The organism is Xanthomonas sp. DAR 34887 (genome assembly GCF_041245805.1).
Taxonomy (GTDB): domain Bacteria; phylum Pseudomonadota; class Gammaproteobacteria; order Xanthomonadales; family Xanthomonadaceae; genus Xanthomonas_A; species Xanthomonas_A tesorieronis.
In genome coordinates, this window is sequence record NZ_CP162490.1 from 168797 (window position 1) to 217500 (window position 48704).

The 48704-nt window shown below is 69.3% G+C and carries 40 protein-coding genes and 1 pseudogene (2 of these 41 running past the window's edge); 26 read left to right on the plus strand and 15 right to left on the minus strand.

Features of this window, described 5'->3' with window-relative positions; genetic code table 11:
- The 3 genes in view from recC to recD are tightly spaced (each overlapping or abutting the next) and all read left to right on the plus strand, a layout consistent with a single transcriptional unit that may run on beyond the window.
- Window positions 1–279, plus strand: the 3' portion of a protein-coding gene (gene recC / locus AB3X08_RS00785; RefSeq protein WP_369935532.1) for an exodeoxyribonuclease V subunit gamma. The gene continues 3135 nt to the left of window position 1, outside the view; the window shows 279 of its 3414 coding nt (coding positions 3136–3414); its start codon lies off the left edge, out of view; the stop codon is at window positions 277–279.
- Complete coding sequence (recB, locus tag AB3X08_RS00790; protein WP_369935533.1) at window positions 276–4088, plus strand: exodeoxyribonuclease V subunit beta; 3813 nt, start codon at window positions 276–278, stop codon at window positions 4086–4088. Before recC ends, recB begins: the two co-directional genes overlap by 4 nt.
- Window positions 4085–6112, plus strand: coding sequence for an exodeoxyribonuclease V subunit alpha (gene recD, locus AB3X08_RS00795; RefSeq protein ID WP_369935534.1), 2028 nt, complete (start codon window positions 4085–4087; stop codon window positions 6110–6112). Before recB ends, recD begins: the two co-directional genes overlap by 4 nt.
- 344 nt (window positions 6113–6456) lie before the next feature.
- Here recD and AB3X08_RS00800 read toward each other — a convergent pair whose 3' ends face one another.
- The gene (locus AB3X08_RS00800) at window positions 6457–7203 is read right to left on the minus strand and encodes an SDR family NAD(P)-dependent oxidoreductase (protein ID WP_369935535.1); all 747 of its coding nucleotides are present in this window, start codon (window positions 7201–7203) and stop codon (window positions 6457–6459) included.
- A gap of 89 nt (window positions 7204–7292) precedes the next feature.
- Between AB3X08_RS00800 and AB3X08_RS00805 the strand changes: the two genes are divergently transcribed.
- Complete coding sequence (locus AB3X08_RS00805) at window positions 7293–7850, plus strand: TetR/AcrR family transcriptional regulator (protein ID WP_369935537.1); 558 nt, start codon at window positions 7293–7295, stop codon at window positions 7848–7850.
- Between the two features lie 86 nt (window positions 7851–7936).
- Here the strand turns inward: AB3X08_RS00805 and AB3X08_RS00810 are convergent, their stop codons facing one another.
- Window positions 7937–8626 carry an AraC family transcriptional regulator gene (locus tag AB3X08_RS00810; RefSeq protein ID WP_369935539.1) on the minus strand — a complete coding sequence of 230 codons (690 nt, stop codon included), beginning with the start codon at window positions 8624–8626 and terminating at the stop codon, window positions 7937–7939.
- A 208-nt stretch (window positions 8627–8834) separates the two neighbouring features.
- On the opposite strand from AB3X08_RS00810, the gene AB3X08_RS00815 reads away from it, so the two are divergent.
- From AB3X08_RS00815 to AB3X08_RS00830, 4 genes are read left to right on the plus strand one after another with little or no spacing between them, the layout of a single operon-like run.
- Complete coding sequence (locus AB3X08_RS00815; RefSeq protein ID WP_369935541.1) at window positions 8835–10817, plus strand: FUSC family protein; 1983 nt, start codon at window positions 8835–8837, stop codon at window positions 10815–10817.
- A gap of 4 nt (window positions 10818–10821) precedes the next feature.
- The gene (locus tag AB3X08_RS00820) at window positions 10822–11031 is read left to right on the plus strand and encodes a DUF1656 domain-containing protein (protein ID WP_369935543.1); all 210 of its coding nucleotides are present in this window, start codon (window positions 10822–10824) and stop codon (window positions 11029–11031) included.
- Window position 11032: 1 nt separating this feature from the next.
- Complete coding sequence (locus tag AB3X08_RS00825) at window positions 11033–11917, plus strand: biotin/lipoyl-binding protein (RefSeq protein ID WP_369935545.1); 885 nt, start codon at window positions 11033–11035, stop codon at window positions 11915–11917.
- A complete protein-coding gene (locus tag AB3X08_RS00830; RefSeq protein WP_369935547.1) occupies window positions 11914–13359 on the plus strand; it encodes an efflux transporter outer membrane subunit in 1446 nt (481 codons plus the stop codon). Before AB3X08_RS00825 ends, AB3X08_RS00830 begins: the two co-directional genes overlap by 4 nt.
- A 232-nt stretch (window positions 13360–13591) precedes the next feature.
- Here AB3X08_RS00830 and AB3X08_RS00835 read toward each other — a convergent pair whose 3' ends face one another.
- Together AB3X08_RS00835 and AB3X08_RS00840 are read right to left on the minus strand one after the other, a co-directional pair.
- On the minus strand, window positions 13592–13924 hold the full coding sequence (locus tag AB3X08_RS00835) for a hypothetical protein (protein ID WP_369935549.1): 333 nt from the start codon (window positions 13922–13924) through the stop codon (window positions 13592–13594).
- Window positions 13925–14076: 152 nt separating this feature from the next.
- Entirely contained in the window at window positions 14077–15030 is a 954-nt protein-coding gene (locus tag AB3X08_RS00840; RefSeq protein ID WP_369935551.1) for an alpha/beta fold hydrolase, read from the minus strand.
- A gap of 106 nt (window positions 15031–15136) precedes the next feature.
- Between AB3X08_RS00840 and AB3X08_RS00845 the strand changes: the two genes are divergently transcribed.
- The gene (locus AB3X08_RS00845; protein WP_369935554.1) at window positions 15137–15562 is read left to right on the plus strand and encodes a winged helix-turn-helix transcriptional regulator; all 426 of its coding nucleotides are present in this window, start codon (window positions 15137–15139) and stop codon (window positions 15560–15562) included.
- Window positions 15563–15771: 209 nt separating this feature from the next.
- Here AB3X08_RS00845 and AB3X08_RS00850 read toward each other — a convergent pair whose 3' ends face one another.
- The 4 genes from AB3X08_RS00850 to AB3X08_RS00865 form a co-directional block, all read right to left on the minus strand.
- Window positions 15772–17397: a hypothetical protein gene (locus AB3X08_RS00850; protein WP_369935556.1), complete on the minus strand. Its 1626-nt coding sequence runs from the start codon at window positions 17395–17397 to the stop codon at window positions 15772–15774.
- A gap of 172 nt (window positions 17398–17569) precedes the next feature.
- A complete protein-coding gene (locus tag AB3X08_RS00855; protein WP_369935558.1) occupies window positions 17570–18016 on the minus strand; it encodes an HIT family protein in 447 nt (148 codons plus the stop codon).
- 180 nt (window positions 18017–18196) lie between these two features.
- Window positions 18197–18505 (minus strand): type II toxin-antitoxin system RelE/ParE family toxin, encoded by a 309-nt coding sequence (locus tag AB3X08_RS00860; protein WP_369935560.1) that lies wholly within the window; start codon window positions 18503–18505, stop codon window positions 18197–18199.
- Complete coding sequence (locus AB3X08_RS00865) at window positions 18502–18756, minus strand: antitoxin (protein ID WP_369935562.1); 255 nt, start codon at window positions 18754–18756, stop codon at window positions 18502–18504. Before AB3X08_RS00865 ends, AB3X08_RS00860 begins: the two co-directional genes overlap by 4 nt.
- A gap of 246 nt (window positions 18757–19002) precedes the next feature.
- Here AB3X08_RS00865 and AB3X08_RS00870 point away from each other — a divergent pair, with 246 nt between their 5' ends.
- Entirely contained in the window at window positions 19003–20475 is a 1473-nt protein-coding gene (locus AB3X08_RS00870; protein WP_369935564.1) for a J domain-containing protein, read from the plus strand.
- Between the two features lie 291 nt (window positions 20476–20766).
- The gene (locus AB3X08_RS00875; protein ID WP_369935566.1) at window positions 20767–21168 is read left to right on the plus strand and encodes a hypothetical protein; all 402 of its coding nucleotides are present in this window, start codon (window positions 20767–20769) and stop codon (window positions 21166–21168) included.
- 614 nt (window positions 21169–21782) lie between these two features.
- Here AB3X08_RS00875 and AB3X08_RS00880 read toward each other — a convergent pair.
- From AB3X08_RS00880 to AB3X08_RS00890, 3 genes and pseudogenes are all read right to left on the minus strand, one after another.
- Window positions 21783–22577 carry a hypothetical protein gene (locus AB3X08_RS00880; protein WP_369935568.1) on the minus strand — a complete coding sequence of 265 codons (795 nt, stop codon included), beginning with the start codon at window positions 22575–22577 and terminating at the stop codon, window positions 21783–21785.
- A gap of 146 nt (window positions 22578–22723) precedes the next feature.
- On the minus strand, window positions 22724–24016 hold the full coding sequence (locus AB3X08_RS00885) for a hypothetical protein (RefSeq protein ID WP_369935570.1): 1293 nt from the start codon (window positions 24014–24016) through the stop codon (window positions 22724–22726).
- 61 nt (window positions 24017–24077) lie between these two features.
- Window positions 24078–24696 (minus strand): annotated as a pseudogene (locus tag AB3X08_RS00890) (restriction endonuclease).
- A gap of 251 nt (window positions 24697–24947) precedes the next feature.
- Here AB3X08_RS00890 and AB3X08_RS00895 point away from each other — a divergent pair.
- The 3 genes from AB3X08_RS00895 (at window position 24948) to AB3X08_RS00905 (ending at window position 26514) form a co-directional block, all read left to right on the plus strand.
- On the plus strand, window positions 24948–25277 hold the full coding sequence (locus AB3X08_RS00895; protein WP_369935573.1) for a hypothetical protein: 330 nt from the start codon (window positions 24948–24950) through the stop codon (window positions 25275–25277).
- Window positions 25270–25626 (plus strand): SymE family type I addiction module toxin, encoded by a 357-nt coding sequence (locus AB3X08_RS00900; protein ID WP_369938633.1) that lies wholly within the window; start codon window positions 25270–25272, stop codon window positions 25624–25626. The genes AB3X08_RS00895 and AB3X08_RS00900 overlap by 8 nt, the downstream gene beginning before the upstream one ends.
- 180 nt (window positions 25627–25806) lie before the next feature.
- A complete protein-coding gene (locus AB3X08_RS00905; protein ID WP_369935574.1) occupies window positions 25807–26514 on the plus strand; it encodes a DUF2306 domain-containing protein in 708 nt (235 codons plus the stop codon).
- A 60-nt stretch (window positions 26515–26574) separates the two neighbouring features.
- Here the strand turns inward: AB3X08_RS00905 and AB3X08_RS00910 are convergent, their stop codons facing one another.
- Together AB3X08_RS00910 and AB3X08_RS00915 are read right to left on the minus strand one after the other, a co-directional pair.
- The gene (locus tag AB3X08_RS00910) at window positions 26575–27006 is read right to left on the minus strand and encodes a hypothetical protein (protein WP_369938636.1); all 432 of its coding nucleotides are present in this window, start codon (window positions 27004–27006) and stop codon (window positions 26575–26577) included.
- Between the two features lie 534 nt (window positions 27007–27540).
- Window positions 27541–28431, minus strand: a complete 891-nt coding sequence (locus tag AB3X08_RS00915) for a type II toxin-antitoxin system RelE/ParE family toxin (protein WP_369935576.1) — start codon at window positions 28429–28431, stop codon at window positions 27541–27543.
- A 303-nt stretch (window positions 28432–28734) separates the two neighbouring features.
- Here AB3X08_RS00915 and AB3X08_RS00920 point away from each other — a divergent pair, with 303 nt between their 5' ends.
- From AB3X08_RS00920 to AB3X08_RS00945, 6 genes are all read left to right on the plus strand, one after another.
- A complete protein-coding gene (locus AB3X08_RS00920; RefSeq protein WP_369935578.1) occupies window positions 28735–29283 on the plus strand; it encodes a YdeI/OmpD-associated family protein in 549 nt (182 codons plus the stop codon).
- A 112-nt stretch (window positions 29284–29395) separates the two neighbouring features.
- Window positions 29396–30775, plus strand: a complete 1380-nt coding sequence (locus AB3X08_RS00925; RefSeq protein WP_369935579.1) for an MFS transporter — start codon at window positions 29396–29398, stop codon at window positions 30773–30775.
- A gap of 139 nt (window positions 30776–30914) precedes the next feature.
- Window positions 30915–31517, plus strand: a complete 603-nt coding sequence (folE, locus tag AB3X08_RS00930; protein WP_184414304.1) for a GTP cyclohydrolase I FolE — start codon at window positions 30915–30917, stop codon at window positions 31515–31517.
- A 31-nt stretch (window positions 31518–31548) separates the two neighbouring features.
- Window positions 31549–33018 carry a DUF3375 domain-containing protein gene (locus tag AB3X08_RS00935; RefSeq protein ID WP_369935582.1) on the plus strand — a complete coding sequence of 490 codons (1470 nt, stop codon included), beginning with the start codon at window positions 31549–31551 and terminating at the stop codon, window positions 33016–33018.
- Complete coding sequence (locus AB3X08_RS00940; RefSeq protein ID WP_369935584.1) at window positions 33005–33691, plus strand: DUF4194 domain-containing protein; 687 nt, start codon at window positions 33005–33007, stop codon at window positions 33689–33691. The genes AB3X08_RS00935 and AB3X08_RS00940 overlap by 14 nt, the downstream gene beginning before the upstream one ends.
- Window positions 33692–33802: 111 nt before the next feature.
- Window positions 33803–37657, plus strand: coding sequence for an ATP-binding protein (locus tag AB3X08_RS00945; RefSeq protein WP_369935586.1), 3855 nt, complete (start codon window positions 33803–33805; stop codon window positions 37655–37657).
- 156 nt (window positions 37658–37813) lie between these two features.
- Here AB3X08_RS00945 and AB3X08_RS00950 read toward each other — a convergent pair whose 3' ends face one another.
- A complete protein-coding gene (locus AB3X08_RS00950) occupies window positions 37814–38587 on the minus strand; it encodes a sulfite exporter TauE/SafE family protein (RefSeq protein WP_369935588.1) in 774 nt (257 codons plus the stop codon).
- A gap of 99 nt (window positions 38588–38686) precedes the next feature.
- On the opposite strand from AB3X08_RS00950, the gene AB3X08_RS00955 reads away from it, so the two are divergent.
- The 6 genes from AB3X08_RS00955 (at window position 38687) to bphP (ending at window position 48114) form a co-directional block, all read left to right on the plus strand.
- Entirely contained in the window at window positions 38687–39079 is a 393-nt protein-coding gene (locus tag AB3X08_RS00955) for a YchJ family metal-binding protein (protein ID WP_369935591.1), read from the plus strand.
- Window positions 39080–39133: 54 nt separating this feature from the next.
- Entirely contained in the window at window positions 39134–40873 is a 1740-nt protein-coding gene (locus AB3X08_RS00960) for a sensor domain-containing diguanylate cyclase (protein ID WP_369935593.1), read from the plus strand.
- Window positions 40874–41064: 191 nt separating this feature from the next.
- Complete coding sequence (locus AB3X08_RS00965; protein WP_369938637.1) at window positions 41065–43314, plus strand: lytic murein transglycosylase; 2250 nt, start codon at window positions 41065–41067, stop codon at window positions 43312–43314.
- Between the two features lie 858 nt (window positions 43315–44172).
- A complete protein-coding gene (locus tag AB3X08_RS00970; protein WP_369935595.1) occupies window positions 44173–45417 on the plus strand; it encodes a TCR/Tet family MFS transporter in 1245 nt (414 codons plus the stop codon).
- A gap of 223 nt (window positions 45418–45640) precedes the next feature.
- Window positions 45641–46213, plus strand: a complete 573-nt coding sequence (locus AB3X08_RS00975; RefSeq protein ID WP_369935597.1) for a biliverdin-producing heme oxygenase — start codon at window positions 45641–45643, stop codon at window positions 46211–46213.
- Complete coding sequence (gene bphP, locus AB3X08_RS00980; RefSeq protein ID WP_369935599.1) at window positions 46210–48114, plus strand: bacteriophytochrome BphP; 1905 nt, start codon at window positions 46210–46212, stop codon at window positions 48112–48114. Before AB3X08_RS00975 ends, bphP begins: the two co-directional genes overlap by 4 nt.
- A 22-nt stretch (window positions 48115–48136) precedes the next feature.
- On the opposite strand, the gene AB3X08_RS00985 is transcribed toward bphP, so the two are convergent.
- Window positions 48137–48704 carry the end of a benzoate/H(+) symporter BenE family transporter gene (locus AB3X08_RS00985; protein WP_369935601.1) on the minus strand. The gene runs 614 nt beyond the window's last position, so the window shows 568 of its 1182 coding nt (coding positions 615–1182); its start codon lies off the right edge, out of view — the gene reads right to left on this strand; its stop codon occupies window positions 48137–48139.

A 48704-nucleotide genomic window follows, 5' to 3' on the forward strand; every position in this document is an offset into this window, starting at 1 on the left:
CAGGCCGCGCGCCACGACGATTTCGACAAGGCGATCAAGGACGCTGCCGCGCAGTGGCAGGCCAGCTTCGGCTGGAGCGAAGCGGACACGCCGGAACTGCGTCTGGTGCATCGCGGCCGCGATCCGTTCGCCGACGCGCAGCGCTTCGCCGACTTCGCCGCCACCAGCCACACGCTGTACTCGCTGCTCGAACGCGGCGCGGCCGACAGTACGCTGGATCCGGCGCGGCTGGCCGAAAGCTGGCGGCAGTGGCGTGGTGCGCAGGAGGACGCCGAATGAGCGCCCCCACCCACGACCCGTATCTGACCTTGCCGCTGCGCGGCGTGCGCCTGATCGAGGCCAGCGCCGGCACCGGCAAGACCTTCACCCTGGCCACCCTGTTCACCCGGCTGGTGGTCGAGCGCGGCCTGCGCATCGGCCAGATCCTCGCCGTCACCTTCACCGAAGCCGCCACCCAGGAACTGCGCCGGCGCATCCGCGAGCGCCTGGCGCTGGCGGCGACGCTGGTGCCCGACACCGCCCCGCCTCCTGTAGGAGCGGCTTCAGCCGCGACAGAGATCCGAGGCGCCCAGGCAACCGAGATCGCCGACGACCTGTCGCGGCTGAAGCCGCTCCTACAGGACGCGCCAGACGCCTTGCTCACCCGCGCGATCCTCGAGGCGCATCTGCACGCCAGCGACGAAACCCCCGCCGCGCTGCGCCGCCGCCTGCAGCAGGCGGTGGAGGAGATCGACCTCGCCGCCATCTTTACCATCCATGGCTTCTGCGCACGCGTCCTGCGCGAGCACGCGCTGGAGAGCGGCCAGACCTTCGCCGCGCCCGAGCTGCTGGCCAACGACCGCGAGCTGCTCGGCGAAGTCGCTGCCGACCTGTGGCGCCTGCGCGCCGCCGACGCGACGATGGCCGAAGACCTGGTCGCGCTGTGGCCGGGTGGACCCGACGCACTGGCCAGCGACCTGCGCCAGTTGGTGCGGCATCCGCAACTGCTGCCCGCAGCACCGGTCTTGGCCGACGATGTCGCCGCGACGGCGCAGCAGGTGCAGGTCGCGGCCGCCGCGCTCGCCGCCGCGTTCCACGCGCACGGCACCGCATTCTTCGAAGCGATCGCCGCCGCCATCGAAGACGGCGTGCTGAGCAAGGTCAGCTACAGGCCGGAATGGCTGGCGTCGCTGTGGCACTGGTGCGAAAGCTTCGCCGCCGCACCTGCGGCCGGCTTCCCGCCGCATGCCAAACTGATCAAGCTCACCGCGACGGAACTGGCGTCCGGCACCAACAAGAAATTCGTCGGGCGCACGCCGACCTCGCCGCTGAGCCATGCCGTGGACGGGTATCTGGCCGCGCTGGCGCGATTGGAAGAAGCGCGCGCCAGGCGCCGCATCCGCCTGCTGCATGCGCTGCGCGACGATGCGGTCGAACGGCTGAGCTTGCTCAAGCGCCAGCGCCGCGTGCAGACCTATGACGATCTGGTCGATGGCGTCGCCCACGCCTTGCGCCCCGACAGTCCGCAGGCCGAAGCGCTGGCGCGGCAGCTGCGCGCGCAATACGCCATCGCGCTGGTGGACGAATTCCAGGACACCGACGATCGCCAGTGGGCGATCTTCTCCAACGTGTTCGGCGAAGGCGAGCTGGCGCGCAAGGCGCGGCTGGAACCTGCGTTGTTCGTGATCGGCGATCCCAAGCAGGCGATCTACGGCTTCCGCGGTGGCGACGTGCAGACCTACCTGGCCGCGGCCGCCGACGCCGAACCGGCGCCGCCGCTCGGCCACAACTTCCGCTCGCGCCCCGCGCTGCTGGCGGCGATCGATGCGCTGTACGCGCAGGCCGGCTATGCGCAGGCGTTCCTGACCGACGGCATCGCCTTCCATCCGGTGCAGCCCGGCAGCAAGCGCCACGACACCGAGCTGCAGCGCGATGGCGTCACCGCGCCGGCGCTCACCCTGTGGCAGGCGCCGCAACCGCCGCTACCGGACAAGGGCAAGCCCAAACCGTGGAGCGCCGGGCGCGCACGCGCGCTGTGCACCGCCGCCTGCGTCGCCGCCATCCGCGACTGGCTCGCGGGCGGCCGCGCCGGTACCGCAACGCTTGGCGGCCGCGCGGTGCAGGCCGGCGACATCGCGGTGCTGGTGCGCAGCCATGGCGAGGCCACGCGCATCCAGCAAGCGCTGGGCGCGGTCGGCATTCCCGCCGTGGCCGCCGGCAGGCAGAGCCTGTTCGCCACCGACGAAGCGCTGGAACTGCTGACCCTGTTGCAGGCGCTGCTCGACCCGGGCGACGACAGCCGCCTGCGTGCGGCGCTGGCGACGGTGCTGATCGGCGAAGACGCCGCCGCGATCGCCGCGCTCGAACACAACGGCGATCGTCACCGCCGTTGGCAACAGCAGGCGCTGGACTGGCGCGAGCGCTGGCAGCGCGGCGGCCCGCTGGCGCTGATCGGCGATCTCGGCGCCGCGCACGCGCAGCGCCTGCTGGCGCTGGTCGATGGCGAGCGCCGCCTGACCAACTACCTGCAACTGGCCGAAGCGCTGCAGGAAGCCGACACCCGCGCGCTCGGCACGCACGGCCTGGTCGATTGGCTGGCGCGGCGCATCGCCAATGCCGACGACAGCGACGAGACCCAGCAACTGCGCCTGGAATCGGACGCGCGCCGGGTGCAGATCGTGACCCTGCACAAGAGCAAGGGCCTGGAATATCCACTGGTGTTCCTGCCCTACGTCGGCATCGGCCGCAGCGACCGCGGCGCCGGCCGCCACTGCGTCGTGCACGCGCCGCCGCTCGGCCGTCAGTTGCACTGGAACACGTCGAAGTGGAGCGGAGGCAAAGACGATCCGGCCTGGAGCGCCGCCGAGGCGGCGTGGAAGCAGGAACAGCGCGCCGAGGACGCGCGCCTGCTCTACGTCGGCCTGACCCGCGCCGAGCACGCGCTGTGGATCGCCACCGGTCCGTTCCACCAGCACGAGCGCACCGCACTGGCGGCGATGGTCGGCGACCCGGACACCTTGCGGGCCGCGGCGGCGGAGGGCGCCATCGCCATCGACACGACGGTGCCGCCGGCGACCCTGCCGCGCTTGCCGGCGGCCGAGGAAATCCAGGTGCCGCCGGCGCGCGTGGCGCAGCGGCATGTCGTGCCGGAGTGGTGGGTCTACAGCTTCACCCAGTTGGCCAACGCCGATGCCGGCGCCGCCGCCGACCCGATGGCCAGCGCCACCGTGGTCGGCAGCGGCGGCAGCGACGAGCCCGCCGCCAGCGACGCCGTGCCGACGACGCTGGACGTGGAAGCGTTCGACCGCCGTTTCACCGGCAACCGCTTCGGCGTGGCCATGCACGACGTGTTCGAGCGTTGCGACTTCGCCGCCTGGCGCGATTGGCGTCCTGGGCAGCCGGCACCGGACGGGCAGGCCGCGGCCATCGTCGAAGCCCTGCAGCGCGGCGGCTACGCGCAGGACGAACTGGAGGACGGCGCCGCCATGCTCACCGCCCTGGTCGGCCACACCCTCACCGTCGCCTTGCCCGAAGGCACGCGCCTGGCCGCGGTGCCCGAACCGCAGCGCCGCAACGAAATGGAATTCCACTTCGCCATGCGGCCCACCCGCGTCGAGGCGCTGCTGGCGCTGCTGCACCGCTTCGGCGTGGTCGGCGAGCGCCAGGCCTTCGGCGCGCGGCAGCGCCTGGAAGGGCTGATGACCGGCCTGATCGATCTCACCTACCAGCACGACGGGCGCTGGTACGTGCTCGACTACAAATCCAACCGCCTGCCCAGCTACGACGCCGACGCCCTGGCGCGGGCGATGGCGCACAGCGAATACGAACTGCAGGCGCTGATCTACACCGTCGCGCTGCACCGCTGGCTGCGTTTCCGCCTGGGCGACACCTACGACTACGCCCGCGACTTCGGCGGCGTGCGCTACCTGTTCTGCCGCGGCCTGGACGCCACCCGCGACCCCTCCCCAGGCGTCCACGCCTGGCGCTTCGACCCCGACCTGGTCGCGTCCGTCGACGCCATGTTCGCCGGCGCCGCTTTAGAGCCCCTCTCCCCTCGGGAGAGGGGTTGGGGTGAGGGTACGTCCGCCCACGGAGCCCCAACCCCGTGAACCAGCCCAACCTCCTGACCGCACTGCACCGCAGCGGCACCCTGCGCACGCTCGACCACGCCTTCGCGCAAACCCTCAGCCGCCTGGACCCTGAAACCCCCGACCTGGTCCTGTCCGCCGCCGCCCTGGCCTCGCTCGCCGTCGCCAGCGGCCATGCCGGCCTGGATCCGGCCCGCGGCCAGGTCCTGCTCGACCCGCGCGATGGCCCGCCGCCCACGCTGCCCGACCCGAGCGACTGGCAACGCGCCCTGTCCGCCTCGCGCTGGATCGCCCAACCCGCGCCGGAGGAACCAGCGGCCGCCGACTGCCCGCTGGTGCTGGAACACGGCCTGCTCTACCTGCGCCGCTACCGCGAATACGAGCGCCGCCTGGCGCAGGGCCTGCGCCGCCTCGCCGCGCAACCGCTGCCGGCCTTCGACGTCGCCGCGCTCGCTCCTCTGTTCGCGCAGCTGTTTCCAAACGCAGCCGCTTTCCCTCTCCCCCCGGCGACCGAAGGAAGTCCCCGTGGGAGAGAGGGTGCCCGAAGGGCGGGTGAGGGTACGTCCGCCGCCGACCAACCCACCGACCACCAAGCCCGAGCCGCCGCACTCGCCCTGCGCCGCGCCTTGCTGCTGGTCACCGGCGGCCCCGGTACCGGCAAGACCACCACCATCGCGCGCCTGCTGCTGCTGCGCATCGCGCAAGCGCAGGCCAGCGGCGCGGCTGCTCTGCGCATCGCCCTGGCCGCTCCCACCGGCCGCGCCGCCGAGCGCATGGCCGAAAGCCTGCGCGCCGCCGTGGCGCGCGCGCTCGACAACGGCATCGACCCGGCCCTGGCCGCGGCACTACCTGCCGGCGCCAGCACCCTGCACCGCCTGCTCGGCGTGATCCCCGACCTGCCGCGCTTCCGCCACGACGCCGACAACCCGCTGCCGTTCGACCTGATCGTGGTCGACGAGGCCTCGATGGTCGACCTGCCGCTGATGTGCAAACTGGTCGAAGCCGTCGCCGACGGCACCCAGCTGATCCTGCTCGGCGACGCCGACCAACTGCCTTCGGTCGAAGCCGGCGACGTGCTCGCCGCGATCCTGCAGGCCGCCGGCCCCGGCGAGGCGCTGCAGCCGGACGACGCGCAAGCGCTGCAGCCGTTGCTCGGCCACACCCGCAGCGACACCCACAGCGGCGGACTCGCCGGCCACCGCGTGCACCTGCTGCGCGGCTACCGCCAGGCGCAGGGCTTCGCACTGGCCCCGCTGGCCGACGCCGTGCGCGCCGGCGACGCCGACACCGCGCTCGCCCTGCTGCGCAACGGCGAGCTGGCCGGCGTGCACTTCCACGAAGACAGCGAGGATCCGCTCGCCGCCCGCCGCGATGCCTTGCTCGCGCACTGGCGCGCGCTGGCCGCCACCGAAGATCCCGCGGCCGCCCTGCGCGACGCCGCGCGGCTGCGCCTGCTCACCGCCGTGCGCGCGGGCGCGCAAGGCGCGCGCGGCCTCAACGCGCGCATCGAACAACTGCTGGCCGACAGCGGCAGCGGCGCCCGCCGCCTCGGCGCCGCCGCGCCCTGGTTCCACGGCCGTCTGCTGCTGATCACCGAAAACAGCTATCGCCATGGCCTGTTCAACGGCGATGTCGGCATTTGTTTGAGAGATGCGCAAGGCGCCTTGGTCGCCTGGTTCGAAGGCGAGGGCGATGGCCAGGTCCGCGGCTTCCACCCCGCTGCGCTGCCCGCGCACGAAAGCGCCTTCGCCATGACCGTGCACAAGGCGCAGGGCAGCGAGTTCGACGAGGTCTGGCTGCAACTGCCCACCCGCGACGCGCGCGTGCTCAGCCGCGAACTGGTCTACACCGGCATCACCCGCGCCCGGCAGACCCTGCACCTGGCCGCCAGCGAAGCCGTGCTGCGCGCGGCGCTGGCGCGGCATGCGGCGCGGATCTCGGGGCTGGCGTGGCGGTTGGGTGGGGTGGAACGGGTGTCCGCACCGCCAGCGTCAGCGTTTCAGACGGAAGGCCAGTCGCCCCCTGTCCAAGGCGCGTTGTTCTAGCCCAGTCGCGCGACCACAACGCTGTTTCGATCCGCGGCTGTTCCTTTTTCATGCGGCTTTTCCTTCTCCCGTTGGGGGAAGGTGCCCCGCAGGGGCGGATGAGGGTACGGGCGAAGCCTCGCGCTCCCAAGCACTGCGAATCGCTTTCGCGCCGGACCCTCACCCCAACCCCTCTCCCGAGGGGAGAGGGGCTCGGCTATTCCTTTCTCCCGTCGGGACCATGGCCCCCGTTTCGGGGGAAGGTGCCCGCAGGGGCGGATGAGGTCTGTCGTTCGAATAAGCCGCGGAAAGCATCCTGCATCGCCATGTAGGCAGGCAGGCCGCCGCCTTCCTGCAGCCAGCTCCTAGACCGCCATGACCCCGCCATCGACGAACAGCTCGTGCCCGGCGACGAACCTGGCCGCGTCCGAGGCCAGGAACAGCACCGCCTCGGCAATCTCCTCCGAGCTACCGAGGCGGCCGAACGGGATCATCTGCTTGAAGGCATCCTCGGCGCCTGCGTTCCGCTCCAGATAGGTCTGCATCGCCGGCGTGTGGACCATGCCGGGTGAAATCACGTTCACGCGGATGCCGCGGTCCTTCAGGTCGGTGGTCCAGGTACGCGCCAGGGAGCGGATGGCCGCCTTCGTCGCGCTGTAAATGGACAGCCCGCCGATGCCCGTGCTGCCCGCCACGGAGCCGGCCAGGATCACGGCGCCACCGGTCGTCATCAGCGGCAGCGCCTTCTGCACGGTGAAGACGGTGCCCTTGACGTTGGTCGTCAGCAAGCGCTCCAGGTGCGCCTCGTCGATCTCGCCGAGCGCGGCGGACTCGGACACGCCGGCGTTGGCGAAGACGACATCCAGCCGGCCGTGATCCCGCTGGATGCGTGCGTACAGCCGGTCCATGTCCTGTGGCACGCCGACATCGCCCTGCACGCCCACGGCGCCGCGGCCGATCTCCGCCACGGCCGCGTCCAGCCGCTCCTGCCGCCGTCCGGTGATGTAGACCTGCGCGCCCTCGGCCGCGAACGCCTGCGCCGTCACCAGCCCGATGCCGTCGGTGCCACCGGTGATCGCGACGACCTTGCCCTCGAATCGATTGCTGCTCATCTCGTGCCCTTCTGTATAAGTGGAGGATTGCTCCACTTAGTATATGGAGGTAGCCTCCGTTTCCACAAGCCATGCCGAAAGAGCCCGCGTTGACGACCGATACCCCCTTGCGTGCCGATGCCCAGCGCAACCGCGAGCGCTTGCTCGCCGCGGCCGAGGAGGTGTTCCTGGAGCGCGGCGCCGAGGCGTCGATGGAAGACGTCGCCAAGCGCGCCGGTGTCGGCATCGGGACGCTCTACCGCCGCTTCCCCACGCGCGAGTCGCTGTTCGCCGCGGCCTACAGCGCGCGCTTCCTGTCGCTCGCCGCGGCCAGCCACGCACGCGCCGGCACGCTCGATCCATTGGCCGCGCTGCGCCTGTATCTGGAGGACCTGGTGCTGCACACCAGCGTCTACCGCGGGCTTGCCGCTTCGCTCGGCGCGATGCTGCAGAGCGGTACGCCGGGATGCGATGCCATCGGCAAGGAGGGACGGCGGCTGCTGCGGCTCGGGCAGAAATCCGGCGTCGTCCGCCGCGATGTCAGCTTCGACGATCTCGTCGCCGTGGCCATGGCGACCTCGCTGGTCACCGAGCAGCTGGAAAGGCCGAAGGCGCGCATCGCGCACCTGATCGGGCTGTTCCTCGGTGGGATCGAAGCGCGCGACTAGCTGCTGGGGGCGAGAGTCGCCCTTAGGCTATCCGCTGATAACCAATGCAGCGCAACACCGTGCGCGCGCGATGCCGGCCGAAACGCTCACGTCCCGTCCCGGGTAGCGGAAGACCCACGCCGCGAGCGCGCCGCGAAATAGCGCGTCGGCGAAAGCCCGAGCGTCTTCTTGAACATGGTGATGAACGCGGTGACCGACTCGTAGCCAAGGCTTTCGGAGACCCGCTGCACCGAGGCGCCAGCGGCGAGTTCGCGGATGGCCACGAGCAGATGCAGCCGTTGCCGCCAGCGCCCGAAGGACAGGCCAGTTTCGCTCGCGATCAGGCGCGTCAACGTGCGCTCTCCCAGCGCCAGGCGCTGCGCCCACTGGGCGATGGTGCTGCGGTCCGCCGGGTTCGCGGCCAGCGCATCGGCCAGCGCCCGCACCTTCGGATGCTGGCTGACCGGCAGCGATACGCGTTCGGCCGGCATCTGCACCAGTTCGTCCAGCAGCACGCGCGCCAGCCGATCGGTGTGCCCATCGCGCGGGGCGTCGAGCGGCGTGTCGGCCAGGTGCAGGATCATCTCCCGCACCATCGGCGAAATGGACAGCGTCACGCAGTGGTGCGGCAGGGCCACCAGGCCGGGCTCGACGAACAGGTAGCACAGCCGCGCATTGGCGGTGGCGCGGTTGCTGTGCGGCATGCCGCCGGGAATCCACACCCCGCACTGCGGCGGCACGATCCACAGCGCTCGTTCCACCTGGCAGGTCACGGCCCCGTGCAGGGCCAGGATCAACTGCCCCTTGCGATGCTCGTGCACCGGGATCTCGGCGGCGTGGTCGGCCACCTGCAGCCGGCTGGCGACGGCCGGCCGATCCGTTTCGTCCGGATCCAGATCGAAGCCCGGGAGCGCGACACGCGACATGCTCGGTTGACCGGTTTTAGCGAACTATTGTCATTCTAGCGAAATTCGGCGAGTGGGGCCGCTGCCTACGATGCGCCCCATGCAAACGCCGCACACCGTCTCCCTGCGCTCCTTCCTCTCGCGGCCGCTCGCGTTGCTGCAGGCGCCGGCGCTTCAGGCCGATCGAGAGGCCGCGCTGTTCTCGCTCAAATGCCTGGCCGCCGCGGTCCTGGGGTTGTACCTGTCGTTGCGGATCGGCCTGACCCGTCCGTTCTGGGTGATCGGCACCGTCTACCTGGTGTCGCAGCCGCTGGCCGGGGCGACGCTGAGCCGCGGCCTGTTCCGCCTGCTGGGAACGCTGGGCGGTGCGGTCGCCACGGTCGCGCTGGTGCCGCGCTTCGCCAATGCGCCGCTGCTGTTAAGCGCTGCGCTGGCCGCCTGGATGGGGTTGTGCCTGTACCTGGCGATGCTCGACCGCACACCCCGCGCTTACGCCTTCCTGCTGGCCGGCTACACCACCAGCCTGATCGGATTCCCCAGCGTGACGGTGCCCGGCGAGGTCTTCACCATCGCCATCACCCGGGTGCAGGAAATCGCCATCGGCATCCTGGCCGCCACGCTGGTGCATGGGCTGGTGCTTCCGCGCAAGGTCGCGCACCGCGTCCAGGCGCGGGTCGCGGCGATCCTGTCCGACGCCGAGCGCTGGACGCAGGACCTGCGTGCCGGCGCGCAAGACGCAGTGCTGGCGCAGGACCGCGCCAAGGCGGCGGTGGACCTGCTCGAGCTGCACACGCTCTCCATCCACCTGCGCTTCGAGAGCGCTTACGGCCCTGCGCAGGTCGAAATGCTGCGCGCGCTGCACGACCGGATGCTCGACGTGCTGATGCTGTCCAGCGCCGTGGACGATGCGATGGCCGAGCTGCGCGCATCGCAGCGCGGTGCGCAGGCCGCTGGCAGCGCCGAGCCGAACGGCTGGCACGAAGCGCTGCAGGCCACTCTGCGCGCAAGCCTGACCGAACTGGACACCGCACATCGCGATTGCCGCCTGCTGGAAGCCCGGTTGCACGCGGCCGACCCTGCCTGGCGCCAGCGGGTCCCAGCGCGGCTTGCGAAAAAGGCGCACGGCCACGTCCTGCACCGCGATCACCGCCTCGCGCTGCGCGCCGCGTTCGGCGCCTTCGTCGGCATCGTGCTGAGTTGCGGCGCATGGATCGCCACGGCCTGGTCCGACGGGGCGACGGCGGTCTCCATCGTCGGCACGGCGTGCCTGCTGTTCGGCACCACCGAGGCGCCTGCCGGCCATGTCATGCGCTATCTGCTCGGGTCGTCCATCGGCGTCGCCGTCGGGCTGCTCTACGGCCTGGCGATCTTCCCGCGCCTGTCCGATTTTCTCGGCCTGGCCATTGCCCTGGCGCCGGTGCTGCTGGTGTGCGGTTCGTTCCTGGCGCGCCCGCCGTTCATGATGGGCGCGCTGGGCGTGGTGCTGACCTTTCCGCTCATCGCAGGGCTGGGCGCGACCAACGCGACGAACATCGCGGGCGCGCTCAACAGCAGCGTGGCGCTGTTCGTGGGCACGGCCGCGGCGCTGTGCAGCATGCGCCTGTTCCAGACCATGGACACCAGCCGCAGCCGCGAGAGGTTGCTGGGATCGATCACGCGCGCCATCGCGCGCCGCGCGCACGGGCGTGGACGCAACTCCACCGAGTGGACCAGCCGCATGCTGGACCGGCTCGGGCTGCTGGTCCCCCGGTTACGCGGCGACCCGGATGCCGCCCACACCCTGCGCACCCTGTTTGCGGACATGCGCGCGGCCGGCGCCGTGGCCGAACTGCGTGCGCTGGGCAGAGTGCTGCGCGGGCAGGACGTGCGCGCCTGCCATGCCGAGGTGATCGACAGGGCGGCCGCGCATTTCCGCACCGGTGCCGCGCGCCGCCACGCAGTGGACGGACACCTGCTGGCCGCGCTCGAGCGCATGCGCGGTACGGTCGTCGCGGGCAACGAGCCCGAACGCGCACGCGTGTTCGCGCTGCTTTCGGATCTGCGGCGCGACCTGCTGTCGCCGCTGCTCGCCGAAAGGAACTGATGCGATGTTTTCCGACCTCTCCATCGATGGCGTCTTCGTCCCCGGCCTGCTGGCGGTGGCGCTGCTCGCGCTGGCGCTGTCGCTGCTGGCATCGAGACTGCTGGCAGGCCTCGGCCTGTACCGGCTGTTCGCCTATCGGCCGCTCGTGGGCCTGTCGCTGTTCGTGATCCTGGTGGAGCTGCTGATCCGGCTCGCACCCCTGCTCGAGAAATGAAATGAAGCACATGCTTGTCGTCATCGGACGCTGGAGCGCAACGCTCGCCGTCTTCGCCATCGCCGTCTGCGCCGCCCTGTCCATCTGGCACCGCTACGAACAGCGGCCGTGGACGCGCGATGGCCGGGTGCGCGCGGATGTGGTGCGCGTGGCCTCGGACATGGGCGGGCTGGTCACCCAGGTGCCGGTCCACGACAACCAACGTGTGCACGCGGGCCAACTGCTGCTGGTGCTGGACCAGCCCCGCCTCGCTGCCGCGCTGGAGAAAGCGGAGGCAGCGGTCAATAGCGCGCAGGCCGCGCTCGATCTCGCCCGCCGCGAATCGCTACGGGACAGCGCCCTGGGCGATCTGGTCGCGTCCGAAACGCGCGAGCGCAATGCGGCCAAGGTCGCCACGGAACGGGCGAACCTGGCGCAGGCCCATGCGGAGCGACGGGTCGCACTGCTGGACCTGCAGCGCACCGAGGTGCGTGCCACCACCGACGGCATCGTGACCAACCTCGACCTGCATCCGGGCGACTACCTGCAGCCCGGGACGCAGGCCATGGCCCTGATCGCCGCCGACAGCCTGCGCATCGAAGGCTATTTCGAGGAAACCAAACTCGCGTGCATCCGTGAGGGCGACACCGCCATCGCCCGGCTGATGGGCGACGGCCGCGAGGTGCGCGGGCACGTGGAGAGCATCGCCGCCGGCATTGCCGACGACCAACGATCGAGCACCCACAACCTGCTGCCCGCCGTCGCGCCGACGTATTCGTGGGTGCGGCTGGCGCAACGCATCCCGGTGCGCATCCGCATCGACGCCGCGGCGCCGCAAACCCGGCTCATCCTCGGCAGGACCGCGAGCGTGACCATTGCGCCGAGCGCGGCAGGGGCCTGCAAATGAAGCGCGCGCTGTTTCGCGCCGGCGCGATCGCGTTGGCGCTGTCATTGGCCGGTTGCGTGTCCGGCCCGGACTACCGCCTTCCGCCCGACGCGGTAGCGGCCGCCCCGGCGGCCAGGCGCGCATTCGTCTCCGGCCAGGATGCGGCGTTCGCAGCGGCCGAGCCGCCGGACCGCTGGTGGCAGCTGTACGACGATCCCAGGCTCGACGCTTACGTCGCCGAAGCGCTGCAGGCCAACACCGACCTGCGCAGCGCAGACGCCAACCTGCGGCGTGCCTCGGCGGCGGTGCTGCAGGCTCGCGCGCAAGGCGCGCTCGGCACCGACGTGGGCGCCTCGGCTACGCTGGCCCATGCCGGCGGATACACCGCCTCCGCGTCGTCGCCACAGGTATATGCGCTGGGCATCGACCTGTCCTATCCGATGGATCTGGCGGGCGGCATCCGCCGCGGCATCGAAGCGGCCAGCGCGGATGCGCAGGCCGTTGCGGCGGCGCGCGACCATGTCCGGGTGACCGTCGCCGCGGCGGTCACCCGCGCCTATGTCGGCACCTGCTCGGCCAATCTGACCCTGGCGGCCACGCAGCGGGTGTTGGAGACGCAGCGCGTCACCCTGGACGCCACCCGCAGGCTGGCGGCGGGCGGGCGCGGCACGGCGTTCGACGTGAGCCGGGCCCAGGCCGCGGTCGACCGCAGCGCGGCGGCGATCCCGCAGTTGGTGGCCGAGCGGCAGGCGGCCCTGTTCGAACTGGCCGCGCTGATGGGCCGGCTGCCGGCGGACGTTCCGCAGGACGTGACCGGCTGCCAGCAGCCGCCGCGTCTGCGCCAGGCCATCCCGGTCGGCGATGGCTGGCAACTGGTCCAGCGCCGCCCGGACGTTCGCGCCGCCGAGCGCCGCCTCGCGGCCGCCACCGCCACGATCGGCGTGGAAACGGCGAACCTCTATCCGCAGGTGAGCATCGGCGCCTCCGCGGGCATGGCGAACTCGCTGGGGAACCTGCTTAGCGGGGACAGCTTCGGTGCCACCTTCGGCCCAGTGCTGTCGTGGCGCTGGCCCAATCGCCGCCTGGCCAAGGCGCGCATCGATGCGGCGGGCGCCGACGCCGATGCCGCGTTGGCGGCGTTCGATGGCGCAGTGCTGCAGGCCTTGCGGCAGACCGAAACCGCGCTGTCCGCCTATGTGCAGCAGACCGGCCGCGAACGCAGCCTCGCCCAGGCACGCGACGCCGCTGCCCGCGCCAGCGGCCAGGCCGGGCGGCTGTATCGGTTCGGCAGGATCGGCTTCCTCGATGTGCTGTCCGCCGAGGCCGCCCTGGCCGACGCCGAATCGGCGCTGGCGGCATCGCGCGCGCAGCTGGTCGACCGCCAGGTGGATCTGTTCCTGGCGCTGGGCGGTGGCTGGTCGGATCCTGGGGCGCAGGACGGTCGGGCGCAAACGCGTCGATAGGCGTGATCCGCTGCTGGCGCAAGCGCCGGCCAGGATGTTTAAAGAGCACGACGATGCCGCGCTCATGCCGCGCGTCAGGCGCTGTCCAGAGGGTTCGTTCGACGTCGCAAGACCGTGCGCGGGGGAAGATGGCGACCGGCTGACGCGTGCACGCCAACGCCAGTTCCGGCACATCGTTAAATCAGCGCGGGAGCGCAAGCGCATGAAGCGCCTGCGTTCGCTGGCCGCGCGCTCACTTGGCCGGAACGCGCCGGTACTCGTCGCTGCCGGTGTTGAGGTGCCCATCGGCCTCGTCGATGGCGAAGTTCACTGTTTCGCCGTCGTTGGAGACCTGCAGCACGCCGTCCTTGTAGATGGCCGGGTAACTCTCGGTCTTGGGCTTGCGGGTGAAGAACCGCGGCGTGGTGTTGCGCACCATGAACGACTCGCCGTTGCGCTCGATGTCCATCGTCTCGTCCTGCGACTCCACGTTGACCCAGTGGCCGACGAACTTCTCGCCTTCCACCTTGGCGCAGCCGGTCATCAGCATCGCCGCGGCCAGCGCGGCACCCAACCACTTCGTCATGTCCCGTTCTCCGGCGTCGAAATTCGGGCGAGGATGCGGCGTCGCAGATGTACGGGAGGTCAAGATGCCGACAGGGCATTCGCCATGCCATCGGACTCCGCGGCACTGGACGAGAGGCGAAGCGGCCATCCTCCGTTCTCCGTGGCGAGCGCTCAGTCCTGCAGCCAATGCATGACCGCCGCGACGGTCGCGGCAGGATCCTCCTCGTGTGGCAGGTGCCCCAGTTCGCCGAAGGTCACCACCCTGCTGCCCACGATGTCCTCGAAAAACGCGGTTGCGTCCTGCAGCGGAATGACCGCATCGCGCTCCCCCCACAGGATGAGCGTCGGCGTCTTGATCCGGCGGATGTCTGCCGCGTCGGCCGACTCGCTCTGCCGCAGCGTCTCGCCCAGCGCCTTGCGGTTACCTTGCCGCAGCGTGACCTCGTAGTTGCGGTCGACGAGCGCCGCGTCGACCTTGCGGGGATCGCCATACATGCCGCGAACGCCGCGTTCCACCATCGAACGCGGCAGCACGTTCGACAGCATGGAACCCAGCGATGACCGCGCCATGCGCAGTCCGAACGGCAGCGGCGTGCGGCGCGGGTAACCGGCGGCGGCGACCAGCACCAGGCGATCCACGCGTTGCGGCGCGGCGAGCGCCACGTGCCACGCGACGCGCCCGCCGGACGAGTTGCCCGCGATCACGAGGCGCTGCACGCCGAGCGTGTCCAGCAGCCGCAGCACGAACGCCGCGGAGTGCGCCATGCCGTAGCGGTGGCGCGGGTCGGGCCCGGTCAGGCCGAAGCCCGGCCGGTCGAACCGGATCACGCGTCGGGTCGGCGATAGTCGCGAGGCCCAGCCATCCCAGGTGTGCAGGCTCGATCCCGTGCCATGCAGCAGCACGATGGGTGCGGGATCGTCGCGGGGTCCTTCGTCGCGCAGATGCACGCGCATGCCGTCCATCGCCACGAACTGGGAGGGCGGTTGCGCCCAACGCGCCGCGAGCGATTCCACGCTGCGATCGGGAGCCCAATGGCGATAGAGGAAGAGGCCACCCGCGAGCGGGATCAGCACCACCAAGGCCACGAGCGACAGGCCGAGCATGGTCCACAGATTGGCGGTCACGGAACCTCCCGATTGCACCAATGTCCGCCGCGCAGGGATGCACGGCAGGTGGTTCGAAAGTTCATTAGTATTCCGGCTTCGAGCGACTCGCCGGGAGGCTACGCAGATGCCGATCGCCCCACAAGAACGCACATGCGTGTTACCGAGCGCGGGCGCGCTTCCCGCCAGCGATGCGCCGTGCGCCGTAGCCGCGCGGCAGGTATTGGACCGGGTCGGCGACAAATGGAGCCTGTACGTCATCGCGGCCCTGCGCGAGCAGCCGCGGCGGTTCAACGAAATCCAGCGGATGCTCGATGGCATCTCGCACCGGATGCTGAGCTTGACGCTGCGCGGGCTGGAGCGCGACGGGCTGGTCACCCGCACCGTCTTCGCGACGGTACCGCCCGGCGTCAGCTACGGCCTGACCGAGCTGGGCCACACCTTGCTGGGCCCGGTGATGGGATTGGTCGCCTGGGCCAACGACAGCCGCGCGTTGGTCGCACAGGCACAAGCGGCGTTTGACCGAAAGGCAGCGACCGCTCGACTGCCGTAGAGGATGCAGCACGGCATGTCGGCCGATGGGCGCGCGTAGTGCAGCCACCACGCGGCCACAAGCATTTGTAGGAGCGGCTTCAGCCGCGACAGGCAAGCGTCAGGACCATCGCAACCACCGGAGTGGACGCATATCCATTGCCGAGGCGAGATCCCTGACCGCGTGGCTGTAACTGCACGCAGGCGGCGTGCGCGCCGAACGCACGGCGTTCAATGCTGGACTTGCTGCCGCGCCTCGATCAATTGCGCACGTTCGGGCCGATCCGCGCGCTGCGCCATGGCCAGCAGCTTCTGGAAATAGGCGTGAGCCTTGGCGTCGTCGCCGGCCTGCCTGGCGGCCGCGGCCGCGCCGTACAGCGACCAGAAGCGATTGGGCTCCTGCACCAGCGAGGTTTCGAACGCCGTCAGCGCGTCGGCCGGCTGTCCCTGCGCCAGCAACATCTCGCCCAGCATCTCCCGCGCGGGCGCCAGCGGCCCCGGCGTGACCGACGCGAGCTGAGTCGCGTCCTCCAGGTCGGCGGCCTGGCGCATGCCTGCCAGCGCATCGGCGACATGCCCTTGCTGCAGGGCCAGGATCGCGGCGACCTCGCGCCGCTGGATGTCGGTCTGCCCGGCCCAATAGTCCTCGCCCTGCTTGGCCAGGGTGGCGTGCAGCTGGTCCAGCGACGCCATCGCCGCGCGTGCGCCGGCGTCGTCGTTCAGATGCGCCGCGCCCAGGCCACGGGCGAAGTAGGTGATCGAATCGGCGTAAGGAAAGCGGCTCGGCACGGGATCGAGCTTGGCCGCCTGCGCCCAATCGCGGCGTTCCAGCGCGTAGCGCGCCGGAATCGCGGCGCGTGCGAAATAGGCGGCCGAGGCCGGCGCCGCGCCGTTCGCCTTGGCCGGATCGAAGCGCGCGAAGACCTGCGCCGAGGCGTCGGCCACTTGCGCGGCGGCCTTGTCCTGCCCGGTCTGCAGATAGGCGTAGATCATGTAATCGCTGGCGTGCAGCTCGTCGGCCGGCTGGCCCGCGGCCCGCGCCGACGCGGCCGAGCCCAGATTGGTGTCGATGGACGCCTGCCAGTCGCCGATCCGGGTGAAGGTATGCGACGGCATGTGCAGCGCGTGCGGCGTGGAGGGCGCGATCGCGTCATAGCGCTTCGCAGCTTCCGCGGCGCGCGCTGCCAACGCCGGCTCGTCGTAGGCGTGGATGATGTAGTGGGCCAGGCCGGGATGATCGGGATACCTGGCGAACAGGCGTTCCAGGATCGCGCCGGCCTTCAGCTGTTTCGCATAGGTCTTGTCGGCCGGATCGGCGGCCGCGGCCAGTGCCAGGGCGTAGAAGATGCGCGCCTCGGTGTCCTTGGGGTAGTCGGTAGCCAGCCGCTCCATCGCCTGCTCGTAGGCCAGGCTGCGCGCGTCCTGGTCCAGCCGGTCGGCATCCACATACAGATGCGCCACGGCCTCCAGATAGGCCCGCTCGCGCGGGGTTCCGGCCTGCAGCGCGCGTCCTGCGTTGACGGCCTCCAGGCCCTGCTGCAGTTGCGCGGGCGACTTGAAGCCGGCGAACGGATTGCTCCAACTGCTCAGCGCGATGCCCCAATAGGCGATGGCACAGCCGGGGTCGGCCTCCAGCACGGCGCGATAGCCGGCGATGGCCGGACCGAACTGGAAGGAGTGCATCAACGCCACCGCGCGATCGAACTGCGGCTGCGCCGCCGCATTGCACGAGGTCTGGAAGTGCGCGCGGCCCAGCCGCTCCATCGCGGCATGGTCGTGCATGGCCTCGTGCGCCGAGGCATCGGCCGCACCCAGCGCGGCCAGGAAAAACGCGGCGAGAAAGCGTGTGGCGTGCATGATCCCTGTCCAGTGAGAGACGGCGCTCGGCGCATCTTTCCCCTGTCCTGCAGGAAAGTCCATCGAGCAGCGTTTGGCGGGCGGCAGTGCTCGGACCCGGAGCGCACAAGGGCCACTGCTGCCGCATTGCCGCTACGTCAGAACCGGTGGCAACCGGTCACTGGAGGACACGCTACGGCAACGCAGCCCGGAGACGTGCGGCCAGCGCAATGCGCTGCTCGGTGGCGTAGCGCACTTTCTGCCCCCCATACAGCCCGTCGTTCGTGTAGCGCGGGAACACGTGCAGATGGTAGTGCCACACATCCTGATTGCCGGCCGGCCCATTGTGCTGGCGCGTGGAGATGCCTTCGCAGCCGAAAGCCGCCAGCATCGCGTGCGCCAGGCGCCGCGTGGCGCGGAAGACTTGGCGGCCCAGCTCGTCCGGCATGTCTAACACGTTCTCGTAGTGGGCACGCGGGATTACCAGGCAGTTGCCTTGAATGCCGGCGTAGTGGTGCGTGGGCACCAGGGCGTAAACGTTGGTGTCCACCAGGACAACGGCCGATTCCGGCGCAGGCGAGGGCAGCGTGGCGGCGATACCGCAGAACGGGCAGTCGTACCCGGGGGGAGCGTGCTGCATGAGGCCCAGCAACGAAGAGAACCCACTGTGGGGCGGGAGCGGATTCTGTGGCGCGCTTTGGCGACGCGTCAATCGGACAACCCGGCTGGTGGCTGGTGCCGATCGCCATATCGCTCGGGCAGTGGATGGTGGCCGGGAGAAGTGCACACTGCTCCCAAGCTTCGTGGCCTGGAAGCGGAACTACAGCCTGCCGGCCAAGCGTGCCATCAAGTCCATGCGTTCGTGAAAGATCGCCACGATCAACGCCGGGGCGTTCTCACGCGGCAGGCAGAAGACGTAGTGGTGTGCGCAGTGCGCCACCCGCAGCGCCGGATAGAGCGCGCCAAGCTCCCTGAACGATCCCTCACCCTTTGCGAGGCGAGCAATGCCCTGTTCCAGCTCAGCGATGTACCGGCGCACCTGCGGTTCGCCCCAGCGTTGCATGGTGTAGCGGACGACACTACGCAGATCGGCCTCGGCCGCCTCGGTGAGGACGTAGCCCTTGGTCAAGCGTGGCGGCCCTTGGCCAGTTCTTCATCGAGAATGTCGCCGACGCTCTTGGCGGACACCTTGCCCGCAAGTCCCTCTCCGATGCGCACGCCCAACACGGCTTTCAGTTCCTGCCACGTCTGATCGGCGTCCACATCGCCGGGGAATAAGCGTTCGAGCGCGTATTGCTTGATGGTCTTGCCCTGCAACGCGGCCAGCGCCTTGAGGCTCTGGTGCTGCTGATCGCTGAGATCGATGGTCAACCGGCTCATGGGGCCTCCAAAAACGCACAACCCCACATTAGCACATGGGCGTTGAGCGCCAGAGGGGGATGCGGGAATCGCCCACACCCTGGATGTGCAACCAGCGCTATGCCAGCATGCCCACGCGGAATTCACATCCAATAGCCAGGCAGGGGGCATGGCGATGCAGCAGGACAGGGAGCGTTGCGGCCGGGGCCGGCAGCGGGGATGCACAGTGGCGCGCCATGGCGCCGGCCGGTGCGGGCGGGGTGGCGCATGAACCGCACGTGGCTCGCCGCGCTGGAGCGGCTCGGCGTGGCGCAGGACGCCGACGAATCCACGATCAAGCGGGCCTATGCGCGCCTGTTGAAGCTGCACCGGCCGGACACCGACCCGGCCGGATTCCAGGCGCTGCACGAGGCCTATCAACAGGCCCTGGCGTGGCGCCGCCGATCCGGTGGCAGCGAGGAGCCGCGCGACGCCGTCGCGGTGATCCAGGAACCTGCCGCGCTGGAACAGGCGCCACTGCCGCGCGACGCCATGGGCGAAGTGCCGCTACCCCCAGCGCCATCGCCACCGGCGCCACCGCGTGCGCAGGCTCCCCGCGAGATGCCGCTGCCCACAGCGCCACCACGCCGGGAGGCGCCCTGCGATCCGCACGCAGTGGCCCTGGAGGTCGTCGCGCACGCCGTCGACGGCACCGCGGCCGCGCTGCAGCACTGGCTTGAGCAACATCCCGTGATGTGGTCGCTGGGCGACAAGGTGCGCGTGGGCCAGGCCGTGTTCGGCCTGCTGGAGCGGGAGCCCCAGCCCATCGAGAACACCCGATTCGACGTGCTGCAGCGGTTCTTCGAGTGGGATGCGCTCGGCGGCAACGTGGACCCGCTGCGCCTGGAAGACGCGCGCCACGACGCCCACCATGCCTGGGAACTGCGCCCCGATCCGGTGGAGGCGCTGGCCGACGCATTGAGCGCGATGGGCCCCGCCAATGTCCCCGCCTGGAGGCTGCGCAAGGACCTGCGCCAGCTCTCGCCCCCGTTCGCATGGCGCAGCGCCCTGTTCAATGCCATGCCGATCGGCGAGGCGGACCGCATCTGCGACCTGCTGGACTCGCTGCAGCGCGTGCCGGCCGGCACGCCGGTGCCGCCCATCGGCGAGCGCAACCGCGCGTTCTGGCGGGCCGCCGCCGATCCGGCCCGGCTCACCCTCGACCGGATTCTGGTCTACGCCGCACGCTGCCTGCTGGTCACCGCGATTCTTTCGTTCTTCGTCGTGCCGATCGCGGCCATCCGCAACGCATCCACCGTGTGGGATGTGCTGCGGCAAGCCGCGTTGGCCTGGGTGTACGTGAGCGCCGTGGTGGTCGCTTGTGCGGCGGCCGTCGAGTTCTGCCATTGGCAGGCATTGCCGGAAACCGCGGTGCGGCGCTGGCGCTGGGCGCATCTGCTGTGCATTCCTCTCCTGTCGGCAACTACCTTGTTGCTGGCCGACAGGCTCTGGTGGCCCATTCCCTGGGTAATGGCCATCGCCTTGCTGATCGTCGCGTGCATCCGCGGCTTCCAGCGGCACTACCTGAATCCGTTCCACCAACCCGTGTGGCGCGTGGCGCCGGTGCTGCTGCTGGTGTGCTTCGTCGCGCTCACGTCGCACGTGATCGAAATTCCGTTGGCCGCGGCGACGCTGTACTGGCTGTTGGATGCGGGGAGACAGCTGGTTCGGCAGCGTAAGCGTTTGGTGCGATCCGCCTAGCGGGCGGCTAGCTGAAAGTGGCGAGTGTGGCCCGCGTAAGTGCACACTGACCCCGGTTTCCGTTCGGCAGCATCAGCGTGCGACTCGATCTGCGTAGCGGACGAGCAGCTGAACGTGGCGGGGTCGTCTGCGTAAGTGCACTCTGACCCCAGTTTTCGCGGACCGCCCAAACCCTGGATGTGCAGCCAGCGCTATGCCAGCATGCCCATGCGGGATTCACATCCAATAGCCAGGCATGGGGGCATGGCGATGAAGCCATGGAATAGCGGAAATCAAAAAAAGGGGCTATTCATGGACCACGATAAGGCGGGCCGCCGTGAGCTAATGGTCAACGGGAGGCACGTTGGCTGGTTCGAGGCCACCGGTGATGAGGAAAATGATCTGCAGCTTGCGATAGCAAGGATCAAAGAGCTTGGTTACGAAGCACCGGATGTACCGCAGTGGATGCGGATACGTCAGCAAGCGATGGACTTTCGCGATGCATGTGGTCTGCTTATGAACTATGACCAGAACGAGCGTGCAAAGGAAAGGAGGCCGCTGTCAGTCCCCTACGTTGTCAACTCGGCTCTCTGCATCGAACTCTATCTTAAGGCTCTATCTTTGAGACACGGCCGCGAGCAGAGGGGCACGACCTTCTCAAGATACATGAGCGCCTCCCTTCCGGCGCCAAAATTGCTCTTGAGAGCAGTGTGAAGGGCGCCCAGCTTGAGGTTGACTACACAGGTAGCACGGACATCAGGGCGTTGCTTTTGGTAATTAAGGATAACTTCTCGGAATGGCGCTATCTGCATGAACATGAGCAGCTTGGCATGGTGTCTATGTCTCAGTTGCGCTTCCTGCGCGCTGTAATGCACCGAGCTTGCCTGAATTGATCCTGCTAGGTTCAGAATTTCGCAAAATGTACCTGCTTGTACATCGTCGGCACTATAGTTGTCGTCGCCGGAGTAATGTCAAGTTCCACTGATTGACCGTAGTGGGTTTGCTTGGGCCGACGCCATGTCGCAGTAAACATTGAGGAATAGCTCCTTATGCCATGGGGTTTCTACGCATGGGCACTAGCCTGTTTTCCGCGTGTCTCTCTCTCGGGCAGAATTGACGCGAGTAGCAGTCAGACAATGTAGCCAGCGCATCAAAACTGGTGATTTACCGTTTGCGCGCTATCTGCCAAGTCCCAAACTAGCTGTAACGGGGTCAGGCCCACTTATCAGTGGTCGTGGTGTGTTTGCGTGGCCCATGAGCGGGCCTGATGCCAGCAAAGCGGTGGGTCTTGGCCTCGACCATGGCGAGGAAGGCGTGGTAGCTCGTTCTCAATCGCGCGGCGGGTCCCATCGCAAAATGAACGATTGGTAGGAATCTTTGACCAATTGGGCAGCTTGGTGCGCTCGTTGATTTTGCTTGGGTTTGCCAAGCGTAACTGCCGCGCGCATTGCTAACCAAGCGAGAACGGCGACGTGAGGTACAAGCTCGAACATCTCTTCGGCTGTCGTCGATGCACCCACTGGCTCTTTGGTGCCATCCGTACGCTGGCGGGCGCGTCCACCGTAAAGCTGGACGACCTCCCTGCCACCGTGCACCATGCCATGCCACCCTTCGATTTCGGATTGCACGACTTGCGGGAGTCGGTCGCGTGGCTCAAGCTCGAAAGCCTCAGATACGATAATAGCGAGCTCCCCTGCTGGTAAGCGGATCTTCTTCCCAATTTGTCCAGGCCTTGGATGAAGGGACGTTCTTGACGGCATCTGGTTCTTTTCGAGGAAGTAGGCTACCTCGCCATCTGTTGCCGGTTTGGCGAAGAACGCACCCCGTAAGAGCGTCTCGACTAGTGGCCGGTAGAGCGTTAGGGCCGCAAAATGGCCATGTCCGGGTGCAGTAGCCAGCACATGACAGAAGCCCCAAGCTTGGTCGATCGCGGCCATCAACAGCGCAAGGGCCGTCCTGCCGCGCACGCTCTCTGGATACTCCACTGCGATCAGCGTATCGCGTGAAATATCGACTAGCCGCCGGGCTTGCGTGGCGCATTCCGCAAGTTCCTCCAGCGACCTCGACGGCGGGCCCCGCTGGTGCGCGAGAACTAATCGAATAGCATTTTCCAAGGTATTCATTCGAGTGGCCGGCGCTGAGTTCTCGTCGAATCGCGTGCGTTGTTTAGAGCTTGAAAATTAGTCTATTTGTGGTCAACTTTGTATTTCTGAGATAGTCCAGTGCCACTAGCAATGCGAGCAGCGTGACGCCAGCGTCCCTTCCTCATTTATGATCTTGCGGCTTTCACCGATTTTTCTGCCTTGGCTGCTTTTTCGAGTTGGGGAATATCGAATACGAGGACAGTCAAAGTGAGCTCGCGGTTGTCATCGGCTGGATGGCGTAGGACAAATCGATAACCCGATTCATGTTTCCAATTGAGTGTACGCTTGTGGTTCTGGTGCGCCTCGCTAGCAGTCCTGATCTCTTCAAGAACCTTACTCGTGTCCTTATTCTTGTTGAATATCAAGATTGCCGTCTTCGTATCTCGCCATGAAGAGTAGCCAAGCAATTGATCAATTGTATCTTGGTAGACTTTTGTGCCTTTCCAAAACTTGCACTCTCCTATAAAAGCGTTCTTACCATCGATCCGGAGCAAGATATCCGTCTTGCCCGCGGCATTGAACGTCTCGCCTGTTGCCTGCCCTTCGAACTGGCCGTTGAGCTGAACGAGGTAGTGGTCGCGCAGCGCTTCTTCACCCATTGTCGCGAATGTGGACGGACTGCGCTCCATCACCTGCGTCATACTTTGGACCACCTTGAGCACATGCTCGTAGTGTTCCATGCTCATGGTCGGTTCTGGCTCAAATGGCGCGGTGGACGCTCTGGGAAGTGTGGGCGCCACCTTCTTGCGGATTGCGGGAGCGGCATATGTCTTGGGCGCGTCCGTTCTTACCTTCAGTGGAATGCCTAGCGATGCAAGTCGGTTCTGGTTCTTTAGCAATCGTTCTTTGCGATCATCGATGACTTGGGTTGCTCTTGTAAGTAATTTCGCGTTGTGCGCGCGAATGTCATTGGTGACCCAATCGAGGTGTTGCTCAATCTCCTGAAGGCGGCGTTCGGCCATCACTTTGACATCCCTATCGGCGTCATGCGGGACTTCGAAGCTGATCGTAAGGACTCCTTCGCGAACGAATCCTGCAGGCGTTCCAGACAGAGTGAAAGTGCTCGGCTTGGCTTCAAATAGGTTGTGGTCGCCATCAAACGGGACCTCGATATCGATCCGCTGGCCTGGTATATAAAAGGGGCCACGGTGTTCGTCACTAAACCACCGGTTGCCGTCACGCGACACGTCTACCTGCACCTCGTGATTGCTTGCAGACCATTCTTCTCTGCGTAGGACTGGCGATTGCAACGAGTATTTCTCTTTGAAGTATGCTGCAAAATCTGCAGTCGGAGTGTTCAGGAGCTGGTTGGCATCGATGCCATCAATCTCAGATTCCATAGCGGCAGTCTGTTTGTCCAAGTGCTCGCGAAGATTAAATTTACGAAAAAGCGACCCATAGCGGTGATGCAGTGACATGACGTTGCCTCCAAGTAACGGGGTAAAGTAACAGGGTCAGGTTCACTTATCCGGTTCCTCGTCATCGCGGGAATTGACTGCAGCCAAGGAAGGCCTCCCCCCGTGCGCCTGTAGGTCCGCTGTGCCACGTCACTCCCGTACTGCCGGCACGCGCGCGCTTGAGGGGCAGCGCCGATCGCCGGGACAAGCATCGGCTCGATCCGGGAGTTGAGAGATGCCCCGTCCGCGCCGCCGCGTTGCGCTGCTTGGATCATCTTTAGCAAGCGCTCACCACCGATCAGCTCGATTGGCTTGCCCTGTGCAAACCGTGTTGCCTCTTTCACGCTGTAGCCCTGGTGGCGGTAGGCTTCGCCGACGAGTAGCTCGAATTGGCGCGAGCCGCCGGCGGCAAGGCTTTCCAGGGTGGTACGGGTGTCCAGCAGGCGACGGCGATGGCGCGCGCCGAGGAAGGAGAAGAGCGCAGAGATCCAACAGACGATCAGCACGATCCACGCAAGCGGCGCGAGCGTGTTGTCCGCGTGTTGCGCGATGCCTTGTGCCAGCATGCCGCCGTGCTGGGAGAGCCACCATGCGAGTCCATAGCGCACGGCAAGAAAGCCAGCTATGCCCACCGCTAACCCAAGCGGCCACGGCAACGCAGCCAGCGCATCAAAAGCGGTATTTCCCCGTTTGCGTCCCATGCGACCCCCGTCCCAGAACCAAACATAGCGCCAGAATCAGCAGCTGTCCGCCTGGCGATTGCGTCGTCTACGAAACGAGACGCGAGGTGCTTCAGGGCAGCGGTCGAGCAGACGGCCCCGGTTCGAGGTTACGGTCACGAGGGTCATTGCGCGGCTGAAGCTCCCAGTGAATATCTGTTTTTTGGATATCAAAAAGAGCGCGCTACGGTGGTTATGCGGACGACCCGTCCGCCTACGTCAGGACGGATGCCATGACGACTTCGAAATCCCGCCGGACCACTGCTCCACGGCACACCCCACTAGCAGCCAAGCAGCAGACGCAGGAAGATCGCTTCACCTTCGGCGTCACCCTGCAGCAGCTCGATCAGTTCCACGCGCTGTTGCGCGCAATCACCGCGCAGAGCGACATGGTGGCGGTGTGCAGCGCTGCGCCGCTGGACGACAAGAGCGTGTCGATTCTGGGCGAGAGCATCTTCACTGCCGCCCGCGCGGTGCGCGGGATCGTGGACGAGATCCACGCACAGCGGCTGGGCGGCGATGGCCTGGTGCCGGCATCGCATGGGGAGCAGCGCCATGCGTAAGTCTCTCTCCCGCACAGCCACGGCTCCGCGTAAGCGTGCGCCACACCAGCCAACGGAATTTCGCGAGTGGACCATCGTCGAGCCGACGCTCACGCCGATACTGACGCCCAAGCAGATCGCCGCCGAACTTGCCGCGGAGGCGGCGCGAAAGCCGCGCGCACTGCGCCGCACGCGTCCGCCGCAGCGCTGCAAGATGGGCTACGGCTATTACCCGGCGAGCAACCAGGTGGTGCCGTCGCTGCGCCTGCGCGGGCGCTGGTTGGAACAGCTGGGCTTCGCCATCGGCAGCACGCTGTGCATCGAGGTGCGCGCCGGCGAGCTGGTGGTGCGTGTGGCTGGCGCGGATTAACGCGGTAGGCGGCCATTGGGTGCAAGGCCGCCCACGCGGTTGGCATGAGGGGCATGTAGGAAATCGGGTTGCGAGTGTCCCCCGCGCCCTCGCCAAGCCCTCTTCATCTCCGCCCGCGCCCCGACCGCACTTACATGCTAGCGTTCCGCTGCCGAGAGCAGGCTGGCCACAGGAGCGGGCATGCAGGTCAATCCGATACGCGGAGGTGTCGCGGTGCCGCGCGGCAAGCCTGCCGCCCGAGTGGTGTGGGCGCTGCTGTGGCTCGCGCTGGCTGCGTTCGCGGCCGAGTTCGTCCGCCATGTCTATCTGAAATACGCGGCGCTGGATTCGCCGGCTTATGCCATGTTCCTCACCCGCCGCGGCTGGCTGTGGTGCCACCTGGGCGGCGGTGCTACAGGCATCGTGCTCGGCACCCTGCAGTTCGCCACGCAGCGCTGGCGCCGCCATACGTGGGTGCATCGCTGGGTGGGGCGCGCCTATTTCGCCGGGATGCTGGTGGCGATGCTGGGGGCGACGGCATTGATCGCCACGTCGCCGGCGCCGATGCCGATCCGCGTGGCCTTCGCGGCGACGGAAGCGGCGTGGCTGGTGGTGGCGTCCGTGGGCTTGCTGGCCATCCGCCGTGGGCAGGTGGCGCTGCACCGGCGCTGGATGGTGCGGGCGTATCTGGTGACGCTGGCGCCGGTGGTGTTCCGCGTCGCGCTCTATGGTGCGGTCAGTGCCGGCATGGCGCCTACGCCGAACACGATCGCGTTGTTGTTGTGGGGCAGTTGGGCGGTGCCGCTGCTGGTCTATGCGCTGGGCCGGTGGCTGGCCGATGCCGCAAAACGGGGCACGCCAACAACCGCGGCCCCGGCGGGGACCGGCGTCGGCATGGACGCCGGCTGAAAAGCGCCGAGGTGTCGAGCACCGCGGCCGGTACTTCCCGCAGAGAAGCGTGGGCGGGTGTTACCGCACTTTGTACAGCACCGCCGCGCCCGGCTTGGGTTCGAACATGGGCACGGTCTGCTGCTTGAGAGCGGTGCCCTTGGCGTCCCACACGAGGGTTTCGGCGGGGTATTCCTCGTTGCGGGTCATGGTGTCGATCTGCTTGACGATCACCGTGGAGCCGGCTTTTACCTCGGGGTTCCAGGCGAATACGCCGAACCTGCCGTAGAACACGGCCGGCGCATCGGCGTCGAGGCGGCGGTCGGGGCACATCACCAGGCCGCGGTCGAGCATCACGCGCAATGCGCCGACAGGAACGGCTTTGACGGTAGGTGCGGTGCGGTCGGTGCTGTGGCCGGGGCAGACATTGGCCGAGCGCAGCAGCATGTCGTCGACCACTTGCCGGTCGGACTGGGCGAAGGCCGGCAGGGCGGCGGCGGACAGGGCGAGCAGTGCGACAGTGGACTTCCAGTGCATGTGACACCTCCTATTGAATGAATTCGCTCCAAGCGTTGCGGTCGGCCACGCGGTGCAGTGGCTGCCGCCGGGACGCGCCGGCACTCTAGCAATGGGGGTATTGGGGAGTTGCAAAAGAAGCGTGATGGCGCGTGATCTCGCGCACGTATCTGTTCACTTTGTGTGTGTCGGTCGATGGTGGTGGCGACATGTGTCTTGCACAGTAGTGGTACGTGCGCAGGGAGAGCGCGCGATACGCTTCGCGCGCATTGCTCTTGCGCGCTCGTGCATTGGCATGGCGACGGAAAGTGAGCCAACGTTTGGAGATGCTACACCGCGCATCGTGGGTGGAAGCGCTGTTGTCTCGTTGTAGCAACGTCGTATGCAGGGATGGGCGCAGCCTTGCGTATGCGACTCTGCGAGACGCTTTCGCGCCTCACCCTCACCCCAACCCCTCTCCCGAGGGGAGAGGGGCTTTTGGCCGATCATTGTGGACTATCCAGCCCAAGGTTTGTTGCTTCGGTACAAGAACTACTTGTACGGCCCCGGCCCACGCCACACCAGTTCGCCCTGCTTGTACACCTGCAGCATGGTGATGACCTCGCGCGCGTCGCCGATGGCCTTCAATTCCGGAGAATCCGGCGGCAGGGCGCGGCATTTGCCGGAGCCGCGCTTCATCGCGATCTCCAGCGGGCAGGCCATGCGGTACTGGGTGCCGGGCAGCAGGATGAAGAATTCCTTCATGCCCTGGTCCATCCAGGCGCGCAGCAGGGTTTCGCTGCGCAGGTCGTAATAGACCAGGTAACCGCCCAGCTCCATGCTGGGGCCGGCATCGCTGGGGTCGCCGCGGCGCCCGCCACGGCCGCCGCCGTCGCGCACCAGGCCCGCCTCGTTGGGGCCCAGGTCCTGGTCGATCGCGCCCGGCGGGCGCCCGGTCCAGGTCTCGCGGCGTTGGGTCGGTTCGGGTTCGCTAGCGGCGGCCTGGGCCTGCTGCTGCGCGGCGGGGTCCGGCTGGGGCGGCGCCGGTTGCTCGGCGGGCGTGGGCGCGGGCGGCGACGGGGTATTGGCCGTGGCAACCGGGTCGGGCGGCGGCACCGGGTGGTCGGACTGCGCGACCAGGGTGGACTGCACCTGCGAGGTGGCGCGCCGTTTCTTGGCCGCCACTGGCTTCTGCGCCGGGGTGGGCGAGGGCGGTGTCTTGGCCGGATGCACCGGCTGGCGCGTGGCACCGATGAAGTCCACCTTGGTCCGGCCGCCGCTGGCGGCGCCTTGCGGGGTGCTCATGGTGGGCGGGTCGGCCAGCAGCAACAGCAGCAACATCAGCAGGTGCAACACCATGCTGACGAGCGCGGCAATCCAGGGTTCCAGGCGTTCGACCCAGGAGTTGGCCCGGGGGTCCGCGCGATGCGACGCGTTGCTCATGCCGCCGCGGCTGCGTCGGGAGTGCGGGCCTTCATGGGGGGTCTGCAGGGTGCGGCCGGTGGGGGCGCCATCGTAACGCGTGCCGGGGCCCGTTCATTTGTCGGGCCGCAGCCCGCTTAGGCTGTGTTGGCATTGGCGGGACAAGGGATTCGGCCGGGCCGTGCCTGCATGCAGTCGGCGATGTGCAGCGGTAGCGGCGTGCGCGCGGACCGGTGATGCCGTCGGCACGCGCGGCATGGCGACGTGCTGCGCGCAGGCAAGGCTCCGCACAGGCCGCCGCCACGCAGTGCTATCGTCCGCACCATGTCCAAGGGCCACGCCACCATCCGCTTCAAGACGAGGCTGCTGCGGCCAGCCGCGCCGAAGGATGCGGCCTGGACCTTCCTGATCCTGCCCACCGCGGCCAGCGCCAAGCTGCCGACGCGCAGCATGGTCAGCGTGGGCGGCACGCTCGCCGGCCAGCCGTTCCAGGCCACGCTGGAGCCGGACGGGCAGGGCAGCCATTGGTTGAAGGTCGAAGAGGCACTGCGGGTGGCGGCCGGCGTCGATGTGGGCGAGACGGTGGCGCTGGAGATCGCGCCGGTGGCGGTGGAGCCGGAGCCGACGGTGCCGCCGGACCTGGCCGCCGCGCTCGCCGCGGATCCGGCGGCGCGCGCGACCTGGGACGACATCACCGCAGTGGCGCGACGCGACTGGATCTTCTGGATCGTCTCGGGCAAGAAGGCCGAGACGCGGATCAAGCGCATCGCCAGCGCCTGCGACATGCTGGCCTCGGGCAAGCGCCGCGCGTGCTGCTTCGACCGCTCGGGCATGTACAGCAAGTCGCTCGGCGCGCCGCAGGCGGCGGAATGACCCGCGATACGCTGCAGCGTTAGCGCCGAACTCGGGCCGCTGCCGCTCGCGACGTCGTCCTCGCAAATCGCCACCTATACTGCGGCGATGTCCAGCTGAAGGGTCTCATCGCATGAGCACACCCGCATCTTCGACCGCCGCCGTGTCCGGCGCCGCGCCCGGCAGCCTGCGCCGCTCCATTTCCAACACGCTCAAAGGCTCGGCCGGCAACCTGGTCGAGTGGTACGACGTCTACGTCTATTCGGTGTTCGCCACCTATTTCGAATCGCAGTTCTTTTCCAAGGAAGACACGAACGCCAAGTTGTACATCTGGGCGATCTTCGCGGTGACCTTCCTGATGCGGCCGATCGGCGCCTGGTACTTCGGCCGCTTCGCCGACCGCTACGGCCGCCGCCTTGCGCTGACGGTGTCGGTCTCGGTGATGGCGGCGTGCTCGTTCGTGATCGCGGTGACGCCGACCATCGCCAGCATCGGTGCCGGCGCGGCGGTGGTGCTGGTGCTGGCGCGGTTGCTGCAGGGCTTCGCCACCGGCGGCGAGTACGGCACCAGCGCCACCTACATGTCCGAGGCGGCAATTCCCGGGCGGCGCGGCTTCCTGTCCTCGTTCCACTACGTCACCTTGGTCGGCGGCCACGTGCTCGCACAGGCGGTGCTGTTGGTGATGCTGCACTTCTTCGACAAGGGCCAGGTTTCCGAATGGGGCTGGCGCGTGGCGTTCGGCCTGGGCGGCATCGGCGCGCTGGTGGTGTTCTGGCTGCGGCGCACGATGGACGAGTCGCTGGGCTCGGACGCCATCGCCGAGGCCAAGCAGGGCGGGGCGCGCTCGGCCGGTTCGCTGCACGAGCTGTTCGTGCACCAGTGGCGGCCGCTGCTGCTGTGCTTCCTGGTCACCGCCGGCGGCACCGTGGCCTTCTACACGTACTCGGTGACCGGGCCGAAGATGATCCAGACCGCGTTCGCCGGCGGCGACGTGATGGCCGGCACCATCATCAACCTGGTCGCACTGACCGTGCTGATGCTGATGCAGCCGGTGGGCGGTTGGCTGTCGGACATCGTCGGGCGCAAGACCCTGCTGGTGTTCTTCGGCATCGGCGGCGTGCTCTACACCTGGTTCCTGGTGCTGGAGCTGCCCAAGCAGAGCGACTGGCTGACCGCGTTCGCGATCCTGACCGGCGGCTTCGTGATCCTGACCGGCTATACCTCGATCAACGCGGTGGTCAAGGCCGAGCTGTTCCCGACCCACATCCGCGCGCTGGGCGTGGGGCTGGGCTATGCGCTGGCCAACTCGGCCTTCGGCGGTACCGCGCCGCTGCTGTACCAGGCCTCGCTGAAGACCGGTCACGTGACCACCTTCGTCTGGTACGCCACGGCGGTGATCGCGGTGTCGCTGGTGGTGTACATGTTCTTCCTGAGCAACAAGGGCGCCAACTGGCTGGACGACGAGCGCGCGATGCGCGAGCGCCGGGCGGCGAAGGCGGCCGGGCGCGGCTGAGGCCTGCGGCGGCACGGGCGCGACCGTCGCGCCCGTGCCGCCGCAGGGCGCCGCGAACCCGGCGGGCATCGGCGTCCGGTTTCGCCGGTACGCATGCGACTCGGGTACCATGCAGCCCCCCTCACGGGCGTTTTCGCTCATGGCCGACTCCAAGAAGACCCCCGAACCCCCAGTTACCCAGGACCAGGCCGAAGCCGCCGTGCGCACCCTGCTGCGCTGGGCCGGCGAGGACCCGGACCGCGAGGGCCTGCTGGATACCCCGCGGCGCGTGGCCGAGGCCTATGGCGACTGGTTCAGCGGCTACCAGGCCGACCCGCGCGAGTACCTGCTGCGCACCTTCGAGGAAGTGGCCGGCTACGACGAGCTGATCGTGCTGCGTGACATCGAATACGAAAGCCATTGCGAGCACCACATGGCGCCGATCATCGGCAAGGTGCACGTGGGCTACCTGCCGCGCGGCAAGGTGGTGGGCATCAGCAAGCTGGCGCGCGTGGTCGAGGCCTATGCGCGGCGCTTCCAGGTGCAGGAAAAGATGACCGCGCAGATCGCGCAGTGCATCCAGGACGTGCTGCAGCCGCTGGGCGTAGGCGTGGTGGTGGAAGGCGCCCACGAGTGCATGACCACCCGCGGCATCCACAAGCGCGGCGTCAGTATGGTCACCTCGAAGATGCTGGGCACCTTCCGCGAGGACGCGCGCACCCGCGCCGAATTCCTGCGCTTCATCGACGGCGGCGTGCGCTGAGCGTGCGGATGGGGCGTTCGTCGGTTCCTGCATGAAGCATCGTGTCCGGATCGCCGGCTATCGCCAGTTGCGCGAACAGCCGTTGTGGAAGCTGCTCGCCGCCGACCATGCGCCGGAACTGATCGGCCTGCTGCAGACCCTGCTGGGCGATGCGCAGCGGCGCCTGCCGTCGTCGGTGCTGCACGAGCGGCTGCAGCGCCAGCTGGATGCGCTGAAGGACGACGAGCTCTCGCGCGAGTTGCCGCGCACCGCGCAGGCCTACCTGGCGCACTGGCTGGCGCAGGGCTGGCTGGAGCGGCGCCTGCCTGAAGGCGATGCCGAGGAGGAGTACGAACTCTCGCGCCAGGCCGCGCAGGCGATCCGCTTCATCGCCGGGGTGCAGGGCAGCGCCAGCGTCGCCACCGAGAGCCGCTTGTCGCTGGTGATCGAGCAGCTGGTGCAGCTGGCCGGGCAGACCGAAACCGATCCGGACGCGCGGCTGGCCGCGCTGCGCGCCGAACGCGCGCGCATCGATGCAGAGATCGAGCGCGTGGCCGCGGGCAAGCTGGCCGCGCTGGACGGCAAGCGCGCGCTGGAACGCACCCGCGACATCATCCGCCTGTCCGACGACCTGGCCGAGGATTTCCGCCGCGTCCGCGACGATTTCGAACAGCTCAACCGCGAGTTCCGCGAGCGCATCATCGACGACGAGGGCACGCGCGGCGACGTGCTGGAGAAGCTGTTCGCCGGTATCGACGTGATCGGCGAAAGCGAGGCCGGGCGCAGCTTCCAGGCGTTCTGGAGCCTGCTCAACGATGCCGAACAGAGCGTGCAGCTGGATGCGGCGCTGGACACGCTGCTGGCGCGCGGCTTCGCGCGCCGGCTCGATCGCCAGGAGCGCGCGTTCCTGCGCGGGCTCACTGCCACCCTGCTCGAGCGCGGCGGCCAGGTGCACGAGGTGATGCAGCATTTCGCGCGCAGCCTGCGCGGGTTCGTGCAGAGCCGCGGCTACCTGGAGCAACGCCGGCTCAACCAGTTGCTGAAGCAGGCGCAGGGCGAGGCGCTGCAGCTGCGCGACCGCCTGCATGCCACCGCCGCCACCGGCTACACGCTGCCGCTGAGCAGCGCACGGCTGCGCTCGCTGTCGCAGTGGCGGCTGCACGACCCGCGCAGCCAGCAGGTCGATGGCCGGGTGCAGGCGGCGGAGGCGGCGACGATCTCGCTGGACAGCGTCGGCGACCTGGTCGCGCAGTCGGAGATCGACCTGCGCGGCCTGCGCGAGGACCTGCATGCGCTGCTCGGCGAGCAGCCGCAGCTGACCATCGGCGAGGCCTTGCGCCAGCGCCCGGCGCAGCAGGGACTGGGCAGCGTGATCGGCTACCTGGCGCTGGGCACGCGCCATGGCGTGGTGGTCGCCGACGAATGGGAAGCGGTGCAATGGCAAGGCAACGATGGCCAGCTGCGGCGCGCCCGCATCCCGCTGGTGTGGTTCACCAAGGAAAAACGCAATGAACTGGTCTGACGACGCGCCCGGCAGCGACGCCGACGATTTCGACACGGCAGCGGATGCCGCGACCCAGGCCGACGGCCGCAGCGCCCTGTTCGCCGGCGACACCGGCAGCCTGCCGCTGGAGGCGCGCCGCGCGCTATGCCAACTGCTGGCCGGGCCGAGCATCGACGCCTACCGCCACGGGCCGCTGTGGCTGGCGCTGCTGCGCCACGAAGCGGCGGTGCGCCGGGTACTGTGCGAACTGTTCCTGGAACTGGTGCTGGACCGCGACAGTGGCGTGGCCTTCGCCCGCCAGGCCGACACCGGCGAGCTGGAGACCCCGGCGCTGCTGCGCACCGCGCCGTTGACCTTCATCGAGTCGGTGCTGCTGCTGTTCCTGCGCCAGCAGCTGGCCGAGGCCGACACCCGCGGCGAACGCGCGGTGGTGGAGGAGGCGCAGCTGCTGGAAGTGCTGTCCGTGTACGAGAAGAACGTGTCCACCGACCGCGCCGGCTTCGCGCGGCGGGTGCTGGCGGCGATCGCGAAGATGCGCGACAACCACCTGCTGTCCAAGCTGCGCGGCAGCGAGGACCGCTACGAAGTATCGCCGGCGCTGAAGCTGCTGTTCTCCGCGGAGGACGTGCAGGCGCTCGCTGCCGCCTACCAAGGCCTGCGCGAGGGCACGGCGACGGATGCGGTGCAGTGAGCGGCGCCACCCACTGCGCTCCTGTAGGAGCGGCTTCAGCCGCGACACAGCGCCGGCCCGCCCCGCCCACCGCCAGGCGCCTGGCGATCTCGATTTTCCGATGAGCAACCGATGACGTCCCTGTCCGATCCGTCTCTGTCCGCGCCCGTCCCCGCGCCGTCGCTGTTCGCCGATACCCTGGCCGAGCAGCGCGCGCAGCAATACCGCATGCGCCGCCTGCAGGTGCACAACTGGGGCACCTTCAACGGCCTGACCGACGTGCCGATCGCCGACAAGGGCTTCCTGTTCGTCGGCCGTTCCGGTTCGGGCAAGTCGACCCTGCTCGATGCGATGTCGGCGCTGCTGACCCCGCCGAGCATCGTCGACTTCAACGCCGCCGCGCGCGAGGCCGAGCGCAGCGGCCGCGATCGCAGCCTGGTGTCGTACGTGCGCGGCGCCTGGGCCGACCAGCAGGACAGCGCCTCGGGCGAGATCGCCACCCAGTACCTGCGCAAGGGCGCGACCTGGTCGGCGCTGGCGCTGGAATACCGCAACGCGCACGGCCAGGCGGTGAGCCTGGTGCGCCTGTTCTGGATCGCCGGCAGCGGTACCGCCGCGGCCGACGTGCGCAAGCACTACATGGTGGCGCCGCGTGGCTTCGACGTGGCTGCCGAACTGGACGGCTTCGACCTGGACCTGCGCCGGCTCAAGCAGCGCCTGGGCGAGGACGTGCACCATTTCGACAGCTTCGCCGGCTACGCCGAGCGCTTCCGCCACCTGCTCGGCATCGGCAACGAGATGGCGCTGCGGCTGCTGCACAAGACCCAGTCGGCGAAGAACCTGGGCGATCTCAATGCGTTCCTGCGCAGCTTCATGCTCGACGAGCCGCGCACCTTCGAGGCCGCCGACCGCCTGGTCGGCGATTTCGCCGAACTCGACGGCGCCCACCATGCGGTGGTGACCGCGCGGCGCCAGGTGGAGACGCTGGCCCCGGCGCGGCAGCACTACGCCGAACTGATGGCGCTGCGCCGCAGCGTCGGCGAGTTGCGCGAGCTGCAGCTGGGCATCGACGGCTACCGCGAGCAGCGCCGGCTGGCGCTGCTGGATGCGCGGCTGCAGGAACTGGACACGCAGGACCGCGGCCTCGCCGGCGAGGAAGGGCAGCGCCGCGAGGCGCTGGACAACCACGAGCAGAAGCTGGCCGAACGCGAGACCGAACAGCGCGCGCAGGGCGGCGAGCGGGTCGAGGCGCTGGAGCGCGAACGCGGCCGGGTCGAGCGCGAGCGCGACGAGCGCATGCGCCGGCGCAGCCAGGTCGAACAGGCCTGCCGCCAGCTCGGCATGGGCCTGGCCGGCAGCGCCGCCGGCTTCGCCGAGCAGGTGGCGCAGGCGCGCGCGCTGCGCGAAGGCGTGGCCGGCGACGCCAGCGCGCTGGACGAAGCGATCGCCGAGCGCATGGCCGAGCGCCGCGAGGACGAGCGCCGTTTCGCCGCGATCCGCACCGAGATCGACGCGCTGCACAAGGCGCCGTCGAGCATCCCCGCGCCGATGCAGGCGCTGCGCGCGCGGCTGTGCGCCGACACCGGCCTGGCCGAGGCGGCGCTGCCGTTCGTCGGCGAGCTGATGCAGGTGGACGACGCGCAGGCCGCCTGGCGCGGCGCGATCGAGCGCGTGCTGCACGGCTTCGCGCAGTCGCTGCTGGTCGACGACCGCCACCACGCCACCGTTGCCGAGTGGGTCAACAAGACCCAGCTCGGCACGCGCCTGGTCTATTTCCGGGTGCGCCACAACGACGCCCTGCACAGCCGCGAGCCGGACACGCAGTCGCTGCTGCGCAAGTTGCAGCTGCGCGATCATCCCTACGCCGGCTGGCTGCGCCACGAACTGGGCAGGCGCTTCGACTACGCCTGCGTGGACAGCGCCGCGCAGCTGCGCAACGCCGAGCGCGCGATCACCCGCGAAGGCCAGCTCAAGCATCCCGGCGACCGTTACGAGAAGGACGACCGCCACGCCGTCGGCGACCGCAAGCGCTGGCTGCTCGGCTACGACAACCGCGACAAGCTCAAGGTGTACGAGCGCGAAGGCCAGGCCCTGGCGCAGCGCATCGCCGCCTGCGATGCCGATGTCGCCGCGTTGCGCAAGCAGCGCGAACTCGACCAGGGCCGCCAGCTGGCCGCGCATACCCTGGCCGAGCGCGACTGGGACGAGATCGACGTGGCGCCCAAGCTGCAGCGCCTGAGCGACATCGCCGAACAGCTGCTGCAGCTGCGCGAAGGCGACACCGCGCTGCGTGCGCTGGGCGAACAGATCGCCGTGGCGCGGGCGCTGCGCGACCAGGCGCGGCGCACCTACGAGGACGTGCGCCTGGAGCGCGCGCAGCTGGCGCGCGAGCGCAGCCGGCTGCAGGCGCAACGCGAGACCTGCGCCGCGCGCGTGGCCACCGCGTCGATCACGCTGGCGCAGGCGCAGGGGCTGGACGCGCGCCTGGCCGCGATGCCGCCGCTGAGCCTGGACAACCTGGAGGCGCACCTGCGCAGCGTCGAACGCGGCCTCGGCGAACAACTGGCGCAGAGCCAGAGCCAGGACGCGCGGCTTGGCCAGCAATTGCTCGACTGCTTCCGCCGCTATTGCCAGCAATGGCCGGAGGACAGCGGCGATTTCACCGTGAGCCTGGCCAGCGCCGAGGATTTCCTGGCGCGCCTGCAGCGGCTGGAGAGCGATGGCCTGCCGCGCCACGAGGGCCGCTTCTTCGACCTGCTGCAGACCCAGAGCAAGAACAACCTGCTGGCCCTGCAACGGCACACCGCCGAGGCGCACAAGGCGATCAAGCAGCGCATGGACGAGGTCAATGCCAGCCTCGAGCAGGTGCCGTTCAACCGCGGCACCCTGCTGACCATCGAAGTCAGCGACCGCCGGTTGCTCGAGGTGCAGGAGTTCCAGCAGCAGCTGCGCGAGGTGCTGGGTCACCAGCAGACCGAAGACCGCGCGCTGGCCGAGGCGCAGTTCGCCACCTTGCGCACGTTGGTGCAGCGGCTCGGCGCGCAGGACCCGGAACTGCGGCGCTGGCGCGAGCAGGTGCTGGACGTGCGCCAGCACGTGGAGTTCGTCGGCGTGGAGCTGGATGCGCACAGCCGCGCACAGGTCGAGATCTACCGCAGCGGCGCCGGCAAGTCCGGCGGCCAGCGGCAGAAGCTGGCCACCACCTGCCTGGCCGCTGCGCTGCGCTACCAGCTCGGCGGCGAGGACGGCGAACTGCCGCGCTACGCGGCGGTGGTGCTGGACGAGGCGTTCGACAAGGCCGACAACGAATTCACCGCGCTGGCGATGAACATCTTCGAGAACTTCGGCTTCCAGATGGTGGTGGCCACGCCGCTGAAGTCGGTGATGACGCTGGAGCCGTTCATCGGCGGCGCCTGTTTCGTCGAGATCAGCGGCCGCCACACCTCCGGCGTGCTGCTGATCGAGTACGACGAGCAGGCACACCGGCTGCAACTGCCGGAACGCACGCGCGGCGATGCAGCGGTGTTGCACGATGCGAACGCAGCGCAGGCGGACACAGCGACGGTGACGCCGATGGATGCGGATGTCGCTGCGGCTGGGAAGGTTGATGCCGCAAGCGTCGCGGCCATGCCCGCGGCGCCAGACAGCGCCGATGCCGCGCGGGCCACGCGTGGCAACAACCGCCTGGCGAAGCGCGGCACCGCGGCCGCTGCCGCGGCGGCCAGCAAAAAGCCCGCCAAACCGGCGCGTCCCGCCAAGCCTGCGCCTGCCGGTACGCCGGTCAAGAGCGGGAAGGCGGCGGCGTCAGCCAAGCCCGCTGCGGCGCGAGCAGCGGCCAAGCCCGCGGCGCCCCGCACGGCAGCCGAGCCTGCTGTAACCAAACCTGCTGCAGTCAAACCTGCCGCCGCCACGGGCGAGGCCCGGGAGCGCGCCACCACCTCCAAGGCCAAGCCGCCGGCGTCGCCCAAAGCGCGCCGCCCTCGCTGAGCGCGCCCGGCCGCACACGGTCGGCGCGTTGTGGCGGGTAGCGTGGGCGAGCGCAGCGGCCGACGCATGCGTCCGCCCGCGCCGTCATCGATCGCGACGGCAGCGCGGCTGCCGCATCGACACCGGATAGCAGCGACGCACCGCGGCCATGCCGCCTCAGCCCAGCAGATCCCAGCCCATCTTGCCGATCAGCACCACCACCAGCACCAGGAACAGCTGCCGGATCAACGGCGTGCCGCCGCGCAGCGCCAGCCGCGTGCCGGCCACCGCGCCGGCGATGTTGGCGGCCGCCATCGGCACCGCCACCGCCAGTAGCACCTGTCCGCTGGGCACGAAGAAGCACAGCGCGGCCAGGTTGGTGGCCAGGTTCACCACCTTGGAAGCGGCCGAGGCGCGCAGGAAATCCAGGCCGAAGAAGCGGATGAACAGGAAGATCAGGAAGCTGCCGGTGCCCGGCCCGAAGAAACCGTCGTAGAAGCCGATCGCCGCGCCCATCGCCAGCGCGATGGCCAGCTCGCGGCGGCCGATGTGGCGCGGCCGGTGCAAGGCGCCGAAGTCCTTCTTGATCAGCGTATAGATCAGCATCGCGATCAGCAGCACCAGGATCAGCGGCCGTACCGCCTGTTTCGGCAGCAGGCTGACCGCGGTGGCGCCGAGGAAGGAGAATGCGAACGCGGCCACGGTGGCGAACAGCACCGGCCGCCACGGGAAGCGCACGTTGCGCGCATAGCGCCAGGCCGATGCGCCGGTGCCGGCCATCGCGCTGAACTTGTTGGTGCCCAGCAGCACCGCCGGCGCCTGCTGCGGCAGGGTCGCGAACAGCCCCGGCAACTGGATCAGGCCGCCGCCGCCCACCGCCGCATCCACCAGCCCGGCGACGAAGGCGATGCACAGCAACCAGGGCAGTTCGGTCGGGATCAGCTCCAGCAAGGCGGCGCTCCGTGCGATGGGGGCGCAAGCATAGCCGGCGCCGCCGCGCAGGGCAGGCGCCGGCGTGCGCCGCGGCGCTGCAGCCGGCACAATCGGCGCATGCCTCCTTCCGCACCGCGCCTCGCCGATCCCTGTCCCTGCGGCCGTCCGCGCGATTACGCGCAGTGCTGCGGGCTCTACCATGCCGGCGCCGCCGCGCCCGACGCCGAAACGCTGATGCGCGCGCGCTACAGCGCCTACGTGCGCCGCGACGCCGACTATCTGCGCGCCAGCTGGCACCCGTCCACGCGCCCGGCCGAGCTGGAGCTGGAGACGCGCACCACCTGGCTCGGCCTGACCGTGCAGCGGGTCGTGGACAGCGGCGCCGACAGCGCCGAGGTCGCGTTCCTGGCCCGCTATCGCATCGGCGGCGGCAGCGCCGTGCGCATGACCGAGCACAGCCGTTTCGTGCGCGAGGACGGCCACTGGTACTACCTGGACGCGCTGGACTGACGCCATGGCCAGGCGCGGCATCAGGTTTGCGCAGGGCTGGCCGATGATGTCGCAGTGTCCGCCGTCCCTGCCGCCGTGATGTCTTTCCTGGGTACCGCGCTCTTCGCCGGGTTGCGCCGCTGGCGCAGCCATGGCCGGGCCTTCCTGTGCGGCGGCCTGTTGCTCGCCGGCCACGGCGCCGGGGCGGCGCCCGCGCCCATGCCAACGCTGGAAGGCGCGTGGCGCCCGGTCGCCGCCGCCGACCGCGGGATGCCGCCGTCGCGCGCCGATTCCGCGCTGCAGCGTTTCGATCCGGCCCGGCTGACCCAGTTGCAGGGCGGCGATGCCGGCGTCTGGGTGCTGCTGTGGCCGGCACGGGGGCAGTGGCCGCCGGCGCCGTGGGTGCTGGAAGTGCCCAGTCCTGCGTTGCAGCGGGTCACCCTGTTCGCCCCGGCCGCCGGCGCGGCGCCGCAGCAGCGCGGGCTGATGCGCGACGACCCGCAGGCCTTGCCCGGCAACGGCCGTCTCGGCTTCCGCATCGCCGCCGCGCCGGCCGCCGGGCAGCCGCTGCGGCTGTGGGTGGACCAGCGCGGGGTCATGGCCGCGTCGCTGCGGTTCCAGCTGCGCAGCGAATCCGACTACCTGCGCCAGGACGGCCGCTGGCTGGTGGTCGCCAGCCTGAGCTTCGCGATCATGCTGAGCATGGCGGCAATGGCGCTGGTGTTCGCCTGGCGCCTGCGCGAGGCGACCTTCCTGTACTACGCCGTCTATGTGCTCGGCTACGGCCTGGTGATGGCGCTGGAGACCGGCTACGTGGTGCATCCGCTGGGGCTTGAGACGATCGGCCAGGCCGCGCGGTTCTGGGGTCGCCTGGGCGTCGCCACGTCGATCGTCGCGGCGGTGCTGTTTCTGGAACGCTTCGCCGACCTGGCGCGGTACCTGCCGCGCGCGCGGCGCTGGCTGCGCGGCTATGCGCTGCTGGTGGCGCTGATCGCGCTGCCGGCGCTGCTGCCGCTGCCGTGGCTGGACGCACTCGGCCGGGCGCTGGTCAACCCGCTGCTGATCCTCGGCGGGCCGTTGCTGCTCGGCACCGCCGTGGCGGCGGCGTGGCGCGGCTCGCGCTATGCCGGGCTGTTCCTGCTCGGCTGGACGCCGCTGCTGCTGGTCACCGCGCTCGGCAGCCTGCAGGGCTTCGGCATGGTGGCGCACTGGACGTGGAGCGAAGAGGCGGCACTGGCCGCCGGCGCGTTCGAGGCGCTGGTGCTGTCGCTGGGTCTGGCCGAGCGCAGCACCTCGCTGCGCCGCGATCGCGATCAGGCGCGGCAACTGGCCGACCTGGATCCGCTGACCGGTCTGCTCAACCGCCGCGCCTGGCACGAGCGCCTCACCACGCTGAAGCAGGCCGCCCGGCGCCAGCGGCAACCGCTGGCGCTGATGTTCCTGGACGTGGACCACTTCAAGCGGCTCAACGACCGTTACGGCCACCGCGCCGGCGACGACGGCCTGCGCGCGCTGGCCCAGGCGCTGCGCGAGGAACTGCGCGGCGACGACCTGATCGGCCGCTACGGCGGCGAGGAATTCGTGATCGCGCTGCCCGCCACCGACGCCGCGCAGGCCACCCCGATCGCCGAACGCATCCGCGAACGCTTCCGCGAGCAGGCAGCGCTCGCCTTTCCCGACCTGCAGCCGACGGTGAGCATCGGCGTGGTCCAGCTGCGCCCCGGCGACGACGCCAACGGCCTGGTGCAGCGCGCCGACGAGGCGCTGTACGCGGCCAAGAGCGGCGGCCGCAACCGCGTGGTCGCGGTGCATTGAGCGGCGACAACAGGCCACCACCTAACCCTGTAGGAGCGGCTTCAGCCGCGACAGACTCTACGGGTAGAACCTGTCGCGGCTGAAGCCGCTCCTACAAGAACTCCAGGCTTCCGCGCACCCGCCACCGTGAGCAGCCGATTTCTTTCGTTTGTTTATGATGTCCGGCCTGCTGTTGGCGAGGAACTCCGATGATGCGTTTCGCCTGGGCCTTGTTGCTGGCCGCGCCCTGCGCCGCCGCGCAGACCCTGCCCGCGCCGTCCGTGGCGCCGGACCCCGCGTTCGTCGGTTGCCTGTCCACGTTGCGCACCGCCGCCGCCAAGACCGGCGTGACCGCCGCCGCGTTCGACCGCTACACCGCGGGCGTGCAGCCGGACATGAGCGTGCTGCCCCTGCTCGACGCGCAGCCCGAATTCACCACGCCGATCTGGGACTACCTGGCCGGGCTGGTGGACACGCAGCGCGTCGCCGACGGCCGCGCGATGCTGCTCACCCACCGCGACCTGCTCGCGCGCGTGGCGCAGCAGTACGGCGTGGACGCGGAAACCGTGGTGGCGGTGTGGGGCGTGGAGAGCGACTACGGCCGCGTTTCCGGCAAGCGCCCGCTGCTGGTGTCGCTGCTGACCCTGTCGTGCAACGGCCGCCGCCAGCCGTTCTTCCGCGGCGAACTGTTCGCGCTGCTGAAACTGCTGCAGGCCGGCGACCTGCAGCCCGACGGCCTGACCGGTTCCTGGGCCGGTGCGTTCGGGCACACCCAGTTCATGCCCAGCACCTATGCCCGCGTCGCCGTGGACGGCGATGGCGACGGCCGCCGCGACCTGGTCGCCAGCATTCCCGACGCGCTGGCCTCCACCGCCAACTACCTGAAGCTGGCCGGCTGGCAGAGCGGACAGCCGTGGGGCATGGAGGTGAAGTTGCCGGCCGGGTTCGACCCGGCCCTGGCCGGCCGCACCCAGCGCAGGCCGCTGTCGGACTGGCGCGCGCGCGGCGTGACCGCCATCGACGGCAGCGCGCTCGCGCTGCCCACGCTGGCGCCGCAGACGCCGGCCGCGGTGCTGATCCCGGCCGGCAGCAATGGCCCGGCGTTCCTGGTGTTCCGCAACTACGACGCGATCTACGCCTACAACGCCGCCGAAAGCTATGCGCTGGCGATCGCGCTGCTGTCCGACCAGTTGCGCGGCAAACCCGGCCTGGCCACCGCCTGGCCCACCGACGACCCTGGCCTGGGCCGTCCCGAGCGGCGCGAACTGCAGACCCTGCTGCTGGCGCGCGGCCACGACATCGGCCAGGCCGACGGCATGATCGGCAACGCCAGCCGCCGCGCGATCCAGGCCGAGCAGCAGCGCCTGGGCCTGCAACCGGCTGACGGCCGCGCCGGGCAACGCATCCTCGATGCGCTGCGCCGCGAGGCATCCGGCGCTCCCGCCACTGCGCCGGCCGCACCCGCCACGCCGACCACACCGGTGCCGGCACCCGCGCCATCCACGCCGTTCGGTGGCAAGCCCGCGACCGCCTTCCGCGTGCCGGCGCGCTACCCGGCCTTCGTTCAATCCCCCGCGCCACGGAGCATCACCCCCATGTCCGAAATCCCCGGCCTGAGCACAGGCGATTTCCACGGTTACCCCTCGCTGCTGGTGGAGACCCCGCACTCCACCGCCGCGATCAGCCTGTTCGGCGGCCAGTTGCTGTCGTTCGTGCCCAAGGGCGGCACCGACGTGATGTGGCTGTCGCCGAGCGCGCAGCCCACGCCCACCCCGATCCGCGGCGGCACCCCGGTGTGCTGGCCGTACTTCGGCCGCCAGGGCCAGAGCGCCGACGTGCCGGCGCACGGCTTCGTGCGCACCGTGCCGTGGCACTTGCAGGATGCCAAGCGCGACGCCGACGGCAGCATGCTGCTGACCCTGGCGCCGCCGGACTTCGACGACCTGCCGCTGCGCCTGCGCATGCAGCTGCGCATCGGCGCGACCCTGGAGCAGCGCCTGATCACCGACAACGTCGGCCGCGAACCGGCGCGCTTCACCCAGGCGCTGCACAACTATTTCCACGTCGCCGACGCCACCCAGGTGCGGGTGCAGGGCCTGGACGGGCTCGACTACCTGGACAAGTTCGAAAACTACGCCACGCCGCACCGCCAGCACGGCGACTGGAGCCTGCAGGACCCGCGCGATCCGGGCCGCAGCGACCGCATCTACACCGGCGCCGGCGGCCGCTACACGCTGCTCGACCCGGGCCTGCAGCGCCGCATCGAGATCGCCACCGCCGGCAGCCGCACCCTGGTCGCCTGGAATCCGGGCGACGCCGGCGCACAGAAGATGGCCGACGTCGGCGCCCACTGGCGCCAGTTCGTGTGCCTGGAAGCGGCCAACGCCGGCCCGGAGGTGATCGAACTGGCCGCCGGCGCGCAGCACGTGCTGCAGCAGACCATCGCGGTCGCACCGCTGTAACGGCGCACCCTGTCGCAAGCGCTCGTTCCGGATAGGCCGCGGCTGCGGCGACCTCAAGCCGTCAGCCGCAACCGCGTCATCGACCGGCCCAGAAGAAGTCGGCCGTCGCCGGCTCGACGCGGCCCTGTAGGAGAGACGTCGGTCCCGACGCGCTGTACTGAAAATGCGTCGGGACCTACCTTCGGCGCCGCGCTCCCGCCTTTCGCAAGCATGCTCTGCGGGCAGCGCATCCAGGCAGAGGCGCGGCGTTCTCAGGCGATCGGCTCTAACGCTTCATCGCCCAGCCATCAGCCCGCCTTGGCCACCTGTGGGAGGGACTTCAGTCCCGACGCGCTGTACCGACAGCGCATCGAAACCCACCTCCGCTGTCGCACTCGCATCCTTCGCAAGCATGCTCTGCGGGCAGCGCACCTAGGCGGAGCCGGCGGTCTCAGGCGATCGGCTGCAACGCTTCATCGCTAAGGCATCAGACGGCCTCGGCCCACGTGTGGGAGGGACTTCAGTCCCGACGCGCTGTACCGACAGCGCATCGAAACCCACCTCCGCTGCCGCACTCGCATCCTTCGCAAGTATGCTCTGCGGGCAGCGCACCCAGGTGGAGCCGGCGGTCTCAGGCGATCGGCTGCAACGCTTCATCGCCCAGCCACCAGCCCGCCTCGGGCACTGTCGGAGGGACTTCAGTCCCGACGCGGTCCACTGAAAGACGCTGGACCAGACACCGGGGTCGAACCCTCCCGCAGCAACTGCATTCCCGTCTCTCGCGCGCCACCGCCCCCCAGCCGCACAGCCACAAGCCCGGCCCTATCCCGAACCCCGCGCCTGCCGATTACACTGCCGCCTCCATCGGGAGACCATGCCGTGCATTCCTCGCCCCCTGCCGCGCGCACGCGCCGCGCCGCCCTGGTCTTCATCTTCATCACCCTGCTGATCGATGTGCTGGCCTTCGGGGTCATCATTCCGGTGCTGCCGGGACTGGTGCGCGGCTTCACCGGCGGCGATTTCGCGGCGGCGGCGAAGTGGGTCGGCTGGTTCGGCTTCCTGTTCGCCGCGCTGCAGTTTGTCAGCTCGCCGCTGCAGGGCGCGCTGTCCGACCGCTATGGCCGGCGCCCGGTGATCCTGGCCTCGTGCCTGGGGCTGGGCGTGGATTTCGCGGTGATGGCGCTGGCGCAGAGCCTGCCGTTGCTGCTGCTGGCGCGGGTGGTGTCCGGCGTGTTCTCGGCCAGCTTCACCACCGCCAATGCCTACATCGCCGACATCACCACGCCGGACAAACGCGCCCAGGCCTACGGCATGATCGGCGCCGCGTTCGGGCTCGGCTTCGTGATCGGACCGCTGCTCGGCGGCTGGCTTGGTAGCTACCACCTGCGCGCGCCGTTCTGGTTCGCCGCGGCGCTGGCGCTGCTCAATTTCCTGTACGGCCTGTGGGTGCTGCCCGAATCGCTGGCGCCGGAGCGGCGCACCCCGCGCCTGGACTGGAAGCACGCCAATCCGTTCGGCGCGCTGCGGCTGCTGCGCAGCTATCCGCAGGTGTTCGCGCTGGCCGCGGTGATCTTCCTGGCCAACCTGGCGCACTACGTGTATCCGAGTATCTTCGTGCTGTTCGCCGAATACGAGTATCAGTGGGGACCGAAGCAGGTCAGCTGGGTGCTGGCCGTGGTCGGAGTGTGCAGCATCGTGGTCAATGCCTTGCTGGTCGCGCGCGTGGTGCGCCGGCTCGGCGAGCGCGGGGCGCTGCTGTTCGGACTGGGCTGCGGCGTGGCCGGCTTCGCCATCTACAGCATCGCCGGCAGCGGCGCGATGTTCCTGCTCGGGGTGCCGGTCAGCGCGTTGTGGGCGGTGGCGTCGCCGTCGGCGCAGGCCATCGTCACCCGCCACGTCGGCGCCGATGCGCAAGGCCGCGTACAGGGCGCGCTGATGAGCCTGGTCAGTCTGGCCGGCATCGTCGGGCCGTTGCTGTACACCTGGGTGTTCGCGCTGTTCATCGGCAAGCACGCGCCGGCGCACCTGCCCGGCGCGCCGTGGCTGCTGGCCGCGCTCTTGCTCGCCGCGGGCTGGGTGGTGGCCTGGCGCCGTGCGCGCATGCCCGCCGGCGCCACCGCGTAGCGGCCCGCGCGGTGCAGTGGACGCTTGCCCGCACGACGCGTGTGGCGTCACCAGCAGCGGATGAATTGCTCAGCTTGGAGCGATACGGCGCGCTGACCGACCGCTGCGGCGCCGGGCGCTCCGCATTCACGGTGCTACGCTGTGCGGCCTCTCCGCCGTCGCGGCCGGTCCGGCTGCTGTCAACCGTACGCTCTCCATGATGTCGCCTCCCGACGGCTCTGCCATGTCCCTCCACGCCTCGCGCCTGCTGCGCGACGCCACTGCACAACAGCATCTGGCCGTCGAACGATCGCCGATGATGCGCGCGCTGATGCGCGATTCCCTGTCCATGCACGACTACGTCCAGGTGCTGCGCCGCCATCACGCGGTGCTGGCCGGCTGGGAACAGCGCGAGTCGGCCTGGCTGCAGGCCAGCGGCGATGCCCACTGGCGCTACCAGCCGCGCAGTCCCCTGCTGGAACAGGATCTGGCCGCGCTGCGGGCCGCGCCGCCGCTGCCGGCCCCGGCGCCGCCGGCGCTTGCGAACGGCAGTCGCTGGGGCATGCTCTACGTGGTGGAAGGTTCGCGCCTGGGCGGACGGGTGATCGCCCGGCAACTGCGCCAGACCCTGGCCGCCGCCGCCCCGGCGCTGAGCTATTTCGAACTCGGCCATGCCGATCCGGCCTGCTGGCGGCGGTTCCAGCAACGCCTGGAGCAGGCCCTGCCGACGCCGGCGCTGCAGCAGGCCGCGGTCGACGGCGCCCGCGCGATGTTCGCGCATTTCCACACCCACTTCGCCCTGGAGACCGCCGCATGAGCGAGACCGCCGCGCCCTTGGACATGGACGCCTGCGCGCGCGAGCCGATCCATATTCCCGGATCGATCCAGCCGCACGGCGCGCTGTTGGTCATCGAACCCAGCGATGGCTGCATCGTGCAGGCCAGCACCAGCGCCGCCGACCTGCTCGGCGTACCGCTGGCCGACCTGCTCGGGCAACGCTACGACACGCTGCTGACGCTGCAGGAGCCGCGCGTGTCGGCGGATGCCTCCGAACGCACCCAGCTCGCCTACGTCGACGTCGCTTTCCCGCGCCGCGCCACGGCCTCGCGGCAGCGCTGGGTCGGCGCCTGGCATCTGTACCCCGAGCAATGGCTGCTGGAACTGGAGCCGCGCGATGCGCCGCTCGCCGATGCCACCTTGCGCGAGGCCCTGCCGTTGCTGCGCCGGCTGGAGACCGACAACAGCATCGACGAAGCCTGCCAGCGGGCGGCCAAGAGCCTGCGCACGCTGATCGGCTACGACCGGGTGATGATCTACCGCTTCGACGACGACTGGAACGGCGACGTCGTGGCCGAGGCGCGCGCGCCCCAGCTGGAGTCCTATCTTGGCCTGCACTATCCGGCCAGCGACATCCCGGCGCAGGCGCGCACGCTGTACCTGCGCAATCGCGTGCGGCAGATCGCCGATGTCGGCTACATCCCTTCGCCGATCCAACCGACCCTGCATCCGCGGCTGCGCACGCCGGTGGACCTGAGCGACGTCAGCCTGCGCAGCGTCTCCCCGGTGCACCTGGAATATCTGGCCAACATGGGCGTCACCGCCACCCTGGTGGCCTCGATCGTAGTCAACGATGCGCTGTGGGGGCTGATCGCCTGCCACCACTACCGCCCGTACTTCTGCAACCACGAGATGCGCGACGTCACCGATGCGGTCAGCCGCGCCCTGGCCGGGCGCATCGGCGCGCTGGCCGCGGTGTCGCGCGCGCGCGTGGAAACGGTGCTGCTGACCGTGCGCGAGAAGTTGATCACCAACTTCAACGAAGCGGAAACGCTGACCGGGGAGATGCTCGACGACATGGCGTCGGACCTGCTCGACGTGGTCGATGCCGACGGTGTGGCGGTATTCCACGGCGACCACGTCACCCGCCACGGCACCGTGCCCAGCGCCGCCGAACTTGCGCGGATCCGCGAGCAGATCGAGGCCAGCCACCACGAGGCGCTGCGCCACGACGCGGTCGGCGCGCTGCATACCGAGCAGATCGGCGCGACCTTCCCGGAGCTGGCCGACCTGGCGCCGCTGGCCGCCGGCTTCATCTTCGTGCCGCTGATGCCGCAGGCGCGCAGCGCGCTGTTGTGGACGCGGCGCGAGCAGGTGCGCACGGTCAATTGGGCCGGCAACCCGCAGTTGTCCAAGCTGCAGGACATTCCCAACTCGCGCCTGTCGCCGCGCAAGAGCTTCGACCTGTGGCAGGAAACCGTGCGCGGCCGCGCGCGGCCATGGTCGCCGGTAAGCCTGGAATCGGCGCGCAGCCTGCGGGTGCTGATCGAGCTGATGGAGCGCAAGCGCTTCCAGCAGGATTTCGCGTTGCTGGAAGCCTCGTTGTCGCGGCTGCGCGAACCGGTGGCGATCATCGAGCGCGGCAACGACGGCCGGCCCAGCCGGCTGGCGTTCGTCAACGACGCCTTCGCGACGCTGTTCCAACGCGAGATCGCCGAGCTGATCGGCTGCGAACTGGACCAGCTGTACGCCAGCGACGCCGTGCCCGCCGAAATTCAGCGCATCGCCACCTTGCTGCGCCAGGGACGCGCGGCTTACGTAACCTTGCCGCTGCGCATCGAAGCCGGCGCGCCGGTGCATCGCCAGTTCGATTTCGAACCGCTGCCCAGCCCCTCCGGCGTCTCCACGCACTGGCTGCTGCAGCTGCGCGACCCGCGCTGAGCGAATCCGTGGCGGCGCCCGCTCAGCGCGGGCGCCGCCACAGCAGCGAGGTCGCCGCACCCGCCAGCAGGCCCCAGAACGTGGCGCCGATGCCGAACAGCGACAGCCCCGAGGCGGTGACCAGGAAGGTGATCAGCGCCGGCTCGCGTTCGCCCTCGTCCTTCAGCGCCATCGCCAGGCTGTTGCCGATGGTGCCGAACAGCGCGATGCCGGCGACCGCCATCACCAGCTCCTTCGGGAACGCGGCGAACAGCGCCGCCACGGTCGCGCCGAACAGGCCGATCAGCAGATAGAACAGGCCGGCGAACACCGCGGCCATGTAGCGCCGCTGCGGATCTTCCTGCGCCTCGCGGCCCATGCAGATCGCCGCGGTGATCGCCGCCAGGTTCAGCCCATAGGCCCCGAACGGCGCCAGCAGCGTATTGACCACGCCGATCCAGCCGATCGTCGGCGAGATCGGCACCGCATAGCCGGAGGCGCGGATCACCGCCACCCCGGGTAGGTTCTGCGAGGCCATCGTCACCACGAACAACGGCAGCGCGATGCCGAACAGCGCCTGCCACGACAGCGTCGGCCACACGAAGACCGGG

Bases quoted from the DNA above. Each gene is read 5' to 3' on its own strand.
- AB3X08_RS00975 (WP_369935597.1), top strand. From the start codon at position 45,641: ATGTCCCTCCACGCCTCGCGCCTGCTGCGCGACGCCACTGCACAACAG.
- AB3X08_RS00940 (WP_369935584.1), top strand. From the start codon at position 33,005: ATGAACTGGTCTGACGACGCGCCCGGCAGCGACGCCGACGATTTCGAC.
- AB3X08_RS00845 (WP_369935554.1), top strand. From the start codon at position 15,137: ATGCCGATCGCCCCACAAGAACGCACATGCGTGTTACCGAGCGCGGGC.
- AB3X08_RS00915 (WP_369935576.1), bottom strand. From the start codon at position 28,431: ATGAGCAACGCGTCGCATCGCGCGGACCCCCGGGCCAACTCCTGGGTC.
- AB3X08_RS00900 (WP_369938633.1), top strand. From the start codon at position 25,270: ATGCGTAAGTCTCTCTCCCGCACAGCCACGGCTCCGCGTAAGCGTGCG.
- AB3X08_RS00905 (WP_369935574.1), top strand. From the start codon at position 25,807: ATGCAGGTCAATCCGATACGCGGAGGTGTCGCGGTGCCGCGCGGCAAG.
- AB3X08_RS00955 (WP_369935591.1), top strand. From the start codon at position 38,687: ATGCCTCCTTCCGCACCGCGCCTCGCCGATCCCTGTCCCTGCGGCCGT.
- AB3X08_RS00875 (WP_369935566.1), top strand. From the start codon at position 20,767: ATGGACCACGATAAGGCGGGCCGCCGTGAGCTAATGGTCAACGGGAGG.
- AB3X08_RS00880 (WP_369935568.1), bottom strand. From the start codon at position 22,577: ATGAATACCTTGGAAAATGCTATTCGATTAGTTCTCGCGCACCAGCGG.
- AB3X08_RS00820 (WP_369935543.1), top strand. From the start codon at position 10,822: ATGTTTTCCGACCTCTCCATCGATGGCGTCTTCGTCCCCGGCCTGCTG.
- AB3X08_RS00925 (WP_369935579.1), top strand. From the start codon at position 29,396: ATGAGCACACCCGCATCTTCGACCGCCGCCGTGTCCGGCGCCGCGCCC.
- AB3X08_RS00830 (WP_369935547.1), top strand. From the start codon at position 11,914: ATGAAGCGCGCGCTGTTTCGCGCCGGCGCGATCGCGTTGGCGCTGTCA.
- AB3X08_RS00945 (WP_369935586.1), top strand. From the start codon at position 33,803: ATGACGTCCCTGTCCGATCCGTCTCTGTCCGCGCCCGTCCCCGCGCCG.
- AB3X08_RS00855 (WP_369935558.1), bottom strand. From the start codon at position 18,016: ATGCAGCACGCTCCCCCCGGGTACGACTGCCCGTTCTGCGGTATCGCC.
- AB3X08_RS00895 (WP_369935573.1), top strand. From the start codon at position 24,948: ATGACGACTTCGAAATCCCGCCGGACCACTGCTCCACGGCACACCCCA.
- AB3X08_RS00835 (WP_369935549.1), bottom strand. From the start codon at position 13,924: ATGACGAAGTGGTTGGGTGCCGCGCTGGCCGCGGCGATGCTGATGACC.
- bphP (WP_369935599.1), top strand. From the start codon at position 46,210: ATGAGCGAGACCGCCGCGCCCTTGGACATGGACGCCTGCGCGCGCGAG.
- AB3X08_RS00965 (WP_369938637.1), top strand. From the start codon at position 41,065: ATGCGTTTCGCCTGGGCCTTGTTGCTGGCCGCGCCCTGCGCCGCCGCG.
- AB3X08_RS00815 (WP_369935541.1), top strand. From the start codon at position 8,835: ATGCAAACGCCGCACACCGTCTCCCTGCGCTCCTTCCTCTCGCGGCCG.
- recB (WP_369935533.1), top strand. From the start codon at position 276: ATGAGCGCCCCCACCCACGACCCGTATCTGACCTTGCCGCTGCGCGGC.
- AB3X08_RS00885 (WP_369935570.1), bottom strand. From the start codon at position 24,016: ATGTCACTGCATCACCGCTATGGGTCGCTTTTTCGTAAATTTAATCTT.
- AB3X08_RS00865 (WP_369935562.1), bottom strand. From the start codon at position 18,756: ATGAGCCGGTTGACCATCGATCTCAGCGATCAGCAGCACCAGAGCCTC.
- AB3X08_RS00850 (WP_369935556.1), bottom strand. From the start codon at position 17,397: ATGCACGCCACACGCTTTCTCGCCGCGTTTTTCCTGGCCGCGCTGGGT.
- AB3X08_RS00935 (WP_369935582.1), top strand. From the start codon at position 31,549: ATGAAGCATCGTGTCCGGATCGCCGGCTATCGCCAGTTGCGCGAACAG.
- AB3X08_RS00800 (WP_369935535.1), bottom strand. From the start codon at position 7,203: ATGAGCAGCAATCGATTCGAGGGCAAGGTCGTCGCGATCACCGGTGGC.
- AB3X08_RS00825 (WP_369935545.1), top strand. From the start codon at position 11,033: ATGAAGCACATGCTTGTCGTCATCGGACGCTGGAGCGCAACGCTCGCC.
- AB3X08_RS00920 (WP_369935578.1), top strand. From the start codon at position 28,735: ATGTCCAAGGGCCACGCCACCATCCGCTTCAAGACGAGGCTGCTGCGG.
- AB3X08_RS00870 (WP_369935564.1), top strand. From the start codon at position 19,003: ATGAACCGCACGTGGCTCGCCGCGCTGGAGCGGCTCGGCGTGGCGCAG.
- folE (WP_184414304.1), top strand. From the start codon at position 30,915: ATGGCCGACTCCAAGAAGACCCCCGAACCCCCAGTTACCCAGGACCAG.